Here is a 42,076-nt window from a genome sequence, read left to right as displayed (position 1 = left end):
AAAGTGCGATCCCGCCCTGCCGTAAACACTCTGGAAGACTCCAATGACAATCCAAAGCAACCCAACATTCCTTAACCACTCGTTTTGTTCAATGAACTCAGAGCTTTTCTTAGATAAATCACCATAGTAAAGGTCTATATCACCTTTTTCTGTTGACTCTTCATAAGCGTAATTTAATTTATCTTGCTCGAAACTAAACGTATATTTAATTTTGCCTTTTTTTTGTACAACTTCCATTCTTATGCCTTATATAAATATTGCCGTACAATTAGACCAATAAATACGCGAGCAAGTCAATGATGGTTCGCCATTGAACCTAATGCCTTACTAAGTTGCCGTTGAAAACTCGATAACCAAGGAAACCATGGAACCGAATATTGCCATTTTGGCTAGCCTCATCGGCGATCAAGCACGCGCTAGGATGCTAACTGCGCTGATGGGAGGCCAAGCGTTAACAGCCACGGAGTTGGCACTAGAAGCAGACATCACCGCCCAAACGGCCAGCAGCCATTTGAACAAGCTGGTGTCAGGTGAACTGCTCGTCGTGCGCAAGCAAGGTAGGCATAAATATTTTCAGTTGAAAGACGCCCAAGTTGCCGAGTTATTAGAGCAGTTGCTTACCGTCACTGCTGCAATCCCTCGCCTGAGGGGAACAACCGATCCACGCCTTAGACGTTCACGCGTGTGTTACGACCATTTGGCTGGCGAACTCGGCGTCCGCTTGTTCGATGCCATGGTCGAGAACCAATGGCTGGTTGAGACAAGTCATCACGCCCACCTAACCGACAAGGGTCGTCGCCAGTTCGAACGTTTAGGGGCGGATGTTGAAGCCCTGACCACTGGCCGGCGCCCTCTTTGTAAAGCCTGCCTAGATTGGAGTGAACGGCGTAGTCACCTTGCGGGTAGTTTGGGTCAATGGATACTGGACGATCTCCTCAAACGCCAGTGGGCTAAGCGTGATTTAGACTCGCGAGCGATAACGTTTTCGCCACAGGGCTTAACTGCTTTTAGCAACAACTATCAACTGGGCACCGACAAGACGAGCGCAGACTGAATCACGTTTTATTTCTTTAGCTTTATAGATCGCAAGTCGCTATGTCGAGAATAACGGCAAATCTTAACCTTTCTATGCCACATTATTGACATGCCTTCGTTATGATAGTGATTCCATCGATTGACATCGAAGCAAAAAGGAGGAGAGATGGAGCGAATGTCCACTAAGTCATCAATGTGGTTAGGGCTGTGCCTTATTATCGGTTTGGGCGTACTAGGGTTCTTTATCCAGCAAACCGCTATCCAGTACAAAGCGTATGAGCGTGTTGTTACCGTTAAGGGTCTATCAGAACGTGAATACCCTGCTGACACTGTAATTTGGCCGATTCAGTTCACCGTCGCAGGCAATGATATGACCGCCCTGTTTAGCGACATTGACAAACAGACGGCCCTTGTTCAGCAATTTCTGAGTAGCAAGGGAGTGGAATCATCGAGTGTTTCGCTGTCATCCCCTGCAGTCACTGACCGTAAAGCTCAGCAATACGGCGGAGAGACAAACATTGAGTACCGTTACTTAGCTACCCGAACCCTCACCGTGTACAGTCAGAATATTGAAATGGTGCGGACGGCCATCAACGAAATCGGGGAACTAGGCAAGCAAGGTGTGTTGCTCAATCAAGATCCCTACACCAACCGTGTCGATTACAGTTTTACTCAGTTAAATGACATCAAACCCGACATGATTGAAGAGGCAACCAAAAATGCGCGTGAGGTGGCAGAGAAATTTGCCAAAGATTCCGACAGTTCGCTGGGGAAAATAAAGCGTGCCACACAAGGACAGTTTTCAATTTACGATCGTGACAGTAATACACCGTACATTAAAAAAGTACGTGTCGTGTCAACTGTGCAGTACTACCTGTCTGATTGATCAGTCAGTCACTGATACAACAAAGCCAGCGCGATTACGCTGGCTTTTTTTATACTCGGCCGTGCACAAAACGTTCATGAATACTGCACGACAACCAGCAGTACAAACCAGACCAAGGGCAAACATTGGGCAATCCATTCCACACGCTTAGCAGCTCTCGTGGCGACTGTCATACTCTCATCCTGTTACCGTTAAAAAGACGGTAACAGTCTAGACAGTTTTTTTAAATTTATATGAGTTATTGCGCATATAAATTTAAACAATAATTATCACTTCTAACAGTACAAGCGCTGGCCGGTATACCACACCCGTCACCGTTCTTGACTGGCACGCCCCGCGAATGGCTATTGTGTGTTTATTTGACTGCATGCATACGCTGTTGAAGCATTCTGACCCGAAAAGGATAATCGATAGTCGCTATCATCCGGTGGATGAAAGTGGCAGTCCCACCCGAACAATAATGCGCTCCACCTTCCAACAATAAACTTCCGGCTTCTTGCCCTACTTTTAAATCGAGCCCATAGCATTGCTCACCACCAATGAGTGACTCCTCAGCCGAAGAGAAGTACAAAACGTCAAGAGCGTATTGATTGACCCACTGTTCATTCTCCTCTGTTATTCCCTCTACTGGCACGATATTTTTTACGTACAACACTGGCAATTGCAAATAGGACTGCATTCCCTCACTGCGTAGCTGGGGGCCATCACGTTGTCCTCCGATAAGGTTAGGTTCATTATCCTTCAACCCGATACACGCGACTTCATGAAACAACGGGTTGCTGTCGCGCCAAAAGGCTGGTATCGCAGACAGACTCTCGTAGCCCGCGATCGGACAGGGTTCAGGAGACACAAACTGAGTATCTAATGCTCGACTGCATTGGTTCACATTGGTTTGCAGCGCGCTTTCTGCCCTGGGTGAATAACGTGAACGATCACTCACCATCCAAGAATGATACACCTCATCGTCCAACGACAAACAGGCTAAAAGCTGGTTGGTTTTGCGGTAATAAAGCATCAAATCGCTGATCAACCAGAGCCCCTCATTGAGGACAGCGTCCGACTTTTGCGCCATGGTGTAGAAGTCGCATTTCTGATCATAAAAGGTACTGAGTTGGTGGGCTGCATCGCTGACTTCATTGGCCTGATAAGTGGCCAGTGCGCTATTGCGTATAGCGCGGATCTCGTCGATCTCGCACGCTGCGCTCAGTGCCGAGGTGAGCATACCAATTGCCAAGACAACCCATCTTATCCAGTGCCAATCACCCAAGTGGAAGTGGCTGATTTGTTGTGCTCTCATCGTGTACGATCTTCCACTTCGTCAAACGTCTCGACACCGACCCGCTCACCCAACTGGCGCATAGGGCGCATGGACTCAGGGTCGCTTTGTCCCCAAAAGGCTTCCCAGTCTTGGCGAGTATGCCATTTAGCGATAGTGAGAACCTTGTCTGGCGTTTGTGTCGACCGGTATAAGGCGCTGCCAAGCGCGCCCGGCACCGTTTCATGTATAGTGTCCGTCACTGCTTGCCAAGCAAGCTGAAACTCGGTCATCTTCTCAGCGGCGACGCGCCATTCGTAAATCACTCGAAACACCCTAAACTCTCCTTATCTTTGTTTATTGAACCCTGTCTCAATGCGGCGGAGGCTGCCACCTTGCCCTATCGGCTCTTGATGGTCGTGAACAACGGCGCGCCTTTCAGTGTGGGTGAGCTTAACGGTATTCTTCTTCTCAACCCATCATAGGGCTAAAAGTAAGTGTCTTTTCCACTTACCTTTAGCCTAAACCCCTGACAATCCTATCAAATTTCTTCAAATTCAGGGGTATCTTTCGTTCTCAAAACAGGAAAATATCGATAAACAAACGGGGGTATTGGCAATACTGAAGCAGACCACACTGATAGCCTGAATGGTTCCCGCTTGCCGCAAACTATGCCGCGGCGGCGCACAAATATCATGGCTTAGAATGAGACAACCGAGTCAACATACGGTGACATGACACCCCAAAGTCTCGTCTCTAGCCTTCCACTACCCTGTCCTAGTGCCCAGTCTGGGTAAAGCAACACGGACGCTGCCCCTGCCTCTTGTGCGGCCAAAAATTGCGTTAACATCGAGCTCTCTTGGCTATCAGTCCGGACAGGCTTGCCTGCTAGCAGCTCGTTGGCAGGGAGCGTATAACACTCAGGTTCTGCCGAGCGACGCCACAAACATACCGATGTGTCTTGGTAGGCAAAAAGCTTAAAAAGAGTCAACCAAGTCTGCAGGTCAGTGTCATAAGCCGTCAGGCCAGTCAATACCCACTCTTGAGCGTTAGAGTATAAGTGAAGTTCATTGAGGATGGCTTGTTCAAGTTGGTGTGGTTGCCCACTGGGTATCCCTAGGATACGCAACGTCACGATACCATTGGCGCTGTGACTCTCTACCCATGCCCCCTGATCCGTATTCGGTAAGATTGTCTGATCACCTTGTACCTGTGCTCTAAGATCCATCAATAGCTGGTCCCATTGTGCCTGTGACTCAATGGCACTGGCTCTGAGCAAATACGGCTGATAGAGTTGTTGCCATTGGTCTTGGATTGCCTCGTACTGAGCATAGTGATCGGTCACGGATGTCCACATAACGTCAAAGTCATCGGCATAACCTCGTGTGTTCGCTGCCTTGCTTTGAGCGACAGCCTCATGCAGAACAATGGTCACAAGGTCGGTGTTAGTTCGGCCGAGACTGTCTTTGGCGTAAAGTTCAAACTCATAGGTGCCCGCTGCAGTTGGGTTGAGTGCGGTCGCTGTTAGCTCGTCCTCATTCAACAATGCCAATTGCTGCGGCCCCGATACCTGACGCCAACGCGTGTCTTTGATCGAATAAAGATAAGAGGGATAAGCCTTAGCGGATCCGCTTAAGGTTAGGCTGTCGATCGGCAGGGTATGAGCTTGATCGCTACCTGCATTCACTGTCGGTTTGACGTACTTTTCGCCATCACTAACATCGCCGCCACAGCCAACCAATAATGCCAGCACCAGCGTAGACAATAACCGCCGAATGTTAGCCAGCAGCGCGCGCTTTGGTGAGGCCAAGAATAAGCGAGGGACAAGGCTGATTCGCGTCGAGAGTTTGAGTTCCATGTGAGGTCCTTTTGAGTCACTGAATAAACGTTGTCTCAAAATTACATTCACACAAAGAATAAATCGTTGGCGTTTTATGGACCGTTTGTGTCCTATTTGGTCACAAACTCTTCGTCCTCACTAGGACGTGACGTTTGGCAGGGCCAGCGTAACTCAAACTTCGCTCCGCCAAGAGACGATGTGCCCACCTGAACACTGCCCTCGTGCCACAACATGATTTGCTTGACAATGGCCAGTCCCAGACCGTGGCCTTTGCCGCTCGCGCGCGTTTGGTTATCGAGTTGAACAAAGGGCTCAAACAATCGCTCAGCATCCTGGTGTGAGACGCCAACGCCATCATCTTCCACCCCGATCACGTAGTCACTCTCGTGTTGTTCAAAGGTCAAGCGTACTGTCGTACGGGCATATCGCCCAGCATTTGAGAGCACATTTTTCACCGCTCGCATCAGCCCAGTGTGATCGATAAACAGGACATGTTGCTCTAAGGTATGGGGGGACAACCATTCCACCGTCAAATGCGGATGCACCAAGCGATATTCTTCCACTTCTTGCCGCAATGCAGGAACCAGGTGGGCGTGCGAAAACTGGCGCCAATCCGTCATGCGACTGTAGCGCGCCAAGAGCAGATTTTGGTTGATCAAGTGATCCAAATCCTCAATACTGTTTTGCACTGAACGTTGGTATTTAGCTTTTTGCGCGACGGCAAGCGTATCATCCTCAAGCATTTCTAGCGCAAAACGCAGACGGTAGAGAGGAGTGCGCAAATCGTGAGCAATCGCATTGGTCAATTCTCTCTGACCTGCAATCAGGGTTTCAATGTTATCGGCCATGGTGTTAAAAGAAACGCTCAATTGGGATACCACAGACAATCGACTCGCTTTCGCCCGTTGGGAGAGCTGCCCGTGGCCGAAGGCATTGGCGGTAACCACTAAGCGCTTCAGGTCACGCCACAACGGGTACACCCAGATCACCAAGGCCAGTGAAACAGACAGAAAGAACAAGCCGCCAATGGCACTGGTGAGTTTGACTTGGGTGGTCTGCGACAAATGATCTGCCACCTGCAACCACACCCCCGGTACCACAGGTGCTAGCAGTTCGACCAGCCCCTCTTGGTTGAGATAACTCACTGCCTCACCCGGAGCAAGAGCAATTGCCTCCTTCGCTTGAGGCTGTAATTGATCGTCTCTCATCAAGCTCACCACAAACGGAATGGAAGCGGTTTGCACAGCCAAATGTTCCTCCCATTGCGAGGATGGCTGCGCGCGCAGAGATTCTGCCATCAGGTACAAGGTACCTTTCGCCTGATTCAGCGCCGCCTGCTGCGTCGATTCATTGAGGGCGAAATAGATCAGTTGCTCACTGTCTCCTACGCGCTGCAACAGCGCCATTGGGTCACCGTAGAGAAACGTGATCCGGCCTTCGACTAAACTTGGATACTTAACCTCGTTGTCCTGATATTGCACTAGGGGTTGTAACTTGAGCGGATAAGCAAAGTGCTGCGCGTATTGCTTTACCACAGACGGCCATTGTGTTTGCGGATAAGTCAGCAGCGTTTGTGTCATTGTCGAGACATTGTTCGCGTAGATTTGCTGATAGAACTCTTCAGAAAAGCTTTCGTTGAGACGTTGAATGGGGCTCCACTGTGTAGGGATGAGAAGCAGAATAATAGGGACAAAAACCGCCAGCCAAAGCACAGAAAACGCGCGGATCATGTTGGGCTCCTTAGCTGGCAACACACAGTTGGTATCCCACGCCGCGCACCGTCTTGATCAGTGCCGGATCATGGGGGTCATCATTGAGTGTTCTGCGCAAGCGAGAGATACGCCGGTCAATCGAACGATCCAGCCCATCGTACTCAAAGCCACGGATACGCTGAGCAATGTCATCTCGCGATACCACTTGCCCCACATGCTCAGCGAGCAACAGCAGCAGCTCAAATTCCGAGGTCGTTAGCTTCAGCGCTTGTTGGCTGAGGGCGACACTGCGATGGTGCAGATTGATGACCAAGTCTCCCAGCCTGAGTTCATTCGTCTCTTCTCCACCCAAACTTCGAGCATGACGACGGAGTAAAGCCCGTATGCGAGACAGGAGCAACCGCGGCTTGACCTGTTTAACAATGTAGTCATCGGCGCCTAGTTCTAAGCCCATGACTTGGTCTAAGTCATCGTCTAACGCCGTTTGCATTAAAATCATGCCCTCGAAATGCGGCCGGACAGCACGACATACTTCCATTCCGCTTTGTCCCGGTAGCATGATGTCCAGTACTACCAAGTCAGGGGAATCCGTAAGAATGCGGTCGACAGCTTCCAAGCCATCGGTCACTATGGTTACGGAAAATTCGTAGTTCTGCAAAAAATCTCTGATCAATTCAGCGAGTTCTACGTCGTCTTCAACGAGCAGGACTCGATGGGCCGATTGCACCGTCATAGCCACCTTCCAGTGAATGCTTTTAGTGCAAACTATACATTTATAAGATGCTAATCAGTGTGACCATTTGTGACCAATCCGCAAACTTGTGACACGCCTTGGACAAATGCAGGGCTCGATAGCGTTGATCCATTCACAGTGCTTCGGCTCAGCCTTGATGAGAGTTCACCTATTGGATGTAACCCACCCCATAGTTAGGGCGAATCGATAAAAACGCTCAACATAGGCGTGTTGAGCGTTTTATTTAACCGTTTTGACACTAAATGTCATTATGCAGTCTTGATTGAAGAGTAAGGTAATCTGCCTAGAAATCTCGATTATTGACTTCGATGAGCTCCAAAATGAGTTGACCTTTTTCCCCTACGTAATCCATGCTGACAGCACCAGACGCTTTCTGTGTGATCGTATCTGCCGTCGGCACCGCTCGTCTCACACCATGTCCGGTTTGGTAGATCGAGTAGTACCAAGAGTCAACCAGCGCATTGAGCTTGCCGACAAAAGCCTTATTTATTGCTTTAACACCAGCGTGTTTTTCAGTGTCTTTGACGCTCTTGTAGAAGCCTAACCAACGATTTTTCTGGGGCACACCTAACTTATTACTGATATGGTGGATTAGAGTTCCCGGCCGGATAATACTGCCTGTGGCCACGACAACTAAACCTTCCAGTAACAAGCCGGGGGAATTTCTCGCTAGGTTTTTACCCCCAGTCTGCACACATGGGATATTAAGCGACATGACTTTCAGCTTTTCTTCATCAAGACTAAAACTGGTGTTCATCAGCTTATCTAGGTATTTTTCGTGACGCTTCAAATTGTGCTGGTTAGAGGTTCCACCTGATTTGTGTTGATTATAGTCACCAAAAGTATCGACTGAGTTACCCCATTTTAAACGGTGCTTATCTTTGGCTTTATGAAATAGACAGATCACTTTTCCTTTGCGGATACACTCGCCGACACTTTTGTGCCAGTAGTCAGCTGTACTTTTTAGCGGCTTCTTGGCTGCGGTCCGCTAGCGCGGCTTATACTGAGTTGGGCAGTAACCTCGAGTCACGTCTGGGCTGCGTAACTTGTTGTGTTTTGTCTTACGACCTGACACACGTTCACGCCACAATTTAAAGCTACTCGGTTTGAGCCGTCTGCGCATAAACTGAATAACGCTAGATTCATTCAAACCATATTGAGATTCGATGGCCTCAAATGGCGTACGGTCTTCCCATGCCATTTCTATTATTCTCGACTCTATTTCTGAGGTCAGTTGCATTTCCCATCCCTTGTTTGTGAAAACGACATTTCTACGACCAAAATTGAGCCTTGGTTCAAATGCAAACTCAGTATTCCTCAGCAATGATCAGTTGATCATTAGATTCTATGACGATAAACGCCACTGAATGCGGTTTGTGACGAAAGCCGACAGAACAAATAGCCATTGAGCCCGAACCACATGTCACCTCGGGGTATTGTTGACTATAAGAAATATCGCCTTCTTGATGAGGGACAAGCTGCCAACCTTTGGCCAACAAATCATGTTTTACCTCCTCGTAAGCCTTACCTTTAAATTGAGAAAAATTGATGTCGTTGGCGGCTGCTGGTACCGTCATTGTACACACTGCCGCTAAAACGATAGCAAACTGGAATTTCATTCTATACACCTTTAACGTCTAACTAAGGAGTGAATTATTTGCCAATATGTCGTAAGGGCTGCCGCTCATCACACTCTGCCATGCACCCCGATGACACCTTGGCCAGCCTGTTAGCTGGCTGATTCTAACGCGCGCTTAAGATCTCCGATATCTTTACATCCAAGATAAACCGTTTTGCCTCCAGCTAATGTGAGTTTTAGAGCTTTGCCGACTGAAACATTATATAACCAACCATCTTTTAACATACGAACTCCAATGCCTTGATACCACTTAGTGTCATAAGATGACATACCGGTAATATTGACGACATCGACTTCCTTACGAAGAAAACCAAGCCCAAAATACCAGCTCACTTTATTTGCGTTTACCTCGACTGTCATGGAGTAAAATAATACCCCTATAACAAAATTGATTGTCAACGCAATAAGCGCACTGGCGATAGAATCAGAGGTTGCAACAATCACCCCACTTAGAATCAAAAGAAGGGTGATCAATACGGTGTTTACTTGTGTTTGTTTATACATAGTTGGTTAACTCCTTTCATTCACATCACAACAAACTCGATATTAAACCGAAATAAGTATTGCCGAGTGTTTCTAGCCCTAAATGAGGTTACGGTGATATCACCCTGGTTGATTTCTAGTGAGTGAACTTCAACTCACCGTTCGCATCCGCGATTAAGTTGATCGTCTTAATGACGGCCAGCTTACACAGTGAGCCATATAGATGCGGATAGCGTTCTCCATCGTCTTGCGTACCTACGGGTGGCTCATCTTTTAAGCATTGAGCGACAGCGCTTTTATTGATTTCAAGCAGGTAAATCTCACTCACTCCAGCAAAAAAGCAGTCAATTATTTTTTGTACTTGTTCTTGGTATGCTAAATGAATAAAACCTTCTGTTGTCAAAGATTCCGGTGCGTATGTGTCGCTGTTTTGATATTTCTGGTATTCACTTTTCGTCAGTATGTGATAAAGCATATGGTTCTACTCTTGCTGTATATTGGGCGATGAGGGACACAGAGTCTTGACTAGGGCCTCGGTAACGTCGTCAGAGATATACTCATCCGCTTCTTCTTTTGTCAGAACTATCGAGGTAAAGAGTAAACCCGTGTTTTTGGTTGTGACCCTTGATAACTGGCAGTCAACCTCCACCGTCGCCTCAAATGAGCCTGACTTACCTTCACGAACAATATCAATGTCGCTCAGCCGCTTTAAGTCGCCACTGGCATACCAAGTGTCAGTATACGGCCCGCCGACTTCATCTACATAGACAAGCACATTATCAAGATTGGACGTGGTATCTTGTGCACCTACGGGGATTTGCAAGCCACTGACCAGCAGCGCAACCATGCCAAGCCTAGCGATTTTATACATATATCATCTCAAATTTTTCCGTTAATGCGCTTCGGTTTATCAGCCTATCGTATGGCAGTTAACTCAGCACACTATCGGTTGTATTTAGCTTTGTTTAACGTTTCTTTAAGTTGATGTGTGTGTTCTAGATTAACACCATGAATATTGGCTATGGCACAAACATAATACAGCACATCATACAACTCTTCGGCTATCGAACCTTTTAACTCTTCTAGTGAGGGTTGGCCACTTTGACCTTTGCGGATTGACTCAGACAATTCACCCACTTCTTCTATTAACTTTAAGAAGTAGTGCTCGGACTGTTCTGGTGCATGATCAAAGCTTTTAATGTGATTTTGTAACTCAGATAGCTTCATAACATCCTTTATTCATGTTTTGTTCAACACCATTTAACCGGAGTATGCGAGTTCGCCCATCATTTTAATCGATTTTCAGTGGGTGTTTCTCGACAACGTCTTAAGCGAACAACTCGAAAATTGCTGCCTAGATAAACTGCTCAAGCTGATAGATGCGCACGTCTGCTTTGTCTTATAGACTATTTAAGCGATTGAATTTTAAGTTAACTATACGGTTGTTACAAATAGAAATCGTGTGAGTCGATGGGTGGCTCACGGTTGTCATTTGCGCTTTGTGTTTTCTATGCTTGAAGATAAAAAACCGCCGCAATCCATGCGACGGTCGTTTGTTGTTTGTTTTTCAACGCAGTGGGTTAAGCAACTTCTGTTACTGGTCGAGAGAAATAAGTTGGATACGTCTGGCGAATATGGCGCTGCTCTTCAACCATGTTTTTAAAAGATGGGCCTTTTTTCAACTTAACAATCACCTCGTTTTGATCAAACCGAAGCACACTTCCTTCAAAGGCTACTTGCTTGTTATTGTGTAATTGAATCGTGCCAGACATGGATAATCCTTTATACCAGTTGGTAAAGGTGTTCTTTACCACTCGAATCCCACCCTCAGACACTTCGGTAACATGAAACAATTCATTAGAAATACGTACGGAAGGTCTCGCCCTTCTGGGGTACTTCAATCGATAATATTTGCGTTTTTGTTCAAAATCACTCATCACAATCTCCTATTACTTCGAGTGATAACGTCCCGAAGAGTCTTACGTACCTAGTAACTGACAGTCATTCAGATTAATCTAATTTCCCGATAGTATAACTGTCGACTATTGAAAGAAAATCTTTAATGCTAGTTTTTGCGCTTGTGATCTTGGCTCGCCATACAACCTTTCACCCATCATCCATAACCCACTGATTTTAAATAACTAAAAACCTAAAAAAGTCAGTATTACAAACCGCTTTACAACACGAAGTTTTGCGCATACATTGCACACATCTTAATCATTAGGTTCATTCCATGTCACAACAACGTACTGGCAACTGGATGGCTGCGTTGTCCTTCCTTTTGTGGGGTTTATTGCCACTCTATTATCAATATCTCCCCAACGCCGCTCTGGACGAATTACTCACCGTTCGATTGGTCGCATCTGTACCCTTTGGCGTTTTGATTGTGTTGTTGGTCACTAAAAAAATGCCAGACTTTTCGGCTATCGTGCGTGATCGCCGATCCTTAGGCATCACTTTGTTAGGCAGTACCTTAATGTCGATTTCTTGGTGCGCTTTCACATGGGCCATCACCAACGATCGCGTTATCGATGCCAGTTTGGGCTTTTTCATCAGCCCATTAACTATGACAGCACTGGGTGTATTAGTATTGGGTGAGAAACTGTCGCTGGGCAAAAAAGTGGCGTTGATTCTGGCGACCGCCGGATTAAGCTATCAGGTGATGCAATATGGGCAAGTGCCGACTATCGCTCTGACTATGGCGATTTTCTTTACTTTGTATGGTTGGTGTAAGAAGAAAATTCAATACGAATGGAGCACCTGCCTATTCGTTGAAGCGCTTGTACTATTACCGTTTGCACTCGGTTACCTTGTATTTAAAGAAGTAACCGTTGGAGCAGAATCGCTGCACTCAGGCTGGGCAGCCTTTGCTCTGTACGTAGGTGCTGCGCCTGCCACCTTGATCCCTCTAGTGTTCTATTCTCTTGCCATTCGTTGGACCAGTATGTCCACGGTTGGATTGATGCAATACATAGAGCCGTCGATCCAGTTTCTTTTGGCGATTTATTTGTTCGGCGAAGTTTTCGATGAAGTAAAACTGGTGAGCTTCAGTCTTATCTGGGCGGGCTTACTGTTCACGATCGCAGAAAGTGCCAAGAAGCGAATGGTTCTGAATCGCTCATAAAAATCCAAGTGCATCAAGTATACTTGGATTTTGACAGCTGTCGAGGGTCGTTCAACCGCTCACTTGGGCACTAACAAATTATTTAGGTACTTACCTCTTTCAATATCAACAAGCTTTGAACAGAGGGAGAGTCTGAGGTTGGATTGAATCTGTCAAAGTGTTGTCCAGCGCAGGGAATAACTGATTAATGCCTGTCTCAGATAGCCCTAACCACGCCATTAAGCTCGCATGAAGTTGATCTGAAGAGACAGTTGGAATCACGCGACCACGCGAAAGCAAGTAAGGACTGGTCTCAGATAAATCCGGATACTCACCGACAATGGCTTGCCCTGCCACACTGCCTCCCAAGACTAATGCATGGCTAGCCCAGCCGTGATCAGTCCCATCTGTGCCGTTTGGAATCAGGGTTCGACCAAATTCAGAATGGGTAAAGGTTGTCACTTGCTCAAACAAACCATTGTTCTCCAGTGCTAATTGGAAAGCGGCCATCGCTTCTGCCAGTTCTTGTAGCAAAGCCGTTTGACGGCTAATTTGAGCTGAGTGGGTATCGAACCCGCCCAACTTGCAACTAAAGTACTGTGCTGGATGTTGGAACTGGTCCTTTTGCAGCAGCAGTTTAAAGACGGCTTTCAATTGTTTACCGATGCTCGTTGCTGGAAATACGTCTGGGATCTCGGCATTGAGAATGGTACTGAACTGCTCGTACATTTTGGTTGAGTCGACAGCAACGTCTGCATAATGAGATTGGAAGATATTGCTGTAACTGCCAGTACTTTGCAGTTTTTCGAACAGATCGCGCGAACGTTGATCGTTGAAAATATTGCTGGGTGGCTTAGAACCGACCGAGTTGGATTGGGCTTCAATACAATTCGTCCACACTTGTGTGCCCCCCATATCAAACATCGGTGACAGCTCGTTCAAACTACGCAGCATAGAGCCAAGCTCGATGGATGTCTTTGCGCCAAAACCTTCTTTCGACAGTGACTTAGTGGCGTGAGATTGAACCATAGTAGATTGATGTGAGTGACTGAACAGGTGTACTGGACGAGTGCTTTGATCATAATTCACATTGTTGACGCGCTGAGTCAATGGACCTAGGTTCACTACAGGTACAAGGTTAGCACTGTCCCAATAAGGTTTGAGAGCAGCCATCGCTGGGTTAAGTGCCAGTTTGGCCTCGTCGTTGATTGCGTCTAAGTCAATACAGGTTGTCTCATCTATGGCCAAGTCGCCACGCAGCGCACGGTATTGACTGTTGGCATTAGCGGCGGTTGGGATGAGCATGTTGTAGCCATCGTTACCGCCAGCAAGGTCAATACCAACAACGGCACGATATCCGTTTTGGCATTGATTAAACGAGTCAGCAAAGGCGGGAAATGCCGCGAGATTCAGCGCAGAAACACCCACACCAGCGGAACCGGCTTGTAAAAATCGACGTCGAGTTAAGTTCATGATGGTTACCCCTGTGTGATGAATTCTGGTGAAAGCAGTGCGTTCATGACAAGATTCTTGATCTCTTTGTGCGAGTCAGATTGGCGACTTGGGCACTTAACAAGGTAATCGATGTAGCATTGGCGTGCTTGTTCACTCATTCGGTAAGCAAACAAATGTTCGTTAAGGTAATCCACAACATCTTCGTCATCAAAAGCAAGATAACGAATGAATAACTCCTCATCCATGTACCAATCTTGCGCTTCTTCTTCGAACCGAGCAATCAGCCCATGGAATTGCCTGCCGTACTGGTAGATGTCGTGCCATTGGTACACATTGAACTCGGGCGCAACCAGACCATTAAAATCAGGGTGGTTTGGCGCATCATCCGGTTGGTAGTAATAGAACACCGAAGGGGCAGCTAGCGGTAACGTTCGGTTATACCAATTAAACTGTTTAGGCCACATCATCACACTGTCACGTCGCTTTACTTGCAGTGCGCGCATCGCATGGGTAAATACGGACAATGGGTCACGTAGTTTGCCTACTGTGTTGCCAGAGCGCAGAGCGTCTTTGTCGGTTAAAATCGCAATCACTAGAGTTTGCATATCACCACCGGAACGCTTGAATGCACGGCGTACACGACGAATATAGCCCGCTCTAGGGTTACTAGTCACAAGCTTGTTGATGAAGAATTTGCTCACAAAGGTGTAAAGCGTGTTTTGGTTCATCAACCGTTCAATCACAGCTTCAAGTTCGTCTTCAGCACTTACGCCAGCCGGGAACTTCTTACCAAGAATGCGTTTTTCGCCCATGTCGTGTTCGCCACGTGGCTCCATAGGCTGGCTGTACTTGTCGTTACCGCGAATGTCGGTAAATTTCCAACCTGTAAACACACGAGCTAGCTCTTCAATGTCTTCTTGGGTGTACGACGCGACTTCTTTACCTTCTGCGTCTAAACGTACCTCACCGTTGTTACGCAGTTTAACTGGCCCAAGCGTGAAAAGTTGTAGCAGTTCTCGTGCGTAGTTTTCATCTGGAGCTGTGAGCTCATTAGAAACGTTGTTTACGAAGGTCAGGTATTCACCCATGATTGGCGATGTTGACACAAAACGAATCACATCACGGAAGTTAGCAAACGCATTATCGAGCAACCCATCAAAGTACTGGCACATGTAGCGACGCTTAGAGGCCGCACTCAATGCCGGATCTTTTACGCTTACCACAAACAGCTGAGAGAGCGTATATGCGATACGTTGGCGCAGAATATCTGCTCCTTCGACCGTCATACGCGTCCAACTGCTGGCGTAATATAAACTTTGCCATAAGTCGGGTACGTTGAGCTCATCTTGCTCAAAGTGTACTAGCCAAGAGGAGGAGGGAATAAGTGTTTGTTGAGCGACCCAATTTTCAATGCTTCCTGATTGAACAAGGTCATTAATGTCACGCTGGGAACCCCCGAACGTACATTGTTGCAGCGTTCGTGCTGCGTCTATGTAAGCCTGATTCATTATTATTTCCAGTCGTTGTTTTATTTTGTTAGTTAAGGCGTCCTTCTATACGGCGATATTTAAAAGTACGCAGCACCTATAAATCGTAATTGAGATTTTTGATATCAATAATGTAACAACCACAGATTTACTGTGACTTTGCTGCATAATCTAGGAATCAAAGGGGGGGAGTTTTTAATCAAAGGAGACTTATTTTTTTCACCAGTTACTCGGCAAGACGGGGACGAAAATAAACTATTTGGCAAAGCATGAGGCGAAACAATGGGAAAGCTTTCTTCGAGTCTGAGATCCACGAATTTTGCTCGATTTATGATACGCAATGTTGCCTGCATACACCAAGCAGACAGTGTTGGTCATTAAACTGATTGGAGTCAAAACTCTCTTATCTATGAAATAGGCAACCCACAACCTTAATATGGACGATGTTTAATCTCTACAGTGATTAAATTTATACCAGTGATTATTAAAAAAATACAGATAACACCAACTGAACTGCCCCTCAATAATTGCTTGTCCACTTATTGAGGGGCAGTTCAAGCCAGAGAAGGTTTAAAAATGAAGTTTAAATCCGTCTTGGCCACAGTAAGCAGCAAGACAGCATAATTGTCACCAAGTTCGTTAAGCCTCAACCTCTCGTGGTATGTTGTTAGAGTTCCCGCAAGAGGTTAATGCCTTGCTACCCACAGGTAGTAGTGTGTAACTGATATTCAATGCATCAAAATGGTCCAGTAGTGTCCTATATTGGCGACAATGAAAGCCCTTTGCTAATGCGACATCCATGCTGCTTTCATAGTTTTTTCCATCTCTTTTTATTTCTGTTACGTAATGACTGAACCAAACCACCTGTCCCGTCGCCCTATCTTTTTGCTTGATATGAACTTTTAGCACCCACAGCATCGTGCACTGATTCTCTTTCTACGGTCGGCTATACTTGGCTAATCCGAGCAGCCCATCCCGGTTAAAAAACACGATACTATATATGGATTACTCCCTCTAACACTGTCATTTTTATGTTAAAACCACTGGCGGTAAAAAAGGCGGTATATCGCCCCGTATCAATAGCTCCAACATAGAGAGCTTCATTACTCAAGCTAAACCGCCTTAATCAGCTTTGCGACTCAATGAATGGGAGTGATTTAAAATGAAAGGTTAAGCACGTCTTGCCACAGTAGACCAATCGCCAGCAAAGCCACCACACTCAGTAAGCCAACCCCCGCCTTCTCTTTACCTTCAAACGGATTGATACCCTGCTCTTTCTTGGCCCGAACAAAGAAAACCAAGCCTGGCACATACAGAATCGCGGAAAGTAACAGATAATTGAGGCCAGAGGCATACAACAACCAAAACCCGTATAAGGTCGCCCCTAACCCTACAGCAAGTAAACTGCCGCGATTTTTTTGTTCAATGGCCAACTTAAGCACATAAGCACCGACCAAAAAGTATGGTACGAGAATCATTTCGGAAGCGATGATCAATAAGGTGTCATACGTGCTACCCGCAAACATGACAAAAATAAGAGAAATCTGCACCCAGATGTTGGTCAATGTTAACGGCCTTACCGGACTGCCAGCCTTGTTTAACTTCGCATAACTGGCGGGGAACATTTTTTCTTTAGCGCACAAATAAGGCGCTTCAGATGCTAAAACCGTCCAGCTCAAAAAGGCACCACACACCGACACTAACAAGCCAAGACTTATGATGTATTGCCCCCATGGACCAAGGATATAAGTCAGCACTTTTGCCATTGATGGGTTTTGATAATGCGCCAACTCAGTGGGTTTAATCACTCCCATCGAAAGCAAGGTCACCAATACATAGATGGCTAACGCGGTGAGTAGACCCAGTATAGTCGCTCGGCCAATATCCTTACGATTGCGAGCTCGGCTAGAGACCACTACTGCGCCTTCAATACCAATGAACACCCAAACCGTCACTAGCATGGTGCTCTTTACTTGCTCAAGCAACGTATGTTCTTGCCCAAAATGCAGGCCAGTGAAGTCAACGGCAAAGGTATCCCAGCTAAACGCAAACAGCGCGCAAAGTATAAAAACGAGCAGTGGTATTAGCTTGGCGTATGTCGTAACCAGGTTGATCAAGGCAGCCGTTTGGACGCCACGCAATACTAACCCATGTACCATCCACAGAAGAGCAGAAGCCCCTATGATTGACACCCAGGTGTTACCTTGGCCAAAAATCACGTTATCGGGCGTATCGAATAACATGCCTAAGGTGCTAAACACAATGACCAGATAGGAGACGTTGGCAAGCATAGCGCTGAACCAGTACCCCCAAGCAGAGCAGAAGCCGACAAAATCACCGAAGCCTTCTTTGGCATAACCAAACACACCGCTCTCTATATGAGGCTTATGGAACGCAAGCTTTTGAAATGAGAATGCAAGGAAGACCATACCGATTCCAGTGATCGACCAACCCATCATGACTGCCGCTGGACTCGCTACAGAGGCCATATTTTGTGGCAAGCTGAATACACCAGCACCTATCATTGAACCAATGACGATGGCAGTGAGAGAGCTTAGCCCGAGTTTATTGTTCATTTATATCCCGGATTTTAAATTTAACGGTTTCGCCAATAGCCATATTACGAAGAAACCTCAATAAGCGGCAGAGCTATTGTGACTTCTATCGCAAACAAAGGCTGACTATCAGACACTTCATTGTGACCGATCAAACCAAACTCACATGTTAATATTTAATTTTGCAATTTTAAATATAAATAGAATTTAATGCCAATAAACAAGGCAAATTTCAGGATAGAGATACTAGTAAATTCTTCCAGTTAGAAAATACCACTAGAGGGGATTAAAAATGAGCCATAACATCAGCAAAGAGAACAAAAACAGGGCCTCAATAGCCCTGTTTTTACGTTGATTAGTGAGGAGTGCCAGCAGGGTCAAAGCCGAAATCTGACTGTTGGTAAATGTCGGCCAGCGCTTTTTCTTTTTTCGACTTGGTAGAGCGTCTTGAAGCACCAACATCATATGCTTCCTGTGACTCCAAAGCCTTTTCATGCGCTTTTGCTGAGCGAATGAATTCCGGGTTATTTAGCGCCTTCTGACGTAGGCGATTGACACGTTCAAGGGTTTCCAACAACATAACTCACCTCCATAATCTGTATTTATATACAGTATAGATATCCTCACTAATAACTCAAGTGAATACTGTTTATTTGAACAGTTATTTTTACTGTAAGTAAGCGTTCAGCATCCACATCAGTTTTTCTTGCTCTCGAATATAATCCCCCATTAAAGCTGCCGTGCCCTCATCTTCTGCATCTTCGGCTTGACTTAAGATGGTACGCTGTTGTGTCAGTAGAACACTAAAGCCGTGGACTAAGCCTCTCACACACTCTTTCCCCGTTGTCGCATTTTGATGCTCCTCAATCTCACTTTTTTCCAAATACTGGCTAAAGCTGTGATCCGGTGTCGAACCTATGGTAAGAATACGCTCTGCTAGCTCATCAATTTTGGTTTGCAGGTCTGTGTAAATCTCTTCAAACTTGACGTGTAGTTCAAAAAACTGCTGGCCTTTAATATTCCAATGATAGCCACGCGTGTTCATGTACAGTACCTGATAGTGAGCCAACAACGCATTCAACTCAGTCGCCAATGCTTGTGATTTTTCGTTGTTCAGGCCGATTAAGTTAATTTGGTTTGTCATCATGCATTCCTCGTCAAATTCAATGTTGTTAAGCTGTTGCCTTTCAATGACTTCACTTTACTTATTTACAATTGATAGTTAAAAACGTTCATACCTATACATTTAATAGGCATTAACTATCTATAGGCATTAACTATCTATAGGTTTTATCTATTTCAATGATGTTTAGAGCCGATTATCCTCAAACGTTAACGAGAGTTAATCTGTACAAAATTATTGGTTGAGGAAACATTGTGAAGGCTCTTGTTGTTGAAGGCGGTGCTATGCGTGGTATTTTCGCTGCCGGTGTACTTGATACACTGATTGACACTGACTATTATCCCTACGACTTTGTGATTGGTGTATCGGCGGGCGCGTCTAATTTGCTCGGTTATCTGGGAAAACAATCAGGACGTAGCTATCGAGTCATCACTGAACTGGCAACGGATCCTAAGTTCTTTAGCCCCAAACGGTTCATCAAAGGCGGCGATTTAATCGACGTTCATTGGTTAGTCTCTGAATCTGAGCAGCGATTCCCTTTAGATAAAAAGCAAGTGTTTGAAACGGCGCCTATGCTGGCTGTGGCAACGAATATTAATACGGGGCAAGCCGACTATTATCAGCTGAATCACAACAATCTCAGCCAGATCATTGAAGCCACCAGCGCACTGCCTATCGCCTATAAAACAACGCCTTGTTTTTCCGGTGGATGCTATACAGACGGTGGGGTGGCAGATTCGATCCCTGTTGTGGAAGCGTATCGACGTGGAGCAACAGATATCACAGTGGTACTGTCCCACCCGCTCAGTTATGAGATGCCAAAGCCTAAGAGCTCTTGGGTGATCAAACGTTTACTGCATAAGCACCCCAAAATTGCCGAAGCGCTGACGAAACGGGCACAGGGCTACAATCAAGCTTTGACCTTTATCCGCCATCCTCCTCAAGGGGTAAAAATCAGGGTTATCGCTCCCCCAGAAAACTTCTCCGTCAAGCGACTAACCATGAACAAGCTAGCACTTGATACAGGTTACTTTATGGGTATCGAAGAGGGGAAAAAACATGTGGCTAGCCGAAAAGGCCTATATGGCTTAGATAGAGAAAATTGTCACTTTTGTCTGTAGTAAAAGAGCACCGATGGCGCTCTTCGGTATGAGCTTAAGCACTAAAGATCGATCACGTAGTGACCGAAGTTAGAGTCATCGCTAGAACGACGACAGGTTCAATGCGACGGGTTCGCCCAACCAATAAGCAAACTCGGTATGGTCTTTGAGATCATTATCTGTCAATGCGTGGACCAAAACAGACAGGTTGCCACGGGCTTTATCTAACCAAGGGATCAAAACATCGAAGTCATCGGCTGTAAACGTAACAGAAAAGCTCCACATGGTGTGCGGGCCGACTAATTTCTGGTTGAAACGTCCAACCGTGAGCTCTAAATCAGCGCTGATCCGCTCTCTTAACTGGGCGGCGAAATCGTTACTGTCCGCATCAAAGTAGATATGCGCGTGGTAATCTTGATGGGTATTTTTTGGATAGGTCATAACAATAAACCAGACGTGTACGATTCGTTCATCCTAGCACGTCACCGATATCAACTCTCTAACACTTACATTCATTACAATTGGCTAACCAAGCAACCCTTGCTCAACGGCGTATTTAGCCAGTTCAGCAGTGCTGTGTAAATCCAGTTTCTGTTTAATATTTTGACGATGTGTTTCCACGGTTCGGTAGCTGATGCTCAGCAAGGCCGCTATCTTTTTACTGCTATTCCCTTCGGCAACAAGCTTCAGCACCGCTTCCTCACGGCGACTGAGCGGATTAGGCTTCTGTGCCACTGGGATCACTTGTTGTGAAAACAGAGTTTGTGTCACCGATTCACAGAAATACGTCGATCCTTGGTATACGGTTTTAATCGCCTGTACCATACGCCGAGCGCAAATCTCTTTAAGCATGTACCCTACTGCTCCCGCCTGCATGACTTGCATGATGTATTCACGGTTATCATGCATGGTCAGCATCAGAACTTTTATATCAGGCAGCTCTTCTTTAATAAGACGAGTGGCGTCAATACCATTCATCAGAGGCATGCTGACGTCCATCAACACGACATCAGGTGTAAGTGCTTTGACTTTTTCAATCGCCTCCAATCCATTGCTGGCGGAACCAATCACCTCTATTTCTGGCTCTAATTGCAGCCGAGCGATAAATCCATCTAAGACAACCTGATGATCATCGACGATCACCACTCTGATCGGTTTATCCATATGCTAGTCCATCTAATTTCAACAGTACGGTCATTTCTGTACCAAACCCCGGCTCACTTTCGAGCTCAAAGTCTCCACCTAAAAACTCTACCCGTTCACGCATATTACGCAGACCGATTCCTGACTTCCTTAACGTTGAATCCACATCAAACCCCACACCGTCATCACGAATGATTAATTGCAGCCGATCGCCTAATTGCTGCAATATCACAGTAACCTGCTTGGCTTGCGAGTGCTTTTCTATATTGGTTAGTGATTCCTGCGCCACTCGGTAAAGTGTTGTCGCTACCTCTGATTTTAGCCTGCGCTTGCTGGTTGACAATGATGCCTCAACCTCAACACCTGAATGCGCTTTAAAATCGGTCAACAAGGTCGTCATCGCCGCTTCAAGGCCTATGTCATCAAGCGCACTGGGCCTTAGCTGATGGGAAATATGCCGAACTTCATTGATCGCCGTCATGAGTGAGTTTTGCGACTTAGCCAAGTGTTGCTTTTGTGTATCGTCATCCAGTTTTGTACCGAGTAATTCCAAGTGACATTTACTTGAGATCAATAGCTGGTTTATGCCGTCATGAAGTTCTCGTGCCAAATGCTTTTTCTCATCTTCCTGAAACATCACGGTTTTATGGGCCAGCTCTTTCAAGCTCTTATCGGCCAATCGATGTTCATGTAAATTGACCGCTAGCGCCACAACCAAAATGACCGCAATCGTGACAGCGACAATCACAATCAATGAAAAAAACGTCGTTTCGATGTTGTCATTAACCGCTAATTGCAGGTTAGCCACTTCCTCTGTCACATCTTCAATATAAAGCCCAGTACCGATCATCCAATTCCACTTACTTAACCAGGCGGCGTAGCTCAGTTTGGGAACACTTTCTCCTGTTGATGGCTTTTGCCACAGATATTGATGAAAGCCACCGCCTGACTGCGCCTGTGCAAGCAAAGATTCGATTAATTGATTGCCATTTTCGTCTTGAATGTGCAGCAGGTTTTGTCCCACCAGTTCCGGCATAATAGGGTGGACCAAATTAGTACCGCTCTGATCATAGACAAAGAAGTAGCCATCCGTGCCGTACTGCAAACGACTAATGATCGCTTTGACCTGTTGTTTGGCTTGCTGCTCTTCAATATTGGGATCGTTGTAAATATGCTCGATCGCATCAAAGGCCAAATCAACCAGATCCTTAAGTGCTGATTCTTTTGACGTAATGAGGCTGGTATGAAAGATTTCTACTTCTTTATCACCCAGCGTTTTGGTTTGATAGATAGCGATCCAACTGGTCAGCGCCATCACTAATAATAGTGGTAGCAAGCTCAACAAAATCAACTTAGCTTTTAGAGGCATTCCTTCTCCCATACTAAAAAGCTGCCCATACGAGCAGCTTTACTTTAGCAAGAGTTGTTACATTTCTGTAATCGGGTGATCACATTCCATAGAATCCAGGGAAGACTAGCAGTGATGCCAGTACAAGGATCTGAATAACAATAAATGGCATCACACCACGGTATATATCTCGTGTCGTAACGCCTTTTGGTGCAACACCTTTGAGATAAAATAGGCTGAAACCAAACGGTGGTGTCAGGAAAGAAGTCTGTAGGTTCATCGCAATCAAGATCGCAAACCAAGTCATGTTGATTCCCATAATTTCGGCAACAGGAGCGATGATTGGCACTATGATAAAACAGATTTCGACAAAATCGATGAAGAAACCCAGAACCAAAATAACCAACATTGTGATGATCAGGAAGCCCCACTTTTCTCCCGGTATTTGTAACATCCATTCTTCCACCAGATAGTCACCACCAGTGTAAGTAAATGCCATAGAAAAGGCGGTCGCACCCAGCAGGATCGCAAACACCATAGCAGTCACTTTCACTGTCTCTTTCGCCGCCTCATACACCATGTTGAAGCTGAATTGTTTGTACAATAGAGAAAGGACTATGGCACCCGCCCCACCAAGAGCGGCCGATTCTGTTGGCGTTGCAACACCAGCAAAGATGGAACCGAGAACAACCACAATCAACGCTAATGGTGGGATCACAGCTTTAAGCGCAGCAATGACTTCTTGCTTACGGCTGACGGATTCATCACGCGGGATCGACTGGGCAGCTTCAGGGGTTAACTTGGCGTAAATCAAAATATAGAGAACGTAAGCGCCAACTAAAACTAAGCCCGGCCAAACGGCGGCTTGGAACAGATCACCAACAGGCACGCCCAAAACATCACCGAGCAGAATCAAAACAATAGATGGCGGAATGATCTGACCTAAGGTGCCTGATGCACAAATGGTTCCGCAAGCCAAGCCTTTGTCATAATTATACTTAAGCATTACTGGCAAAGAGATAAGCCCCATCGCGACAACCGATGCCCCAACCACACCAGTGGAAGCAGCCAACAAAGCGCCTACTAACACGGTGGAAATCGCTATACCACCACGTACCCCGCCAAACAATTTACCCATGGATTCAAGCAGTTGTTCCGCTAAACGTGTTTTTTGCAGAACCAAACCCATAAAAACAAATAATGGCACTGCCATTAGTACCGTATTCTCCATGATGGATTGGATACGGTATGGCATGAAGGCAAACATCTCCATGCCTTCCGCCCAAACACCAAAAATAAGCGCGATACCACCAAAGGTAAACGCCACAGGGAAGCCAAGTAGTAAAGCAAACAAGGCCACAAAAAACATTACAATACCGACCATTGTTGTTTCCTTACTTTTGTTCTGTTGAGTTGGCGTAAACCAAATGCGGATTAAAAATCTTGTTTAGTGAATGGACCAGTAAACCAACGCCGCTGATAGCCATCAACAAAAATGACAGAGGGATCATAGCCTTGATAATCCAACGGTATGGCAAGCCACCCGGATCACCGGAAGTTTCACCTAAGGCGAAACTTTCTTTAGCGAAGTCAATGCCATACCAAGCCACCAGCAAACAAAACGGGAAAAGAAAAACCAAGGTACCAATGATATCTATGATCGCCTGTGCTCGATGGGACAGGCGCTCGTAAAACAGGTCAACTCTGACGTGCCCCCCTGCTTTTATGGCATAAGGTACACCCAGTAGGAATACAGCAGAAAACAAGTGCCACTCCATTTCCTGAAACGCAATGGAAACATCATTGAATACGTAGCGCATCACCACATCGTATACAACGTTGGCGAGCAACAAGATAAACAGAATACTGGATAACCATCCTAGGAAATCACCGAAGCGATTAAAAATACGCTCTATATAGATTAGATTTCTCATTCCCTACTCCATGGAACGTTGAAATGACTCCGCTGGGCCGAAACCTGCGGAGTTTTGTTATGGGCTCTTCACACTGTGAGAGCATTTTCTTGGGCTTTTTGTTGCCAGTGACATCAAACTGGCAACCCGTTGCTAAGACTATTGCTGTGCCTGGCTGTTGAGGTAAGCACGGTGAGAGATGTCAGACCAAGGTCGCACCTGTTCAATGTAAGCGGCTTGAGACGCTTGGATCTCTTTCGCCATCTCGTCTTTTGCGGCATGTTCTTTAAGCAAACGATCGTTTGCTTCACGCAGTGCACTCATGACTTCAGTGGGGAAATTTTTGACCTGAACATTCGGGTACTCAGACTTAATTGAGGCCCAGTTTTTACCACTTTCATGTTTAGACTGAGTGTACATATCGTAAGCAGCTGTCTTCATTGACACCTGAAGAATCGCTTTTAGATCATCAGGTAAGCGATCCCAGCTGCGTTTATTGACGAGGAATTGCAACTCAGTCCCTGGCTCATGCCAACCTGTGTAGTAGTAAGGCGCGATTTTGTGGAAACCCATGCGGAGATCAAGTGATGGACCTACCCACTCAAGGGCATCGATAGTGCGGCGTTCAAGCGAAGTGTAAAGCTCACCTGGTGCTATATTGGTTGGTTTAGCACCCAGCTCTGCCAGAATCTCACCTGCAAAACCAGGAATACGCATTTTCAGACCTTTTAAGTCTTCGACAGAGTTGATCTCTTTCTGAAACCATCCCCCCATCTGTGTATCAGTATTACCACCCGGGAACGACATCATGTTATGCGGAGAATAGACTTTTTCCATCAGCTCCATTCCGCCACCGTAGTAGAACCATGCATATTGTTCTGTTGGTAGCATACCGAATGGCATTGAAGTGAAGTAAAGTGTGTTCGGCACTTTCCCTTTCCAGTAGTAGGACGCGGAGTGCCCCATGTCGTACTGACCGGATTTGACCATATCAAACACACCAAGTGGGGCCTTATGTTTGTTTGCAGAATCGATACGAATCTGCAGGCGACCATTCGACATTTCTTCAGCCATCTTCGCCATGTTTTTGGTGGCATCACCAAAAATTGGGAAGTTCGGCCCCCAAGTTTCCGCCAATTTAAGGCGGTATACCTTTTCAGCCGCGCTAACGGATGTCGCAGCAACGGCAAGTGCAGCCGCCATCGCTGTACCTTTTAGTACTCGTTTCAAAGATTGTCTGATAAGACTCATGTTCACGTCCTTTGTTAGATTCAGTAACTTTCCAATTACTTTCTGTTCCATTACAGAGTGGTTTATCTACGGCGAATTGGAAATCAGCGCGAACACGGATAAAAATTAACAAACTCAAACCTGCCACCATTTAAAAAATACGTATTTATACGTAGGAAAAATGGTAAAAATGCTTTAAGTCTCTTTTAATCATAGAGTTATGGTTTATTGAATCGTCACGATTTATTGAATAATACGTAGGGAACAATGCGGCGTGTGGATACGGAGAAAGATTTTATAATTGTGACAAATATTAAATATTGATAGATGTGACGGTAAATAAGTTCCTCTCAGTCCTTAAACGAGAAAAACCCCGACATAACGTCGAGGTTTTTCTAATTTATTCAAACGGCAGAATCGACTGTCGTTGAAAAGAAGTCGCTAACAGGATCGATTAAACGGCTTTGTAGATAACTTTATTGCCTGCTAACTGCTCTTTTGCCACTAGGTTTTCTTCTAGTAGTTTTTTCAGCGCGCCCGTGGCCCATGAAGCCGCTTTTGCTTCTTCTTGACCTGCTGCAAGGCCGATGCCTTTCGGGTTAATGCCTTCTGCATTTGCAACAACAATATCTAATACTTGTTGCTGCTTAGGAGTCAGTGCAACGCTAACTTCTTTAGCCGTGACAACTTTCTCCGCTGCTGGTGCTACAGCTACTTTTTTCTCAACTACAGGCTTAGCTTTCTTTGTTGCTTCTACATTTGCAACTGTTGCCTTGACGCGTTTTTGCAATTTCATCTGCACTTTACGCTTATGAGCAAGTCTCATCGAGTTTCTCTCCATTTCACTGCATACGGAGCAGTGGTGAAAATTTGAAGCGCGATTTATACCAAAAATTTGCAGCTATTTACAGGGTACGAGGGGCTTTATCGAGCAAAAATGCGTGATATGCTGTCATCAGACTACAATTTAATCAGTACCTATTATGATCCTTTTCATAACTACTGAATATATAAACAGAGGTTTAGGTCATCGTCAGGGAGTCGTAAATGCAGACTTTACATCTCACTAATCAACCGATTCGGCTCTCGTCACCGATCGCTAAACTGATTGCGACTATTGCATCCATTGTACTGATTTCAATCGTGATGTTTTCACCTGATTTTCAGCAAGCGGTGTTAACTCTAATCACCATTTTGTCATTGCTCGGTTTTGGCTATCTGATGTTTCTCAAGAGCAAGGTCGCCTATACCCTGACTGCCACTCATTTCCAACAGCACTTATTCAAAGGGGGCTGGGTTGTTAAGTGGAGCAATGTCAGCAAAATTGGCATTTGCCATTACGATCAGGAAGGTTGGCAGCAACCTCTGCCTTGGATCGGCATTAAACTCAAACACTATTCACCCTATCTTGATAGCATTTGCCCACGAATCACCACTGAGATCCTGCTAAGTCAAAGAGCCTTGCTGTATCTTGGCGCTAAGCAGAAGCAACAAGGCACCCAATTTGAGGACATAGTATTGGACTCTAAACCCTATACCAACACGCAAGGCGAACAGTATTCAGGGTTGCAAGCAATGTTGGCCAACAGAATGCGCTATCAGAGAAGTTACTTTGATTATGATATCTTCATTTCTGCACATGACCTAGACCGTTCTGCCGAAGAATTTGTCGGGCTAGCAAGACGCTATCTTGCCGCTGCAGAGCCTGAAGAAGAACACCAATAATGGAATGGAAGATAGCATAAGAAAAGGTCGCGCGAGGCGACCTTTTCAGTGGTTAGTAAAGCGGCATTTCATCGGCCACAAATGGATTGGATGCACGCTCTCTGCCAAAAGTGGATTCAGGGCCATGGCCCGGCACAAATCGAACATCATTTCCAAGCGGCCAAAGTTTGGTTTTGATTGAATGAATCAAGGTGTCGAAATCCCCCTTAGGAAAATCAGTACGCCCAACCGATCCATTAAACAAAACGTCACCAACAAAGGCCAGTTTCGCTTCTTCACTGAATAACACCACGTGACCCGGCGTATGCCCTGGGGTGTGGTAGACATTAAAGACTTGCTTACCAAACTCTACCGTATCACCATCATTCAACCATTTTTGCGGCTCGAACGCTTCAGTGAGTGGAAAGCCAAACATCTGACTCTGCCCAGCCAAACCCTGAAGCCAGAAGTTATCATCTTTGTGTGGCCCAACAATTTCAATGCCACCCAACTCAGCAGACAAAGACTCCGTGCCACCAACATGATCCAAATGGCCATGGGTTAGTACCAAGTTGGTGACTTTAATACCCAGCTCTTTGATCAGAGCGGCCAGTTGTTTTACATCACCACCTGGATCGACCACGACACCTTCCATAGTTTCGTCACACCACACGATAGAGCAGTTTTGTGAAAAAGAAGTGACGGGCACCACTTGGTACTTCAGAGACATATTGAAACCTTACTGAATATCTAAACTGGCGAAACTATGACATTTGGTAAGGTTTTTGACAACCTTGTGTTACATAATCTCGTCTACCAGCGACGAACTGGTCCGGTATCAATGTGAACAAAGTGACTTCTCGGATAATAGCCGACGCCTCCCGCTTGAAGTTCAATAGCGGCATCACGGACCTTTTTAAGATCTACACCTTCGAGCCGAAAGTCTATCGCCTGTCCCAGCATATGGTAGCTCTTCTTGGCCACCCCACTCGACTTAGCACGCAGTACTTCGTTAGTCTTTGGAGAACGATAGCCTGAAATGATCTGCACTTCTGCATCCACCCCCAGTTGAGATTGAATCAAGGAGATCTGGTCGAAGAGGAACTTGTCCATCTTGTGAACTTCATTACGGCGGAAATCGCGACAAATATTGTCGATACGACCCAGTTCATTCGCTACATAATCTCGACCGTCAAAGTAACACGATTCTAACGCCTCTCCTGTGTGAAGGTTGTTAAATGCCAATGCTCTAGGTTGGTCCGGAAGAGAAGCAAACGCGACAGAGGGGGTACAGCTGGCTACTACTAAACCACTACCAGCTAATTTGATAAAGTCTCTACGAGAAAAATCCACAGGAAAAAGCCTTCATAAAATCGTTAATGGAAACGTGTCGAACGGGGACACTACCTAACTCTAATATGAAGTGCAAATGCATAAACCGTGCTCATTCAAAGGATTTGAGCGTTGATTTTTGCTTAATGCTTGACCTTATTAATAAAAAACATTGTTGTGTGGAAATGTTATTTTTTGTTCAGAGTCACCCTTTGCCGTAACTAAACCGATCCCAGCGGTAAATATCTTCCCGGTAATGGACCTTGCCGCCTTCTGACCATGCCGTCTGATAAATGATATGTACCGGGACTTGCTGTTTGAGCGGAATCGCTTTGTTTGCGGCGATCTCCTCTTGTTCTAAGGTCGACATATCCAGCCCCTGACTCTCTAGAAGAAGAGAAGCAAATTGATCGGCGTGTTCGACACGAATACAGCCCGAACTGAACGCTCGACTTGCTTCATCAAACAAGTTTTTACTCGGTGTATCGTGGAGGAAGATAGCACGCCGGTTTGGTGTGTTAAACTTGTACAAACCCAAGGCATTTTTATCGCCTGATAGCTGCGTCATCCGATAGGGAAACGCACTCGGCCGCATATTAGGCCAATCAATATCTTCCGGGTTGATCTGCTCTTTTGAACCCCACTTAGGCACAATCGTAATATTCTGTCTGATCAAATACTCCGGGTCCTCTTTTACTTTGGGAATGATGTCTTCAACCATGATTTTCCATGGAACATTCCATGTCGGATTGAGAATGAGCGAGTCTAAGTTGATGGTCATCATAGGCGTGGGTCTCGCTCTTCGTCCAACCACCACCTTAGATTCAAACACCTCCTGACCTGAATACCAGTATTTCATTTCAAAACCCGGTACATTCACGACTATGATGGTGTCATGTTCAATGGGCCACAATCGGCTCCGCTCTGCATTGAGAGCTAAGATAGACAGCCGCTTAGTTGGAGGAGTGTTTAACCACCGAATCGTGTCAGGGCCAATCACCCCGTCTTGCGTTAAGCCATGGAGCTGCTGAAACTGCCTGACCCCCGCTTCCAATGTCACGTCATACCAATCAATATCTCGCCTAACATTAGATAGGTCGACGTCCACCATTTCCATTCTGACTAACAATACCTCTTTATTTTTAAGAGAATCTCCTACTTGCCTCAACCCTTGTTGTTTGTATTTAGGAAGATTCAGCTCTTCAAACTTGACCACATGCAAATAGCTGTCAATGAGCTTCTGGTAGTCGTCACTGTCAGGGGTATAAACTTCGATGAGTTCGCTGAGCTGCTGATACTCAACGGCAACGGAAACCGCAATCAAATCTGACTGAGTCAACCTTGGTAACGGTTTGTAAAGCTTGGATTCGAAAAACCAATAGTAGCCCAGCACTCTGGCTTGCTCAGCGTAGCTAATGTAAAGCAGCAAAGTGTCCGTTGCGAGAAGGTCATATTCATGCCAGCGATTACTTTTTCGATAGTACTCAAGGTACCTCAACTGACGAGCAAACAGTGGGCTGAATCCCGCACTAGTGATGATTTCGAGTTGGAATTCAAGACGAGAACTTTGTTGAAGATCAAACCAGATCAACTGATTGTTATTGCGCTGATAAATTTGTTCAACATCTTGAGGGTATTGCAGCACTCGAAGGACGTGACTACCTGTCTCCAACCAACCAATACGCTCAAAGTAGCTACTGGCCCAAGTCGGTAGAGGAATCATGATCAGCAGTAATAGAAGGGGGTTAAGTCTAGCCATCTTACTCTCCACTCTAGTCGCCTGAGATCAAAGTATGGCAGAGAAATAAGAGGCTAGGATGAAATGTTGATGAGAATATTAATTTTCCCAAGCTTTACAATGCAGTAGGCTAAGAAATCATAGACCAGTGGTTATCCCATTGAATTCCCGACTGATTTTTTTTCTTCTCTTGTGGTGAATATTGAGTGATCACGCCGCCAGCCCCCGAGCTCACTCGGAAAAAACCGTTTTGCACAACGACACCAGAAGCGTCTGGCAAAGAAGCCAATTCGACCATTTTTCCGGTTTGTTTAGACCAGATTCCGTAGCAGTTTCCGCGAGGTGATGTCGCTAAGATCCACTCTTCAGTTGCCGCTATACTCGCAATGTAATGATTGAATCTTGCCCACTGTTCCGGCTCCGCTTCTAGTGGGATCATTTGACCACCTTGGGTATGCATGGCTAAAAGAGAGGGGTATTCGTCCGGCTCACCACGATACTGCTGACCACATAGCACGGTTTTGTCGCCGTCATGCGCGAGATGTCGAATACTCAAATGGTGATCGGGTAAAGACACCTGTTCCGTTAGCTCACCGTTGGAGTCCAAATAGCTCAGGCTAGGTTTCATGGTCGCTATATTGAGCGGTTGTCTGCCATTGGTATGCACACCGCCAACACCAATGGCCAGTGAACCATCGGGCATAGCAATCACTTCATGAGGGCCAAGGCCAAAGTGAGTAAATTCTGCGACCTTGTCATATCCAGCCAGTACATCATAAACGCCAATAATGCCTCGACTGGTGCCACGTTCTCCCTCCGTTGCGTACAGCCATTTTCCGTCGTTTGAGTACACGCCATGACCGTAATAATGACGATTTGAACTGGCAGCAGAAGATTTGATCACTTCACCAGTCAGGTAGTCAAATACCACGAAAAACGTACCAGGCCGACGAGCAAACGCCACCGCATGGTTGAGTTGCGAGTTTGTCGCAACGCCGTGCCCCCTTGCCGGAAGAGGTACCTGCCTTATCGGATAACCAAGCTCATCCGCGACCACAACCGAGTATTTGTCTCGGCCATATAAAGAACAACCTATCAGTGATGGCTGGTCCACTCTCTCTGACGTGCTTGCACAACCAAAAGGTAGCAAAGGCGCAGCAGCGCCAAACAGTGCTGCTTTGAGGAGATTTCTTCTTGTGTTATCAGTCACCATCAGTTGCGTTAAACCCTATTACAACACCAAGCTCAATCGCCACTTCTTCGTGGATAAGGTACTTCAACTGCTCCAACTTATTATATTGAGCGTAGGCTTTACGATACCCCTCCTTTGTCTGCAACATATCAAACAAGCTTTCATCGGTTGGCCATGTGACTAAGGCGCTATCAAACTGTTGGGTGATGCTGTCAGCGAGCTGCACTTTCCCGCGCTTGCGCAGCAATGCATCCAGCCCATCGCCTTCTGCTAGGTACAAGGCCTGCATCCCTACAATGTTGGCTTTGAGGTTAAGCATTGACGTTTCTGAGCGCCAAGACTCGGCAAAATATGGTCTTGGTTTACCAAAGTTAGCCAAAGGACGGCTGAGTTTTTTCATACTGTATTCAAGTTGATTCGACAGCAGAGAAATGTATTCAGACGTCCATGCTTTTTCGTCCAGTTCAACCCAAGGGTTCGTCTGCCATGCCGTGGCAATGCTCTGAGCATTGAGGGCAATGTTTTCAGTGATCGCAATACCAGTTTGGCAGGCAGTGTGTGATGAGCTCAAAGAAGAGGCTTGATCATACAACAGCCATTCCACCGAGCCTAGGCCTTGGACCGTTACGCTCTGCTGCGAAATCTGCTCTTGCGTCCAAGCTTGATCTTGGCCGGTAAGAGCGGCCATTTTGCGACCCGTGGTGTTTTTCTTGTCTGGCCAGAACTGTATATTCCAGCTTTGCTCAAGGGCTTTTTCAGGCCCTCTTTCCTGACCTTGCAGTGCCATCCAAGCCATCATGGTTTGATGCCATTGCGATTTGAGTGACGGCAGTTTTGTTTGGTCTGCACAATAAACGGCCATTAGGTTGGCCAGTTTGTCAGCTTGATTTGAGAAAGTATGCGCGGCTGTAAACTCTACTTGGTAAACGCCCTGACTAGGATGAGAGGTTTTTTGGGCAATAGGCGTTGGGCTGGTAGTTGACTGACAACCCGCCAGTAGCATCATCGAGGCAGCCATTGCTGATAAAGAAAAGATCTTCATCGTGATTCCTTACAATGAATTCAAGAAAGCGATCAATGCATCGCGCTCTTTTTGATTGAACTTGAGAACGGTTTGTTTCGCCGGCTCAGCTTCACCGCCATGCCACAACACCGCTTCCATCAGGTTACGTGCTCGGCCATCATGAAGGAAATAGGTATGGCCGTTCACTTCTTCTGTATAACCGATACCCCATAATGGCGCAGTTCGCCACTCACGTCCATTCGCCAAATACTCTGGCCTGTTGTCTGCTAACCCCTCACCCATATCATGAAGCAGTAGATCGGTGTAGGGATGAATTTTCTGATTCGACAGAGCTGGTAAACCTTCTCTTGTCATAGTTCTCACTTCGCTCTTATGGCAGCTATCACAACCTGCTTTGGCAAATAAACGCTGACCGAGCTTAACTTGCGGATCATTAATATTACGACGAATCGGTACGGCTAAATGCTGAGAATAGAACTCAACGAATTCAAGAATGTTGTCGCTGACTTCTGGGGCTCCACCGTTTGGCAATTCAGCACAAATCGATTGCTTTGACGTGCAGTTCTCATTGGGGAACAGGTTGCTGGTTAGGCCGACATCACCGTTGAAAGCCGCAGCATTTTGTTGCATCAGCGTAGGTTGCCCAGACTTCCAGCCAAAGCGACCAATGGCGAAATCATTCTTCTGTACATCCCATACTTTATTGGCTTTGCCAGAAATACCATCGCCATTGGCATCATTTTCATCCGCCCAAGCTTGTAGCGTTCCATCGGCAATACTCTCTAATAAACCCAGACCAATCATTGGTGGAGCGATGCGCGCCGAAAATTGAGTCTCTGGATGCATCTCTCCATAACCCAGATCAGTAATTTTGAGCTTTGGCTTACGTAATACGACTTTTGTTCCGTCAGCAAATGTCACTGGTACGTCTGAATAAGTGATACTGATCTGCCCTTCTGGAGTTTGATCCTGAAGTGAGAAGTCTTGAAGTTGACCACCATATGTGGGTTCAGGGATCACTCCGTCTTTAATGAAGGCTTTTTTCTGCTCGGGCGTCATCGCAGGAATGCTCAAACGAACCAACATAGAGACCGCATGAATATCATTCTCTTCCGGTGGATGTCCCCGACCATCTTTAATGTGACAATTTTGACAACCATTGGTATTGAATAAAGGCCCCAAACCATCACGAGCATCCGTCGAAGCAGGGGCTTGCACCCAAGGATTGCGGAAAAAACTGTTACCCACACTGAAATCCAGACGCTTGGTCATTGGAAGATTTCCCGCAGGTAAAGAAAATGCGTTGGCACCTTCTTTCTTCACTGCCGTGCCTCCACCTGATTTCACTTCATATGCGGAAACAGATGCACTGAGCATCATCACAGAGGCCAATAAGGACTTTTTATACGACTTCATACCAATAGTTCTCGGGCAAAACACCAACACTTTATTAAGAAATATTCTCATTAAAAGTGTGGTTATAGAAACAGCAAAAGGGCTCACTAAGAGCCCTTAAAATTAATTAATTGTTTTTTAGAATTCGTGGTCAGCTGTGTCTGGGTTCAGGCTGCTGATACCAACAATTTTCGCCGCACGTTCAATAGACGCAGTCTGAGCAACTAGAGACATGATTGTCTCGTTTACTAGGGCGTTACCTTGTGCATTACCCGCGGCAATTAGCTGGTCAAAGTACTGACCTTTCTTCTCTGCCGAAGTCACCAGTTGGCCAACTTGAGAACGCGTTGTATCAAACTGGTTTTGGATTTCCTTCGCGGCTGTTTTGTCTTTCTGAGCTACGAGATCTGCGATGCTTGGACCAGATAGAAGCGTACCGTCTTCACGTTTGTACAGACCAGTGTATACGTTATAGATACCTTGCTCGTTGTAGTAGTGAGAGTTGTGCGTGTTGTCAGAGAAACAATCGTGCTCATCTTCCGTCGAGTTGGCTTCTAGAGCGACTTTCATACGCTCACCCGCAAGCTCACCTAGCGACAGAGAACCCATGCCGAATAGCATTTTACGTAGGCCGTTGTCCGCAGAATCGTTCAGAAGTTCTTCACGGTAGTTACCTTTTGCATCTGAAGACCACTGTTTCTCCATCCACTCTAGATCTTGAACAAGTAGATCAGCAGCGGCTTTTAGGTACTCACCACGACGGTCACAGTTGCCATTAGTACAACCTTTACCGACAACAAAGTCAGTATAAGCACGCTCACCAGCACCTGCGTTAGTGCCGTTTAGGTCTTGACCCCATAGTAGGAATTCAATCGCATGATAACCTGATGCAACGTTAGCTTCAGAGCCACCCACTTCGTTTAGATCAGCGATCGCTTCTGGCGTCAGTTGGGCCACATCAAGTTGAGTAGCACCAATTGTCAGTTTTTGGTTGGCAACGATATTTGCACTGGCGCCTTCGTTACCAAGCTCGTATTGATAGTCTGCTGCAACGTAGTCGATCAACCCTTCGTCAAGTGGCCAAGCGTTTAGCTGACCTTCCCAATCGTCAACGATCGCGTTACCAAAACGGAATACTTCAGACTGTTGGTATGGTACGCGAGAGTCGATCCAAGCCTGTTTTACTTCAGCAAGTTTCGCAGCGGAAGGAGCGGCAAGGAAAGATTCGATAGATTGGTCTAGTGTCTTAGCTGTCGTTAGGGCATCAGCAAATACAGCGTGAGCTACATCCGCGTAGTGCTCGACGACTTGCTCCTTTGTCACGTTTGCAGCAAACGCAGAGCTGCTCGCAATAGCAAACGAAGTTGCTACCGAGCACGCTAAAAGTGATTTTACATTCATTGAAAAGCATCCTTGTTGAGCTTAATAATTATTCTGCATCATAAGTGCTAATTATTCTCATTTGCACTCATGGCCGCAAATAATACAAACTTACATTTTTTTTGCAAGAGATATACAAAAAAGCCTCACAAAAGTGAGGCTTTTATCAAAATAGATTATTCAACAGGTTACAGCTTAAGGTCGTGCTTACCGTGAGATACCTTAGCTTGCAGGTAGCCTTCGTTTCCGTCTTTAATATGTGCCGAGGTATTGACAGTATCTTCAATTTCAACACCATGCGCTTTCAATTCACGAATTTTTTTCGGGTTGTTGGTAATCAAACGAATCTTATCGACGTTTAACGCCTTGAGCATCTGCGCCGCTTCAGTGAAGTCACGCAGATCATCTCCAAAACCAAGATGATTATTCGCTTCATAAGTGTTCATCCCTTCGCTTTGCAGCTTGTATGCATCAATCTTGTTATACAAGCCGATGCCTCGACCTTCCTGACGCAAATAAAGAATAATGCCACCGGATTGAGCCATTTTGTTAATGGTTTCATCTAGTTGCTCACCACAATCACATCGCGAAGAGTGGAACACATCGCCTGTCAGGCATTCTGAGTGTAAGCGAACTAAGGGGCTGGACTGAGTCTTATCGGCTTGTTTGAAAATAACCGCTACATGCTCTTTGTCGGTCTTGAGTCCTTTGAAAGAGAGAAGCTCTGCTTCTATATCACTGTTTTTACCGACTTTAAAATCTACTCTGGCTCTAACTTGCGCCATATCCCTACTCACTTGAATCTTACTATCTTCTATTTCTATCATTTTAGAAATCTCTTATGTGACTAACTATGGGGACTGATAGTCTATAAATCAATGGTCAGATCACCTTTTTGTTATAATATAACATTTTAATTTTGAGACAATAAAAAACCTCGTCGAATTGCATTCGCGAGGTCGATTATGAAAATAGACGAATAGTAAGACTAGTGGTTATGTTTTTTCTTCCACATGGAGAGCTCTATCCAAAGTGCCTCAAGCACTTCAAGCTCTTCCTCAGTCAATAGAGAGAGTGTGGGTTTAGTTTGTGGCAAAGAATAAGCTTGCAACGCACTTATTTGAGCGTAAAAATCTTTGCGTAACTGAGATATGTTTGTATCCACTACTGTTTCCTAAGTTTCTCTCTAAAAACCAGCACAAAATGACCACTTAAACCTTTTTTCTCAAAAATGATAGCAAATTACATAGATTGCGCAATGACATGAAGTGTTTTTGAGCAATAAATCACATTTTATGTATGGATATAGCCTTTACAATTCAATAAATTGCTTGATCAAGTTTGATCTTTTAGCAGCATTGCGCACCATGAAAAAGATCATTGTCGTCAGGCTAATTTGTAACTAGAGTACTGATGCCATCGCTTTCATTGTAGTTAAGAGCAGACAATATCCAAGAGCTAGAACGTGGTTGCGGCAATGGTATCCATTCTGATGCCAGTGGTCTAGATAAGGGCGGTTAGCGAATTTCTGCAGTCTGATGGTTAATCATGTTTAGAAACGACTGGTCTAGATAGAAGGAACTTTAATGCAAGATGTTCTAGTCGAAAAAAGTCATATAGGTGAGATTGTATATCTTCTTTACGCTCAAAAGGAGTCGGTAAATAATCCTTTGGTCATCATCTGTCATGGGTGGAATAACGACAAATATGAGGGCTCTAATCTGGCTTTAAACTTAGCCCTACAAGGTTACTCTGTTATCTGTTTCGATGCAGATAAACACGGCGAAAGAGATGATGGTAATGCTCAAAACGTGACTGCTCATTCGGACTTTAGTAAAAGAATGGTGGGTGTGATCAAGCAGAATTCAGATGATATCCATACCCTCATTGAACACTATCAAGAAGATAGTCGGATTGATCCCTCAAGGATTGCGGTTGTGGGGATCTCTATGGGGGCAATGTCCACCTTTTATTCTTTGACCCAAAACAAACGGATTAAAGTTGCAGTGCCCATTCTTGGTTCTCCTGATTTTGTCGGTTTGGAAAAATTTGCCTTAGAAACCGATTCCGTTAAAAAGCCCCTTAGTGATGATGAGAAGCTAGCTATCCAGTATATGGCAGACATTGATCCTTGTTTGTACCTCATAGAAAATGAACATCGCCCTATGTTAATCATAAATGGCGCGAAAGATGATTGGGTTCCTGCCAACTTCGCTCAGAATTTTTATGAAAAATTGAAAACTAGGTACGCTAACAATAATACTGAAATTGAGTTCAAATTAGCTGATGAATCGCATTACTTTTCTAACCATATGCGTGATCATACGATTAAATGGTTAAAGAAAAACTTGTGAGCTAAAAAAGGCTGATACCAAGTATCAGCCTTTCGATTGTTTTGAAACGGCATTCAGAGCGTTAAGCCCATACCGCCTTATTGTTGAGCGACTTTTTTGGTTTGTTCCATTAAGCCAAGAGCACCAAATCCCGTAATCACATCAAGGTTGGTTTTCAGGCCAGCTTCTGCACCACCGCCGATGTAGTTTTGTGGCATCTGCACTTGGAAGTTTTGCAAATTCTTGTACAGAGAATTGGCCACATCGCGGTTCAACTCTGCTAAGTAGACTTCTCGGTTTGCACCCAGTGCTGAGTATTTTGCTTTTAGCACGTCCGCTTCTGCACGACCTTTTTCACGAATGGCTTTCGCTTCAAATTCTGCAGACAACGCATTGGCTTTTTGAATCGCTAGGTTAGCTTCTGCTATTGCTAGCTCCTTCTCTTTTTCTACCTCAGCGAGTCGCTTGGTTTTCTCTACTTCAACAATTTCACGCTCTGCAATCTGCCTCGCCACTTCAACCTCTTTTTGCTGTGCGATGATCGCAAGCTCTTTACGACGCTGAGCATCTTGGACTTCACGAGTACGCTGGATCTCTTTACGCAACTGCTCGGTCTCTGCTTGCGCCTTCGAGGTTTCTTGCTCCTGAATAGCACGGATGCGATCGGCAACTAAGCGCTTTTTGTCTGCCAGTAGTTGATCAAGTTGCTTTTCAGGCTGCGGATCACCGATAGTCACCTGCGTCACTTGGATACCATATTGTTGCAATGGGTTATCCTGACGGATTGGGCGACCTGTATCATCGGAGACAGGCACCGTCTTCCAAACCAGTTGGTTAGTCCGTTGCAGTTGGTTCGCGTTTGATTGATCGATGCCAACAGGAGCAAGATCTAACTGTTCTACTTCTACCTGGCGACGTTCAGTCAAGTAAATACCTTCACGTAGCTGGTCACCCAATTTAGATTTGAACTGGTTTAAACCGCCTTGGAAAAACTCTTCACCCGTATATTGAGTGGCCGTAATCACAGTCACGTTACGCGCATTTTTTACCAACAGTGCATCAATCAGATTGTTATTGTTGCGAAACTCTCGGTGCATTTTTTTGACAGATTCAGGATCATTGCTGAGCTTAAAACGGAAGGTAACGGGTATCTCACCGATATAGGTATCAGCGAAGCGAACCTGAACCGAATCAAGACGTTGATAAAAGTCTTCGCCTTTGTTGTTACCAAATGACACCGTGACCAATTGGTCGTATCTGGTGATTTTGGATAGAAACGGCATCCGAAAATGAATACCAGGCTCAGTGAACACATCCAACTCACCAGTGAGGTTGTTCTGATGCACATAACTATAACCAGCATCGGTCATCAGAACTGAACTATTAATTGTTAAGCCTATTGCTAGCAGCGGTATACCAAATATGGCTGCTTTCAATCCTTTACGTAATAACTGACGTCTCTCTTCCACTGTTTATTCCCGCTCTAAATATTTGTTACAAATTTAAACGTTTATTATATCTATTCGATATTCTTCACACACTAAGCAGAGTAACTAATCTGATAGGCATTGTGTTTGAATAGACTGGCATTTTGTTCCAACAACTTTATCTAAGCCAAGACAACCTCTTAATCTGCATGGTACTTAACCGAAACATGTATTCCAATTGAAACTTAAATTTAATCCGATAAATAATATTTAAATTTATCGGATTGTGTTTAATGCACATTCAAATAAAAAAAAACGAAAAAAAATTTATATTATTAATCATCTTTATGGCTGTCGATTATATAAATTTATGGCATTTTTATTAAGCAAGACTCCGAGCTATTTATTGAACTATAAAAGAATTGCCCTTTGTTATCGGGCAATTAATAAATAATTAAGCAATCTCAACTCGCTGCCAGTGGCTATTCGCAGATTTAACGGCTACTCCTTCAAAAACCAACCTCCCCTGCCTCAATACCGAGCATGGCTGCTCACCCAACTCAGCGATAATTCGTTGGCTCAGTTTGGGGATTATAGGTGACGATAACCATGCTAACTCGCGTATAAAGTTGGTTACCACTAAACAAGTCTGCTTCGATTTATGCGCTGGTTGCCCTTTGCCGACAAGCCAAGGGGCACGATGGTGGAAAAAACCGTTCAACTCCGCTAGTAGCGCTAGCATAACTTTGGTTACTTGGTGGAGATCGCCGTCTTGATAAGCATTAACTATGTCATTTAGGCATGGCGTTAACTGGTCTACGAATGTCGCACACTCTAGGTCCAGTTGACCGACCTCTTCGAGAGTTATTTTTCCAGCGAAAACTTTAGCAATTAAAGTGTGATTCCGTTTTACCAAATTAGCCAGAGTGTTGAGTAAATCTGCGTTGATGAGCTCGGCGAATTCGTCCAAGACGACGTTACCATCTCGATAAAGCGGTTTTTGACGTACCAGAGCATAACGCAGTCCATCAGTGGTTAGCTGCTTTGCAAAGACACTAGGGTTGACTGTGGTCTCAGGGTTGGACTTAGAAATCTTTTCACCGTCAATGGTCCACCACCCATGCACAATGAGCTTTTTCGGTAGAGGGAGATTTAAAGCCAATAGAAAAGCGGGCCAGTACACTGCATGGAAAAGCAGAATGTCCTTACCAAGAATGTGTTGAGTATTGGCTATGTCAGCCTTTTGCGCACCTGTACGTTGTATAGCGGTAATGTAACTAAATAAGGCATCAATCCAAACGTATACAGTATGCTGATGATGGCTTGGAACCTGAATACCCCACTTGTTGTTGATTCGAGAAATTGATAAATCAGCCAGCGGCGCTGACTTCAATTGCTCTATGATTGTGTTCTGAAAGTGTTGCGGCGCAATCACGTTTGGATGTGTTTGATAGTACTCTAATAAAGCTATGCGGTACTTTTCTAAGCGAAATAAATAAGTTTGTTCTTCGACCTGAACGACGGGTTGTTTGTGTACTGGACAGAGGCGATTATCGACGAGCTCTCGTGGTGGATAATATTGTTCACATGCTACGCAATACTCACCCGAATATTGCCCAAGGTAAATATCGTTCTGGCTTTCTAAGGTTGTCCATATATCCTGAATATGTGCTTGGTGGTCTTCTGCTGTTGTACGGATAAACACATTGGGTTCTATTGCCAACTGCGGCCATAAGGCCTGAAAAGTCTTCGAGGTTGCGTCTACAAATTCTTGTGTCGATTGCTGTCGGGATAAAGCAGTCTGCGCAATTTTCTGCCCATGTTCATCAGTTCCCGTGATTAGCCTACTTTCCGATCCCAAGAGCAAAGAAAATCGGTGAAATATGTCAGCGATAATGCCGGAGTACGCATGCCCTAAATGTGGCTCGCCATTGGCATAAAAAATAGGAGTAGTGATAAAACATTGCTTAGGTAATAGTGAGGGTTTAGTGGCAATTGATTGCTTTAAGCTCATCGTATAATCTCCTTTGATTCCATTACAATAGTCGGAAAGAGATCTCGATTTCGGCTTAGTTGCACCACCTTTCCAACAATATGTTCAGGAATGGTGATGCAGTGAATAGTTAATTTAGAACACGCAGCCCATCCCTCCCAGCATTCGCTGAGAAGGCATGTTCATCATGATATTTGTTACAAAAGTATAGGCCATTGGTTGTACTGTTTTTGTGTTCTTATCTTCACTCTATCAGAGTGATTTTTATCCAACAAGCGTTTCCTTCTCTTCAAACTTCAAGGCATCTGGCAAATTCTTACTCAGTGAGACATCGAAGCCAACAAAATGGAATTGGCCTTGATCACCTCGATATTGATTGCCAGTGAGCGGTTTTGTGACTGGCTAACAATAAAACACAACCATACCTGCTCTGGTGTGGTGATTTCAGTACGTGTAAGTTCAAGGGGCTGGAGGCAGCACAGATTATGGGGGAAAAC

General features: G+C 45.4%; 42 protein-coding genes and 1 pseudogene. 6 read left to right on the top strand and 37 right to left on the bottom strand.

The features are described 5' to 3' along the window. Positions 1-237: pseudogene (locus TW84_RS11655) on the bottom strand (hypothetical protein); the annotation flags it as partial. 127 nt (positions 238-364) lie between these two features. Between TW84_RS11655 and TW84_RS11650 the strand changes: the two are divergent. Beyond that, complete coding sequence (locus TW84_RS11650) at positions 365-1,054, top strand: ArsR/SmtB family transcription factor (RefSeq protein ID WP_045975809.1); 690 nt, start codon at positions 365-367, stop codon at positions 1,052-1,054. Positions 1,055-1,201: 147 nt separating this feature from the next. Further along, the gene (locus TW84_RS11645) at positions 1,202-1,921 is read left to right on the top strand and encodes an SIMPL domain-containing protein (RefSeq protein WP_045975808.1); all 720 of its coding nucleotides are present in this window, start codon (positions 1,202-1,204) and stop codon (positions 1,919-1,921) included. Positions 1,922-2,276: 355 nt separating this feature from the next. Here the strand turns inward: TW84_RS11645 and TW84_RS11640 are convergent, their stop codons facing one another. The 13 genes from TW84_RS11640 to TW84_RS11580 all read right to left on the bottom strand — a co-directional run bounded on the left by TW84_RS11640 (position 2,277) and on the right by TW84_RS11580 (position 11,541). Beyond that, positions 2,277-3,218, bottom strand: a complete 942-nt coding sequence (locus TW84_RS11640; protein ID WP_045975807.1) for a hypothetical protein — start codon at positions 3,216-3,218, stop codon at positions 2,277-2,279. Further along, positions 3,215-3,502, bottom strand: a complete 288-nt coding sequence (locus TW84_RS11635; protein WP_240478169.1) for an antibiotic biosynthesis monooxygenase family protein — start codon at positions 3,500-3,502, stop codon at positions 3,215-3,217. Before TW84_RS11635 ends, TW84_RS11640 begins: the two co-directional genes overlap by 4 nt. A 374-nt stretch (positions 3,503-3,876) precedes the next feature. Then, positions 3,877-5,034 carry a PKD domain-containing protein gene (locus TW84_RS11630; protein WP_052707918.1) on the bottom strand — a complete coding sequence of 386 codons (1,158 nt, stop codon included), beginning with the start codon at positions 5,032-5,034 and terminating at the stop codon, positions 3,877-3,879. Between the two features lie 92 nt (positions 5,035-5,126). Continuing rightward, the gene (locus TW84_RS11625; RefSeq protein WP_045975805.1) at positions 5,127-6,746 is read right to left on the bottom strand and encodes an ATP-binding protein; all 1,620 of its coding nucleotides are present in this window, start codon (positions 6,744-6,746) and stop codon (positions 5,127-5,129) included. Between the two features lie 10 nt (positions 6,747-6,756). Further along, entirely contained in the window at positions 6,757-7,461 is a 705-nt protein-coding gene (locus TW84_RS11620) for a winged helix-turn-helix domain-containing protein (protein WP_045975804.1), read from the bottom strand. 304 nt (positions 7,462-7,765) lie between these two features. Next, on the bottom strand, positions 7,766-8,389 hold the full coding sequence (locus tag TW84_RS11615) for a hypothetical protein (protein ID WP_045975803.1): 624 nt from the start codon (positions 8,387-8,389) through the stop codon (positions 7,766-7,768). 81 nt (positions 8,390-8,470) lie between these two features. After that, complete coding sequence (locus tag TW84_RS11610) at positions 8,471-8,722, bottom strand: TIGR03643 family protein (protein WP_045975802.1); 252 nt, start codon at positions 8,720-8,722, stop codon at positions 8,471-8,473. Between the two features lie 67 nt (positions 8,723-8,789). Beyond that, on the bottom strand, positions 8,790-9,101 hold the full coding sequence (locus TW84_RS11605; RefSeq protein ID WP_045975801.1) for a hypothetical protein: 312 nt from the start codon (positions 9,099-9,101) through the stop codon (positions 8,790-8,792). A gap of 110 nt (positions 9,102-9,211) precedes the next feature. Continuing rightward, the gene (locus TW84_RS11600; protein WP_045975800.1) at positions 9,212-9,625 is read right to left on the bottom strand and encodes a hypothetical protein; all 414 of its coding nucleotides are present in this window, start codon (positions 9,623-9,625) and stop codon (positions 9,212-9,214) included. Between the two features lie 115 nt (positions 9,626-9,740). Next, positions 9,741-10,079: a DUF952 domain-containing protein gene (locus TW84_RS11595; RefSeq protein WP_045975799.1), complete on the bottom strand. Its 339-nt coding sequence runs from the start codon at positions 10,077-10,079 to the stop codon at positions 9,741-9,743. 6 nt (positions 10,080-10,085) lie between these two features. Then, positions 10,086-10,475 carry a hypothetical protein gene (locus TW84_RS11590; RefSeq protein ID WP_045975798.1) on the bottom strand — a complete coding sequence of 130 codons (390 nt, stop codon included), beginning with the start codon at positions 10,473-10,475 and terminating at the stop codon, positions 10,086-10,088. A 71-nt stretch (positions 10,476-10,546) separates the two neighbouring features. Continuing rightward, positions 10,547-10,831 (bottom strand): MazG nucleotide pyrophosphohydrolase domain-containing protein, encoded by a 285-nt coding sequence (locus TW84_RS11585; RefSeq protein ID WP_045975797.1) that lies wholly within the window; start codon positions 10,829-10,831, stop codon positions 10,547-10,549. A gap of 353 nt (positions 10,832-11,184) precedes the next feature. Then, positions 11,185-11,541, bottom strand: a complete 357-nt coding sequence (locus tag TW84_RS11580) for a PilZ domain-containing protein (protein ID WP_045975796.1) — start codon at positions 11,539-11,541, stop codon at positions 11,185-11,187. A gap of 296 nt (positions 11,542-11,837) precedes the next feature. Between TW84_RS11580 and rarD the strand changes: the two genes are divergently transcribed. After that, positions 11,838-12,728, top strand: a complete 891-nt coding sequence (gene rarD, locus TW84_RS11575; RefSeq protein ID WP_045975795.1) for an EamA family transporter RarD — start codon at positions 11,838-11,840, stop codon at positions 12,726-12,728. A 105-nt stretch (positions 12,729-12,833) separates the two neighbouring features. On the opposite strand, the gene TW84_RS11570 is transcribed toward rarD, so the two are convergent. From TW84_RS11570 to TW84_RS11545, 5 genes are all read right to left on the bottom strand, one after another. Further along, positions 12,834-14,180 carry a DUF1501 domain-containing protein gene (locus tag TW84_RS11570; protein WP_045975794.1) on the bottom strand — a complete coding sequence of 449 codons (1,347 nt, stop codon included), beginning with the start codon at positions 14,178-14,180 and terminating at the stop codon, positions 12,834-12,836. Between the two features lie 5 nt (positions 14,181-14,185). Further along, entirely contained in the window at positions 14,186-15,670 is a 1,485-nt protein-coding gene (locus tag TW84_RS11565) for a DUF1800 family protein (RefSeq protein ID WP_045975793.1), read from the bottom strand. Positions 15,671-16,806: 1,136 nt separating this feature from the next. After that, positions 16,807-18,225, bottom strand: coding sequence for a basic amino acid/polyamine antiporter (locus TW84_RS11555; protein WP_045975791.1), 1,419 nt, complete (start codon positions 18,223-18,225; stop codon positions 16,807-16,809). Positions 18,226-18,559: 334 nt separating this feature from the next. Beyond that, positions 18,560-18,784, bottom strand: coding sequence for a hypothetical protein (locus TW84_RS11550; protein ID WP_045975790.1), 225 nt, complete (start codon positions 18,782-18,784; stop codon positions 18,560-18,562). A gap of 87 nt (positions 18,785-18,871) precedes the next feature. Beyond that, on the bottom strand, positions 18,872-19,348 hold the full coding sequence (locus TW84_RS11545; protein ID WP_045975789.1) for a Dps family protein: 477 nt from the start codon (positions 19,346-19,348) through the stop codon (positions 18,872-18,874). A 233-nt stretch (positions 19,349-19,581) separates the two neighbouring features. Between TW84_RS11545 and TW84_RS11540 the strand changes: the two genes are divergently transcribed. Continuing rightward, positions 19,582-20,448 carry a patatin-like phospholipase family protein gene (locus TW84_RS11540; protein WP_084720218.1) on the top strand — a complete coding sequence of 289 codons (867 nt, stop codon included), beginning with the start codon at positions 19,582-19,584 and terminating at the stop codon, positions 20,446-20,448. 81 nt (positions 20,449-20,529) lie between these two features. Here TW84_RS11540 and TW84_RS11535 read toward each other — a convergent pair whose 3' ends face one another. The 7 genes from TW84_RS11535 to TW84_RS11505 form a co-directional block, all read right to left on the bottom strand. Further along, a complete protein-coding gene (locus TW84_RS11535) occupies positions 20,530-20,868 on the bottom strand; it encodes a DOPA 4,5-dioxygenase family protein (protein ID WP_045975788.1) in 339 nt (112 codons plus the stop codon). Positions 20,869-20,952: 84 nt separating this feature from the next. Further along, positions 20,953-21,591: a response regulator gene (locus TW84_RS11530; protein WP_045975787.1), complete on the bottom strand. Its 639-nt coding sequence runs from the start codon at positions 21,589-21,591 to the stop codon at positions 20,953-20,955. Next, positions 21,584-22,939 (bottom strand): cache domain-containing protein, encoded by a 1,356-nt coding sequence (locus tag TW84_RS11525; protein ID WP_045975786.1) that lies wholly within the window; start codon positions 22,937-22,939, stop codon positions 21,584-21,586. The genes TW84_RS11530 and TW84_RS11525 overlap by 8 nt, the downstream gene beginning before the upstream one ends. 79 nt (positions 22,940-23,018) lie before the next feature. Continuing rightward, positions 23,019-24,302: a TRAP transporter large permease gene (locus TW84_RS11520; RefSeq protein ID WP_045975785.1), complete on the bottom strand. Its 1,284-nt coding sequence runs from the start codon at positions 24,300-24,302 to the stop codon at positions 23,019-23,021. Between the two features lie 10 nt (positions 24,303-24,312). Next, positions 24,313-24,852, bottom strand: coding sequence for a TRAP transporter small permease subunit (locus tag TW84_RS11515; RefSeq protein WP_045975784.1), 540 nt, complete (start codon positions 24,850-24,852; stop codon positions 24,313-24,315). Positions 24,853-24,990: 138 nt separating this feature from the next. Continuing rightward, entirely contained in the window at positions 24,991-26,082 is a 1,092-nt protein-coding gene (locus TW84_RS11510) for a TRAP transporter substrate-binding protein (RefSeq protein ID WP_045975783.1), read from the bottom strand. A gap of 433 nt (positions 26,083-26,515) precedes the next feature. Further along, the gene (locus TW84_RS11505; RefSeq protein WP_045975782.1) at positions 26,516-26,887 is read right to left on the bottom strand and encodes a hypothetical protein; all 372 of its coding nucleotides are present in this window, start codon (positions 26,885-26,887) and stop codon (positions 26,516-26,518) included. Between the two features lie 221 nt (positions 26,888-27,108). Between TW84_RS11505 and TW84_RS11500 the strand changes: the two genes are divergently transcribed. Beyond that, positions 27,109-27,786, top strand: coding sequence for a DUF2982 domain-containing protein (locus TW84_RS11500; protein ID WP_045975781.1), 678 nt, complete (start codon positions 27,109-27,111; stop codon positions 27,784-27,786). Positions 27,787-27,838: 52 nt separating this feature from the next. Here the strand turns inward: TW84_RS11500 and TW84_RS11495 are convergent, their stop codons facing one another. The 9 genes from TW84_RS11495 to TW84_RS24870 all read right to left on the bottom strand — a co-directional run bounded on the left by TW84_RS11495 (position 27,839) and on the right by TW84_RS24870 (position 36,991). Beyond that, a complete protein-coding gene (locus TW84_RS11495; RefSeq protein ID WP_045975780.1) occupies positions 27,839-28,495 on the bottom strand; it encodes an MBL fold metallo-hydrolase in 657 nt (218 codons plus the stop codon). Between the two features lie 83 nt (positions 28,496-28,578). Then, on the bottom strand, positions 28,579-29,118 hold the full coding sequence (gene mepK, locus TW84_RS11490; protein WP_045975779.1) for a peptidoglycan L,D-endopeptidase MepK: 540 nt from the start codon (positions 29,116-29,118) through the stop codon (positions 28,579-28,581). A gap of 184 nt (positions 29,119-29,302) precedes the next feature. After that, positions 29,303-30,856 (bottom strand): L,D-transpeptidase family protein, encoded by a 1,554-nt coding sequence (locus TW84_RS11485; protein WP_045975778.1) that lies wholly within the window; start codon positions 30,854-30,856, stop codon positions 29,303-29,305. A gap of 109 nt (positions 30,857-30,965) precedes the next feature. After that, on the bottom strand, positions 30,966-32,048 hold the full coding sequence (locus TW84_RS11480; RefSeq protein WP_045975777.1) for a DUF1513 domain-containing protein: 1,083 nt from the start codon (positions 32,046-32,048) through the stop codon (positions 30,966-30,968). Beyond that, the gene (locus tag TW84_RS11475; RefSeq protein WP_045975776.1) at positions 32,038-33,069 is read right to left on the bottom strand and encodes an imelysin family protein; all 1,032 of its coding nucleotides are present in this window, start codon (positions 33,067-33,069) and stop codon (positions 32,038-32,040) included. Before TW84_RS11475 ends, TW84_RS11480 begins: the two co-directional genes overlap by 11 nt. 9 nt (positions 33,070-33,078) lie before the next feature. Next, complete coding sequence (locus TW84_RS11470; RefSeq protein WP_045975775.1) at positions 33,079-34,467, bottom strand: di-heme oxidoreductase family protein; 1,389 nt, start codon at positions 34,465-34,467, stop codon at positions 33,079-33,081. A gap of 117 nt (positions 34,468-34,584) precedes the next feature. Beyond that, positions 34,585-35,847 (bottom strand): imelysin family protein, encoded by a 1,263-nt coding sequence (locus TW84_RS11465; protein ID WP_045975774.1) that lies wholly within the window; start codon positions 35,845-35,847, stop codon positions 34,585-34,587. Between the two features lie 167 nt (positions 35,848-36,014). Continuing rightward, positions 36,015-36,653, bottom strand: coding sequence for a GTP cyclohydrolase II (locus TW84_RS11460; RefSeq protein ID WP_045975773.1), 639 nt, complete (start codon positions 36,651-36,653; stop codon positions 36,015-36,017). Between the two features lie 161 nt (positions 36,654-36,814). After that, positions 36,815-36,991: a hypothetical protein gene (locus TW84_RS24870; protein WP_045975772.1), complete on the bottom strand. Its 177-nt coding sequence runs from the start codon at positions 36,989-36,991 to the stop codon at positions 36,815-36,817. A gap of 421 nt (positions 36,992-37,412) precedes the next feature. Between TW84_RS24870 and TW84_RS11450 the strand changes: the two genes are divergently transcribed. Then, entirely contained in the window at positions 37,413-38,180 is a 768-nt protein-coding gene (locus tag TW84_RS11450; RefSeq protein ID WP_045975771.1) for an alpha/beta hydrolase family protein, read from the top strand. Positions 38,181-38,257: 77 nt separating this feature from the next. Here the strand turns inward: TW84_RS11450 and TW84_RS11445 are convergent, their stop codons facing one another. Next, on the bottom strand, positions 38,258-39,628 hold the full coding sequence (locus TW84_RS11445) for an SPFH domain-containing protein (protein ID WP_045975770.1): 1,371 nt from the start codon (positions 39,626-39,628) through the stop codon (positions 38,258-38,260). A 412-nt stretch (positions 39,629-40,040) separates the two neighbouring features. Next, entirely contained in the window at positions 40,041-41,600 is a 1,560-nt protein-coding gene (locus TW84_RS11440; RefSeq protein ID WP_052707917.1) for a methionine--tRNA ligase, read from the bottom strand. Between the last annotated feature and the right edge of the window lie 476 nt (positions 41,601-42,076).

The sequence above is a fragment of the Vibrio neptunius genome, from assembly GCF_000967495.1.
In the GTDB taxonomy this organism is placed as follows: Bacteria; Pseudomonadota; Gammaproteobacteria; order Enterobacterales; family Vibrionaceae; genus Vibrio; species Vibrio neptunius.
Note: the sequence above shows the minus strand (reverse complement) of the source record. Positions and strands in the feature narration are given on the sequence as shown.

Excerpts from the sequence above, each read along its gene's own strand:
- TW84_RS11650 (WP_045975809.1), top strand. The coding sequence starts at position 365 with ATGGAACCGAATATTGCCATTTTGGCTAGCCTCATCGGCGATCAAGCA.
- TW84_RS11645 (WP_045975808.1), top strand. The coding sequence starts at position 1,202 with ATGGAGCGAATGTCCACTAAGTCATCAATGTGGTTAGGGCTGTGCCTT.
- TW84_RS11640 (WP_045975807.1), bottom strand. The coding sequence starts at position 3,218 with ATGAGAGCACAACAAATCAGCCACTTCCACTTGGGTGATTGGCACTGG.
- TW84_RS11630 (WP_052707918.1), bottom strand. The coding sequence starts at position 5,034 with ATGGAACTCAAACTCTCGACGCGAATCAGCCTTGTCCCTCGCTTATTC.
- TW84_RS11625 (WP_045975805.1), bottom strand. The coding sequence starts at position 6,746 with ATGATCCGCGCGTTTTCTGTGCTTTGGCTGGCGGTTTTTGTCCCTATT.
- TW84_RS11620 (WP_045975804.1), bottom strand. The coding sequence starts at position 7,461 with ATGACGGTGCAATCGGCCCATCGAGTCCTGCTCGTTGAAGACGACGTA.
- TW84_RS11610 (WP_045975802.1), bottom strand. The coding sequence starts at position 8,722 with ATGCAACTGACCTCAGAAATAGAGTCGAGAATAATAGAAATGGCATGG.
- TW84_RS11605 (WP_045975801.1), bottom strand. The coding sequence starts at position 9,101 with ATGAAATTCCAGTTTGCTATCGTTTTAGCGGCAGTGTGTACAATGACG.
- TW84_RS11600 (WP_045975800.1), bottom strand. The coding sequence starts at position 9,625 with ATGTATAAACAAACACAAGTAAACACCGTATTGATCACCCTTCTTTTG.
- TW84_RS11595 (WP_045975799.1), bottom strand. The coding sequence starts at position 10,079 with ATGCTTTATCACATACTGACGAAAAGTGAATACCAGAAATATCAAAAC.
- TW84_RS11590 (WP_045975798.1), bottom strand. The coding sequence starts at position 10,475 with ATGTATAAAATCGCTAGGCTTGGCATGGTTGCGCTGCTGGTCAGTGGC.
- TW84_RS11585 (WP_045975797.1), bottom strand. The coding sequence starts at position 10,831 with ATGAAGCTATCTGAGTTACAAAATCACATTAAAAGCTTTGATCATGCA.
- TW84_RS11580 (WP_045975796.1), bottom strand. The coding sequence starts at position 11,541 with ATGAGTGATTTTGAACAAAAACGCAAATATTATCGATTGAAGTACCCC.
- rarD (WP_045975795.1), top strand. The coding sequence starts at position 11,838 with ATGTCACAACAACGTACTGGCAACTGGATGGCTGCGTTGTCCTTCCTT.
- TW84_RS11570 (WP_045975794.1), bottom strand. The coding sequence starts at position 14,180 with ATGAACTTAACTCGACGTCGATTTTTACAAGCCGGTTCCGCTGGTGTG.
- TW84_RS11565 (WP_045975793.1), bottom strand. The coding sequence starts at position 15,670 with ATGAATCAGGCTTACATAGACGCAGCACGAACGCTGCAACAATGTACG.
- TW84_RS11555 (WP_045975791.1), bottom strand. The coding sequence starts at position 18,225 with ATGAACAATAAACTCGGGCTAAGCTCTCTCACTGCCATCGTCATTGGT.
- TW84_RS11550 (WP_045975790.1), bottom strand. The coding sequence starts at position 18,784 with ATGTTGTTGGAAACCCTTGAACGTGTCAATCGCCTACGTCAGAAGGCG.
- TW84_RS11545 (WP_045975789.1), bottom strand. The coding sequence starts at position 19,348 with ATGACAAACCAAATTAACTTAATCGGCCTGAACAACGAAAAATCACAA.
- TW84_RS11535 (WP_045975788.1), bottom strand. The coding sequence starts at position 20,868 with ATGACCTATCCAAAAAATACCCATCAAGATTACCACGCGCATATCTAC.
- TW84_RS11530 (WP_045975787.1), bottom strand. The coding sequence starts at position 21,591 with ATGGATAAACCGATCAGAGTGGTGATCGTCGATGATCATCAGGTTGTC.
- TW84_RS11525 (WP_045975786.1), bottom strand. The coding sequence starts at position 22,939 with ATGCCTCTAAAAGCTAAGTTGATTTTGTTGAGCTTGCTACCACTATTA.
- TW84_RS11520 (WP_045975785.1), bottom strand. The coding sequence starts at position 24,302 with ATGGTCGGTATTGTAATGTTTTTTGTGGCCTTGTTTGCTTTACTACTT.
- TW84_RS11515 (WP_045975784.1), bottom strand. The coding sequence starts at position 24,852 with ATGAGAAATCTAATCTATATAGAGCGTATTTTTAATCGCTTCGGTGAT.
- TW84_RS11510 (WP_045975783.1), bottom strand. The coding sequence starts at position 26,082 with ATGAGTCTTATCAGACAATCTTTGAAACGAGTACTAAAAGGTACAGCG.
- TW84_RS11505 (WP_045975782.1), bottom strand. The coding sequence starts at position 26,887 with ATGAGACTTGCTCATAAGCGTAAAGTGCAGATGAAATTGCAAAAACGC.
- TW84_RS11500 (WP_045975781.1), top strand. The coding sequence starts at position 27,109 with ATGCAGACTTTACATCTCACTAATCAACCGATTCGGCTCTCGTCACCG.
- TW84_RS11495 (WP_045975780.1), bottom strand. The coding sequence starts at position 28,495 with ATGTCTCTGAAGTACCAAGTGGTGCCCGTCACTTCTTTTTCACAAAAC.
- TW84_RS11485 (WP_045975778.1), bottom strand. The coding sequence starts at position 30,856 with ATGGCTAGACTTAACCCCCTTCTATTACTGCTGATCATGATTCCTCTA.
- TW84_RS11480 (WP_045975777.1), bottom strand. The coding sequence starts at position 32,048 with ATGGTGACTGATAACACAAGAAGAAATCTCCTCAAAGCAGCACTGTTT.
- TW84_RS11475 (WP_045975776.1), bottom strand. The coding sequence starts at position 33,069 with ATGAAGATCTTTTCTTTATCAGCAATGGCTGCCTCGATGATGCTACTG.
- TW84_RS11470 (WP_045975775.1), bottom strand. The coding sequence starts at position 34,467 with ATGAAGTCGTATAAAAAGTCCTTATTGGCCTCTGTGATGATGCTCAGT.
- TW84_RS11465 (WP_045975774.1), bottom strand. The coding sequence starts at position 35,847 with ATGAATGTAAAATCACTTTTAGCGTGCTCGGTAGCAACTTCGTTTGCT.
- TW84_RS11460 (WP_045975773.1), bottom strand. The coding sequence starts at position 36,653 with ATGATAGAAATAGAAGATAGTAAGATTCAAGTGAGTAGGGATATGGCG.
- TW84_RS11450 (WP_045975771.1), top strand. The coding sequence starts at position 37,413 with ATGCAAGATGTTCTAGTCGAAAAAAGTCATATAGGTGAGATTGTATAT.
- TW84_RS11440 (WP_052707917.1), bottom strand. The coding sequence starts at position 41,600 with ATGAGCTTAAAGCAATCAATTGCCACTAAACCCTCACTATTACCTAAG.